The organism is Pseudofrankia coriaricola, assembly GCF_001854805.1.
GTDB lineage: Bacteria > Actinomycetota > Actinomycetes > Frankiales > Frankiaceae > Pseudofrankia.
In genome coordinates, this window is record NZ_MBLO01000263.1 from 1 (window position 1) to 57,671 (window position 57,671).

Annotated in this window: 50 protein-coding genes (1 of these 50 running past the window's edge); 27 read left to right on the forward strand and 23 right to left on the reverse strand. The window is 67.8% G+C overall.

All coding sequences use genetic code 11. The annotated features are described in order from the left end of the window. Window positions 1–58: 58 nt before the first annotated feature. Together BCD48_RS40105 and BCD48_RS40115 are read right to left on the reverse strand one after the other, a co-directional pair. Window positions 59–364 (reverse strand): ABC transporter substrate-binding protein, encoded by a 306-nt coding sequence (locus BCD48_RS40105; protein ID WP_071053633.1) that lies wholly within the window; start codon window positions 362–364, stop codon window positions 59–61. 432 nt (window positions 365–796) lie between these two features. Further along, the gene (locus BCD48_RS40115) at window positions 797–2,080 is read right to left on the reverse strand and encodes a cytochrome P450 (protein ID WP_071053634.1); all 1,284 of its coding nucleotides are present in this window, start codon (window positions 2,078–2,080) and stop codon (window positions 797–799) included. 695 nt (window positions 2,081–2,775) lie between these two features. Between BCD48_RS40115 and BCD48_RS40120 the strand changes: the two genes are divergently transcribed. The 4 genes from BCD48_RS40120 (at window position 2,776) to BCD48_RS40135 (ending at window position 10,433) form a co-directional block, all read left to right on the forward strand. Continuing rightward, window positions 2,776–3,213: a VOC family protein gene (locus tag BCD48_RS40120; RefSeq protein WP_071053635.1), complete on the forward strand. Its 438-nt coding sequence runs from the start codon at window positions 2,776–2,778 to the stop codon at window positions 3,211–3,213. A gap of 778 nt (window positions 3,214–3,991) precedes the next feature. Further along, complete coding sequence (locus tag BCD48_RS40125; RefSeq protein WP_131804209.1) at window positions 3,992–5,665, forward strand: type 1 periplasmic-binding domain-containing protein; 1,674 nt, start codon at window positions 3,992–3,994, stop codon at window positions 5,663–5,665. Window position 5,666: 1 nt separating this feature from the next. Next, window positions 5,667–9,464: an ABC transporter permease subunit gene (locus tag BCD48_RS40130; RefSeq protein WP_131804210.1), complete on the forward strand. Its 3,798-nt coding sequence runs from the start codon at window positions 5,667–5,669 to the stop codon at window positions 9,462–9,464. A gap of 150 nt (window positions 9,465–9,614) precedes the next feature. Then, window positions 9,615–10,433, forward strand: coding sequence for a TIGR03620 family F420-dependent LLM class oxidoreductase (locus BCD48_RS40135; RefSeq protein WP_071053638.1), 819 nt, complete (start codon window positions 9,615–9,617; stop codon window positions 10,431–10,433). 58 nt (window positions 10,434–10,491) lie between these two features. Here BCD48_RS40135 and BCD48_RS40140 read toward each other — a convergent pair whose 3' ends face one another. Both BCD48_RS40140 and BCD48_RS40145 read right to left on the reverse strand, forming a co-directional pair. Next, window positions 10,492–12,090: a FadR/GntR family transcriptional regulator gene (locus tag BCD48_RS40140; RefSeq protein ID WP_241842357.1), complete on the reverse strand. Its 1,599-nt coding sequence runs from the start codon at window positions 12,088–12,090 to the stop codon at window positions 10,492–10,494. Window positions 12,091–12,373: 283 nt separating this feature from the next. Then, entirely contained in the window at window positions 12,374–13,342 is a 969-nt protein-coding gene (locus tag BCD48_RS40145; RefSeq protein WP_071053639.1) for an LLM class flavin-dependent oxidoreductase, read from the reverse strand. 335 nt (window positions 13,343–13,677) lie between these two features. Here BCD48_RS40145 and BCD48_RS40150 point away from each other — a divergent pair, with 335 nt between their 5' ends. Together BCD48_RS40150 and BCD48_RS51760 are read left to right on the forward strand one after the other, a co-directional pair. Continuing rightward, entirely contained in the window at window positions 13,678–14,949 is a 1,272-nt protein-coding gene (locus tag BCD48_RS40150; RefSeq protein ID WP_071053712.1) for an amidohydrolase family protein, read from the forward strand. 319 nt (window positions 14,950–15,268) lie between these two features. Then, complete coding sequence (locus BCD48_RS51760) at window positions 15,269–15,778, forward strand: VOC family protein (protein WP_071053640.1); 510 nt, start codon at window positions 15,269–15,271, stop codon at window positions 15,776–15,778. Window positions 15,779–15,984: 206 nt separating this feature from the next. On the opposite strand, the gene BCD48_RS40160 is transcribed toward BCD48_RS51760, so the two are convergent. Both BCD48_RS40160 and BCD48_RS40165 read right to left on the reverse strand, forming a co-directional pair. Further along, the gene (locus BCD48_RS40160) at window positions 15,985–17,277 is read right to left on the reverse strand and encodes an ABC transporter substrate-binding protein (RefSeq protein WP_071053641.1); all 1,293 of its coding nucleotides are present in this window, start codon (window positions 17,275–17,277) and stop codon (window positions 15,985–15,987) included. Window positions 17,278–17,791: 514 nt separating this feature from the next. Next, a complete protein-coding gene (locus BCD48_RS40165; RefSeq protein ID WP_071053642.1) occupies window positions 17,792–18,538 on the reverse strand; it encodes an NADPH-dependent F420 reductase in 747 nt (248 codons plus the stop codon). Window positions 18,539–18,710: 172 nt separating this feature from the next. Here BCD48_RS40165 and BCD48_RS54540 point away from each other — a divergent pair, with 172 nt between their 5' ends. Next, on the forward strand, window positions 18,711–18,878 hold the full coding sequence (locus BCD48_RS54540; protein ID WP_241842358.1) for a TetR family transcriptional regulator: 168 nt from the start codon (window positions 18,711–18,713) through the stop codon (window positions 18,876–18,878). Between the two features lie 156 nt (window positions 18,879–19,034). Here the strand turns inward: BCD48_RS54540 and BCD48_RS40170 are convergent, their stop codons facing one another. From BCD48_RS40170 to BCD48_RS55210, 3 genes are all read right to left on the reverse strand, one after another. Then, the gene (locus BCD48_RS40170) at window positions 19,035–19,850 is read right to left on the reverse strand and encodes an SDR family NAD(P)-dependent oxidoreductase (protein ID WP_071053643.1); all 816 of its coding nucleotides are present in this window, start codon (window positions 19,848–19,850) and stop codon (window positions 19,035–19,037) included. Between the two features lie 14 nt (window positions 19,851–19,864). Then, complete coding sequence (locus BCD48_RS40175; RefSeq protein WP_071053644.1) at window positions 19,865–20,917, reverse strand: 2,3-butanediol dehydrogenase; 1,053 nt, start codon at window positions 20,915–20,917, stop codon at window positions 19,865–19,867. Between the two features lie 72 nt (window positions 20,918–20,989). After that, the gene (locus BCD48_RS55210; protein WP_274536630.1) at window positions 20,990–21,124 is read right to left on the reverse strand and encodes a hypothetical protein; all 135 of its coding nucleotides are present in this window, start codon (window positions 21,122–21,124) and stop codon (window positions 20,990–20,992) included. 908 nt (window positions 21,125–22,032) lie between these two features. On the opposite strand from BCD48_RS55210, the gene BCD48_RS40185 reads away from it, so the two are divergent. Next, a complete protein-coding gene (locus BCD48_RS40185; RefSeq protein ID WP_071053646.1) occupies window positions 22,033–22,710 on the forward strand; it encodes a GntR family transcriptional regulator in 678 nt (225 codons plus the stop codon). A 54-nt stretch (window positions 22,711–22,764) separates the two neighbouring features. Next, window positions 22,765–22,962, forward strand: a complete 198-nt coding sequence (locus tag BCD48_RS56125) for an SDR family oxidoreductase (RefSeq protein WP_071053647.1) — start codon at window positions 22,765–22,767, stop codon at window positions 22,960–22,962. A 21-nt stretch (window positions 22,963–22,983) separates the two neighbouring features. On the opposite strand, the gene BCD48_RS40195 is transcribed toward BCD48_RS56125, so the two are convergent. The 3 genes from BCD48_RS40195 to BCD48_RS40205 all read right to left on the reverse strand — a co-directional run bounded on the left by BCD48_RS40195 (window position 22,984) and on the right by BCD48_RS40205 (window position 26,149). Further along, complete coding sequence (locus tag BCD48_RS40195; protein WP_083419944.1) at window positions 22,984–24,483, reverse strand: class I adenylate-forming enzyme family protein; 1,500 nt, start codon at window positions 24,481–24,483, stop codon at window positions 22,984–22,986. Window positions 24,484–24,662: 179 nt separating this feature from the next. Next, window positions 24,663–25,238: a VOC family protein gene (locus BCD48_RS40200; RefSeq protein WP_071053649.1), complete on the reverse strand. Its 576-nt coding sequence runs from the start codon at window positions 25,236–25,238 to the stop codon at window positions 24,663–24,665. Then, the gene (locus BCD48_RS40205) at window positions 25,235–26,149 is read right to left on the reverse strand and encodes an acyl-CoA thioesterase (protein WP_071053650.1); all 915 of its coding nucleotides are present in this window, start codon (window positions 26,147–26,149) and stop codon (window positions 25,235–25,237) included. The genes BCD48_RS40200 and BCD48_RS40205 overlap by 4 nt, the downstream gene beginning before the upstream one ends. Before the next feature lie 57 nt (window positions 26,150–26,206). Here BCD48_RS40205 and BCD48_RS40210 point away from each other — a divergent pair, with 57 nt between their 5' ends. The 9 genes from BCD48_RS40210 to BCD48_RS40250 all read left to right on the forward strand — a co-directional run bounded on the left by BCD48_RS40210 (window position 26,207) and on the right by BCD48_RS40250 (window position 36,323). Continuing rightward, window positions 26,207–27,124, forward strand: coding sequence for an NAD-dependent epimerase/dehydratase family protein (locus tag BCD48_RS40210; protein WP_083419945.1), 918 nt, complete (start codon window positions 26,207–26,209; stop codon window positions 27,122–27,124). Between the two features lie 4 nt (window positions 27,125–27,128). Continuing rightward, the gene (locus tag BCD48_RS40215) at window positions 27,129–28,280 is read left to right on the forward strand and encodes a sulfotransferase family protein (RefSeq protein WP_071053651.1); all 1,152 of its coding nucleotides are present in this window, start codon (window positions 27,129–27,131) and stop codon (window positions 28,278–28,280) included. Further along, the gene (locus BCD48_RS40220) at window positions 28,277–29,470 is read left to right on the forward strand and encodes a DUF1214 domain-containing protein (protein ID WP_071053652.1); all 1,194 of its coding nucleotides are present in this window, start codon (window positions 28,277–28,279) and stop codon (window positions 29,468–29,470) included. The genes BCD48_RS40215 and BCD48_RS40220 overlap by 4 nt, the downstream gene beginning before the upstream one ends. Then, the gene (cysD, locus tag BCD48_RS40225; protein WP_071053653.1) at window positions 29,467–30,375 is read left to right on the forward strand and encodes a sulfate adenylyltransferase subunit CysD; all 909 of its coding nucleotides are present in this window, start codon (window positions 29,467–29,469) and stop codon (window positions 30,373–30,375) included. The genes BCD48_RS40220 and cysD overlap by 4 nt, the downstream gene beginning before the upstream one ends. Next, entirely contained in the window at window positions 30,375–32,291 is a 1,917-nt protein-coding gene (gene cysN, locus BCD48_RS40230; protein WP_071053654.1) for a sulfate adenylyltransferase subunit CysN, read from the forward strand. Before cysD ends, cysN begins: the two co-directional genes overlap by 1 nt. 272 nt (window positions 32,292–32,563) lie before the next feature. Next, window positions 32,564–33,505, forward strand: a complete 942-nt coding sequence (locus BCD48_RS40235; RefSeq protein ID WP_071053655.1) for an ABC transporter ATP-binding protein — start codon at window positions 32,564–32,566, stop codon at window positions 33,503–33,505. After that, window positions 33,502–34,305, forward strand: a complete 804-nt coding sequence (locus BCD48_RS40240) for a hypothetical protein (RefSeq protein ID WP_071053656.1) — start codon at window positions 33,502–33,504, stop codon at window positions 34,303–34,305. Before BCD48_RS40235 ends, BCD48_RS40240 begins: the two co-directional genes overlap by 4 nt. After that, window positions 34,221–35,645 carry a sensor histidine kinase gene (locus BCD48_RS40245; protein WP_131804211.1) on the forward strand — a complete coding sequence of 475 codons (1,425 nt, stop codon included), beginning with the start codon at window positions 34,221–34,223 and terminating at the stop codon, window positions 35,643–35,645. Before BCD48_RS40240 ends, BCD48_RS40245 begins: the two co-directional genes overlap by 85 nt. 15 nt (window positions 35,646–35,660) lie before the next feature. After that, entirely contained in the window at window positions 35,661–36,323 is a 663-nt protein-coding gene (locus tag BCD48_RS40250) for a response regulator transcription factor (protein ID WP_071053658.1), read from the forward strand. Here the strand turns inward: BCD48_RS40250 and BCD48_RS57010 are convergent. Continuing rightward, complete coding sequence (locus tag BCD48_RS57010; RefSeq protein ID WP_116271822.1) at window positions 36,289–36,657, reverse strand: helix-turn-helix domain-containing protein; 369 nt, start codon at window positions 36,655–36,657, stop codon at window positions 36,289–36,291. The genes BCD48_RS40250 and BCD48_RS57010 overlap by 35 nt on opposite strands. A gap of 182 nt (window positions 36,658–36,839) precedes the next feature. On the opposite strand from BCD48_RS57010, the gene BCD48_RS40255 reads away from it, so the two are divergent. Further along, window positions 36,840–37,490: an NAD(P)-dependent oxidoreductase gene (locus tag BCD48_RS40255; RefSeq protein WP_071053659.1), complete on the forward strand. Its 651-nt coding sequence runs from the start codon at window positions 36,840–36,842 to the stop codon at window positions 37,488–37,490. Between the two features lie 211 nt (window positions 37,491–37,701). Here the strand turns inward: BCD48_RS40255 and BCD48_RS40260 are convergent, their stop codons facing one another. After that, window positions 37,702–38,754 (reverse strand): 2,3-butanediol dehydrogenase, encoded by a 1,053-nt coding sequence (locus BCD48_RS40260; RefSeq protein ID WP_071053660.1) that lies wholly within the window; start codon window positions 38,752–38,754, stop codon window positions 37,702–37,704. Between the two features lie 237 nt (window positions 38,755–38,991). Next, window positions 38,992–40,257 (reverse strand): amidohydrolase family protein, encoded by a 1,266-nt coding sequence (locus BCD48_RS40265; protein ID WP_071053661.1) that lies wholly within the window; start codon window positions 40,255–40,257, stop codon window positions 38,992–38,994. Window positions 40,258–40,857: 600 nt separating this feature from the next. On the opposite strand from BCD48_RS40265, the gene BCD48_RS40270 reads away from it, so the two are divergent. The 5 genes from BCD48_RS40270 to BCD48_RS40290 all read left to right on the forward strand — a co-directional run bounded on the left by BCD48_RS40270 (window position 40,858) and on the right by BCD48_RS40290 (window position 46,614). Continuing rightward, window positions 40,858–42,303, forward strand: coding sequence for an aldehyde dehydrogenase family protein (locus BCD48_RS40270; protein ID WP_083419956.1), 1,446 nt, complete (start codon window positions 40,858–40,860; stop codon window positions 42,301–42,303). Window positions 42,304–42,341: 38 nt separating this feature from the next. After that, window positions 42,342–43,196, forward strand: coding sequence for an SDR family oxidoreductase (locus BCD48_RS40275; RefSeq protein WP_071053663.1), 855 nt, complete (start codon window positions 42,342–42,344; stop codon window positions 43,194–43,196). Beyond that, complete coding sequence (locus tag BCD48_RS40280) at window positions 43,193–43,954, forward strand: sugar phosphate isomerase/epimerase family protein (protein ID WP_071053664.1); 762 nt, start codon at window positions 43,193–43,195, stop codon at window positions 43,952–43,954. The genes BCD48_RS40275 and BCD48_RS40280 overlap by 4 nt, the downstream gene beginning before the upstream one ends. A 253-nt stretch (window positions 43,955–44,207) precedes the next feature. Continuing rightward, entirely contained in the window at window positions 44,208–45,392 is a 1,185-nt protein-coding gene (locus tag BCD48_RS40285) for a cytochrome P450 (RefSeq protein ID WP_071053665.1), read from the forward strand. Between the two features lie 241 nt (window positions 45,393–45,633). Then, on the forward strand, window positions 45,634–46,614 hold the full coding sequence (locus BCD48_RS40290; RefSeq protein ID WP_071053666.1) for an NADPH:quinone oxidoreductase family protein: 981 nt from the start codon (window positions 45,634–45,636) through the stop codon (window positions 46,612–46,614). A 149-nt stretch (window positions 46,615–46,763) separates the two neighbouring features. Here BCD48_RS40290 and BCD48_RS40295 read toward each other — a convergent pair whose 3' ends face one another. Beyond that, the gene (locus BCD48_RS40295) at window positions 46,764–47,981 is read right to left on the reverse strand and encodes a CaiB/BaiF CoA transferase family protein (protein ID WP_071053667.1); all 1,218 of its coding nucleotides are present in this window, start codon (window positions 47,979–47,981) and stop codon (window positions 46,764–46,766) included. 710 nt (window positions 47,982–48,691) lie between these two features. Here BCD48_RS40295 and BCD48_RS40300 point away from each other — a divergent pair. After that, window positions 48,692–49,819: an ABC transporter substrate-binding protein gene (locus BCD48_RS40300; protein ID WP_349308081.1), complete on the forward strand. Its 1,128-nt coding sequence runs from the start codon at window positions 48,692–48,694 to the stop codon at window positions 49,817–49,819. A 417-nt stretch (window positions 49,820–50,236) separates the two neighbouring features. Beyond that, the gene (locus tag BCD48_RS40305; RefSeq protein ID WP_071053669.1) at window positions 50,237–50,851 is read left to right on the forward strand and encodes a class I SAM-dependent methyltransferase; all 615 of its coding nucleotides are present in this window, start codon (window positions 50,237–50,239) and stop codon (window positions 50,849–50,851) included. A gap of 99 nt (window positions 50,852–50,950) precedes the next feature. Here BCD48_RS40305 and BCD48_RS40310 read toward each other — a convergent pair whose 3' ends face one another. From BCD48_RS40310 to BCD48_RS40320, 3 genes are all read right to left on the reverse strand, one after another. After that, window positions 50,951–51,502: a TetR/AcrR family transcriptional regulator gene (locus BCD48_RS40310; RefSeq protein ID WP_241842359.1), complete on the reverse strand. Its 552-nt coding sequence runs from the start codon at window positions 51,500–51,502 to the stop codon at window positions 50,951–50,953. A 222-nt stretch (window positions 51,503–51,724) separates the two neighbouring features. Next, a complete protein-coding gene (locus BCD48_RS40315; RefSeq protein ID WP_071053670.1) occupies window positions 51,725–52,663 on the reverse strand; it encodes a zinc-dependent alcohol dehydrogenase in 939 nt (312 codons plus the stop codon). Between the two features lie 179 nt (window positions 52,664–52,842). Continuing rightward, entirely contained in the window at window positions 52,843–53,841 is a 999-nt protein-coding gene (locus BCD48_RS40320; protein ID WP_071053671.1) for an LLM class flavin-dependent oxidoreductase, read from the reverse strand. A gap of 154 nt (window positions 53,842–53,995) precedes the next feature. Here BCD48_RS40320 and BCD48_RS40325 point away from each other — a divergent pair, with 154 nt between their 5' ends. Next, window positions 53,996–54,808, forward strand: coding sequence for an SDR family NAD(P)-dependent oxidoreductase (locus BCD48_RS40325; protein WP_071053672.1), 813 nt, complete (start codon window positions 53,996–53,998; stop codon window positions 54,806–54,808). Between the two features lie 642 nt (window positions 54,809–55,450). Here BCD48_RS40325 and BCD48_RS40330 read toward each other — a convergent pair. The 4 genes from BCD48_RS40330 to BCD48_RS40345 form a co-directional block, all read right to left on the reverse strand. Continuing rightward, window positions 55,451–55,696 (reverse strand): MoaD/ThiS family protein, encoded by a 246-nt coding sequence (locus BCD48_RS40330; protein ID WP_071053673.1) that lies wholly within the window; start codon window positions 55,694–55,696, stop codon window positions 55,451–55,453. Window positions 55,697–55,717: 21 nt separating this feature from the next. Next, entirely contained in the window at window positions 55,718–56,731 is a 1,014-nt protein-coding gene (gene moaA, locus BCD48_RS40335; RefSeq protein WP_198543591.1) for a GTP 3',8-cyclase MoaA, read from the reverse strand. Continuing rightward, window positions 56,728–57,261 carry a molybdenum cofactor biosynthesis protein MoaE gene (locus tag BCD48_RS40340; protein ID WP_071053674.1) on the reverse strand — a complete coding sequence of 178 codons (534 nt, stop codon included), beginning with the start codon at window positions 57,259–57,261 and terminating at the stop codon, window positions 56,728–56,730. The genes moaA and BCD48_RS40340 overlap by 4 nt, the downstream gene beginning before the upstream one ends. Before the next feature lie 101 nt (window positions 57,262–57,362). Continuing rightward, window positions 57,363–57,671: the 3' portion of a molybdopterin-containing oxidoreductase family protein gene (locus BCD48_RS40345; RefSeq protein ID WP_241842360.1), read on the reverse strand. Its footprint extends 1,794 nt past the window's final position; only the last 309 of its 2,103 coding nucleotides appear in the window; its start codon lies off the right edge, out of view — the gene reads right to left on this strand; its stop codon occupies window positions 57,363–57,365.

Consider the following 57,671-nt stretch of genomic DNA (forward strand, 5'->3'; position numbering starts at 1 on the left):
CAGCACAGATGCCACGCCGCCACGCCGTACCAACCCGCCGGCCAGCAACAGCGGAAGATCAGCCATCCAAGATCGACTTAAGCTTCACGGCATTGGTCCCGGAGCCCTCGTCGTCTCGCCACTCGTAGGCGATCCGTCGGCCATGCACACCGCCTTCGTCGTTCGCGAGGCCGATCCTGGCGTCTATCCCGGCTCGTGCCGAGGACAGCGCCGAATTGGACGCCCCCGAGCCGGGATAGACGAACCCGAGCGTCACCTGGCCCGGTGTGACCCCGGGCGAGTCGCAGGCGGCGGCCGCTCCATTCCCGGCACTCGACGAGGAGCAGCCGGTCGCCGCGACGACGACGAGGATTGCGACCGCCACCTCTAAAGGTGCCCGTGACGTGCGTAAGCGCATGTAAATCCCTCACTAGCACCGTGCTTGACCGGATTCATTTCCCCGCGCGGCGCCGGCCGGCCCCGGACCCGGACCGACCATGTCCTGGCCGACAAGGCATACAGCTCGAAGGCGAACCGCGCCTGGCTACGCCGGCGGGGCATCGGGTGCACGATCCCGGAGAAGGCCGACCAGCCGCCCAGCGCCGTGCCCGCGGCTCGAAAGGCGGCCGGCCGCCCCCGCTTCGACCACCAGGCCTACAAGCAGCGACACGCGGTCGATAAAACCGGCTCAAACATCACGGCGCCGTGGCCACCCGCTATGACAGGCTAGCCGTCCATTACGAAGCAACAGTCACCATCACCGCGATCGACGAATGGCTCCGCTGACCAACTTTGAAACAGGCTCTAGCCGCTGACGTCAGCTGACCGGCGTGAATTCGAGATGCAGCTGCGTCAGGCCGCGGAGGACGTAGGTGGGGAAGTAGTCGTAGTGACGATCACCCGCCGGGCCGTGAAACCGCTCGGAGATCCGGATGTCGTTGGTGCGGTCGAACAGGCGCTCAATACTTACCCTGGTCTCGGCCCGGGCGAGCGGGCCCCCAGGGCATGAATGGATGCCACGACCGAAGGCCAAGTGCTCGCGGGCGTTGGGCCGATCGACCCGGAACTCGGCGGGGCACTCGAAGCGGCGCGGGTCGCGGCTGGCCGCACCGTTGAGAACCATGACTGTGGTCCCCGCGGCGATCTCGACTCCACCGATGGTGGTCGCTCGGCGGGCCAGCCGGAAATCGCCCTTCACCGGGCTCTCGTGGCGGAGGACCTCCTCCACGAAGTTCGGGATGCGTTCGCGCTCGTTCCGCAGGAGGCGCTGCAGTTCGGCATCCTCGCCGAGGCGCTGGAGCGCGGCGCCGAGGAGTCGCACCGTCGTCTCCTGCCCCGCGGCGAAGAGGTTGGTCGCGACGCGCGCCGGGATGTCCACCGGTGGGAGGGTGCCGTCCGGGAAGGTCGTGTTCGCGATGGACGTCAACACGTCCTGGCGCGGCTCACGCCGGCGGTCCTCGATGTAGGCCCTGAACTGGTCTTGCAGCGACTCGAGCGGCGAGTGCTCCATGGACATCGACGTGCTGCCGACCATCGCCGGATAGTCCTCACCACCCCGCTGCTGCGACTTCGTATTCCACGGGTCCCACTCGTCCTCTGGCATCCCGAGCAGGTCGCCGATCACGGCCATCGTGAACGGGGCGGAGTACATGCTGATGAATTCGCATTCGCCCTGATCGGCGAAGCCGTCGAGCTGGCGGTCGGCGAGCCGCCACATGGCGTCCTCGTTCTCCTTCAAGCGCTTCGGCGTGAGGAGCCGCATCAACAGGGACCGGAAGTCGGTGTGCTCGGGCGGGTCGAGGCACGTGATCTGATCCGAGAAGGGAAGCTGGTGCCGGTATTGCTCGATCAGGCCGCTGACGTCGTCGCCCTCGAGCGGCACCGGGAAGCCCGGGAACGGCCCCGAGACCGAGTTGCACGACGAGAACGTATTCGAGTCCTTGTAGACGGCGGCAGCCTCGTCCCATCCCGTCACCATCATCACGCCGTGGTGCGGCTCGCTGGTCACCGGGCAGCGGTCACGCAGGTGGTCGAAGTAGGGATACGGGTCCGAGATGAAGGAGTTGTCGCGAAAGAAGTCGAGTGCGTCGAAGTCGGTCACCAGGCAGCTCCTGTGGGGCGGCGGATGAGAACGCGCCGCTGACTGTAGCACACGGATCGCCAAATCCGTTGACTCACTCACCGATTAGCGGGCGGCACTGTCCGGCCCCGGCCGCCGCAGGTTCCGCGCGGCCAGCCTCGCTTCGCCGCGGCGAGCCGGTAGCGCCTGGCGGGACGATCGTCGTGCCGGCGGCCGGCCGCCGGCCGCCGCCCCGCTCGAGCTCGACTGGGGCTTGCTGTTCAGCAAGAAGACAAGGGTCATCCCGTCGGCTGCATACTGCTCCCACGACGGCCAAGGAGATACGGACGCCGCCCGACCGCTCGTCTGCGAGCCGGAGATCGTGGATCACCTGATCATTGACCGCTTCCCGCTTGAGGACGCCCAGAGGCGTTCCGAGCGGCGACCGACCGGACGTCGGGTGTCGTCCGCCTGATGACCGACCCGACGTGGGCGGCTCGAGACCTCCCCGGCGCGGCGACACGACCCGCCTCCCACGGTGTCCAACTTTCGGAGAAATGGTTGACGCAGTCCGATGTTGGTCGGAGAGTGGGGCGCCTAGGCTGGCATCGTCGAGGAGCTCCCGAACTGGCCACGCTGCTGCAGCGGCGCGGGACCCGGCATCGGGCGGTTTCTGGATCGGTTCGCCTCGCCTCGCTGAACGGTGCCAGCCGAACGACCACGAGGTGGAGGAGCCCATGAACGTACCCGACCTGGGAGGCATCCCGATCACGTACACGCATGTGTGCTACGTGACGGCAGACCTCGAGCAGTCCATCGCCACCTTCGCCGCCCTGGGCGCCAAGGTCGTCGAACGGGTCGAGTTCTCCATCGGGATCTACGCCATAGCCCAGGTGCCGGACGGCACGACGGGGGTGGACGGCGCCTCGGGCTGGATCATGGTCGAGCTGCTGATGCCGACCGAGGAGGGGAATCTCTACAGCGACCATCTCGCCAAGTACGGGCCGGGACTGCACCATCTCGGGGTCACCGTCAGCGACTTCGACGCCTGCCTCGACGCGCTCATAGCCGCCGGCTGCGTGCCGATGACGGAGCACCGAGCGCCCAACTACGACATGTGCTACCTGGACTGCGGCGCCATCGGATTCCCCATCATCCAGATGGTCGCCAGCTGAGGCCTGGAGTCGACACTGACCGGCGGACCGTACTCTACGCGATCGAGGCGCCTGCCCCCGAGGTGGGAGCTCGCCGGTTGAGTCAGTCAGTTGACTTGAGTCAGTCAGTTGACGCAGTCCGAAATTTCCGCGCGATTCGCTCTTCGCACTGACCGACGCTGCCGTGCTTCGCGCGAGCGGGCGGTACTGGGTGCTCACGCCGGGCCCAGTCCATCGAGGAGCTTCAAGCCGTGACTGACTCGTTCCCGATGCTCCCTCCGATGCGCGGCGGCATCCCGCCGGAACTGGCCTGGGTGTCACCGCGGCGGCTGAAGCGCTGTAGGTGGTCCCGCGCCGGTTCGGGCGCTAGACAACTTACTGAGTCAACTCTATTATGCGATACCACTGCGACGCCGCCACCTCGGGCGCCGTTGCGGCACGACAGCCACCCACTTCGATCCCCGACGTCCGGTGTCGGGGCGGACTTTCTCGGTCGGGCCGGCGCCAGCCGCCTCGGGCCGGCCCGCCGGCTCTGGTCCCCTTCGGGCTGGCGCTGGGACCCCGGGAGGTGTGCCCGGCCGCTGGGCGGCGGCGGGCCCGTCTCCCGGGAGAACGCCGGCACCCTCTGAAGACGTCGGCACCGAGCCAGTTTCGGGCGAGTGACGCCTGCTCCTGAACAGCAGGGACCTCCCGCCCGGCCCCAGGTCTCGCCCGACGAGGCAGCACCCTCAGAGGCCGCCGCAGCAACGGTGACATCAGGTGGAAAGGGGCAACCCGAATGAACTCTCCCAAGGAGCCCGTGTTAGGCAACCTCGGCCGGGTGCTCAAGCGCTACTGGATATTCCTCGTCATCGGGGCCGTCGCCGTCGTTCTCATCGGCGTGGTGCCTGCGCTCACCCACTCGGACGACGAGGAGGCGTCGACGCCGACATCCGCGGCGGCCGGCGGCGCGCCGACGGCCGGCGCCTCGAGTGCGCCAGACTGCGATCCCGAGACGGGCAAGCTCATGATCCCGAGCCGGTTCTTCGCGCCGCCATGCGTCTCGATGTGGACGGCCGACGACAACAACGGCGGCGCGACGGCACGCGGGGTGACTGCCACGGAGATCAAGCTGGTCGTGAGGGTGCCGCAGTCGATACCGCCCGGCACGGGCATCTCCGACACCACCGACCAGATCAAGGCTGATCTCACTGACTGGGTCAAACTCTTCAACCGTCACTTCGAGACGTATGGCCGCACGGTGACGTTGAGCTTCCAGACCGGTACTGGCGAGGACGCGGCCGGTCAACGTGCCGACGCCATCCAGGTGGCGTCGGAGCAGCCCTTCGCCACGATCGCAGGGGGCACGACAGGTCAGACCTATGACAACGAGGCGGCGGCGCGCGACATCGTGACCTTCACGACCTTCGACACTCCGCAATCGCTGTACGAGGCGCGGGCGCCGTATCTCTGGGGCGTGCGGTCGGCCTCGGAGCAGCAGCTGCTCACGATCCTCGCCCGCTACGTCGGCAAGCGGCTCGCGGGTCACGACGCCCAGTGGGCGGGCGATCCGGAGATGCAGTCCAGCACCCGCAAGTTCGGCCTCCTGTATCCCGCCGGCATGGACCAGAACGCGCTCAAACTGTTCAACCAGGAGCTCGGCAAGTACGGCGTGAGCATGGTCGACGAGATCGCGGTCGCTGCCACGGACCAGACGAACGGTGCGGACCCGCAGACCTCCGCGCAACAAGCGCAGGCGGCGATCGACAAGCTGCGTGACGAGGGTGTGAACGTGGTGGTGCCGTTCATCAACTACAGCGCGCTGCTCACCGCGCAGCGAGAAGCCACCGCACAGCACTACTTCCCCGAGTGGGTCGTCACCCCGTACGGCTACAACACCACCACCGCGCTCGCCCGGTACCTCGATCCGGCCCAGACCGCTCACATGTACGGCCTCAGCATCGCCGCTCCCCCGGTCACCGAGGGTGAGTCCGAGCCCGAGCGGCTGTTCCGGTGGGAGTACGGCCGCCTGCCGCAGGCCAAGTCCTTCGGCACCCACGTCGCTCCGGGCGAGCTCTACGACCTCTTCCTGGGGATCCAGATGGCGGGGCCGAACCTCAACCCGAAGACGTTCCAGAGGGCATTGTTCGACCTCCCGGCGTTCGGCGGCGCCACGCAGAGTTTCGTGACGACCGAGACGTGGTCGTACGGGCCTGCTGCCGCGAACGAGTGGCCGTTCGACAACTACACGGGCGTCGCGGACGTCGCGGAGGTGTGGTGGGACCCGGGCGCGACGGGCATCGACGAGAGTGGCCATGCCGGACAGGGGATGTTCCAGTACGCGAACGGGGGCAAACGGCTTGCCCTCGATGACATCCCATCCGGCGAGCCCAACGCCTTCGACCCGCGCGGAGCCGTCGTCAGCTTCGGCACCATCCCGCCGGCCGAGTTAGCGCCCGACTACCCCAACCGACACTGCGAACGCAGGTGCTGACGTGAGGACCCCAACAGACCCTGCGATCACAGGTGCTGGCGCGGACGTCCGGCCCACGCTGGCCAGCGCGATGAACGACCCACGTGTTCGCGGCGTCCTCCGCGCGCTGGCCTGTGTCGTGGTCTTCCTCGCCGTCCAACGCGTGCTGTGGCCGGCGCCGGCAGGCGTCCTCGTGAAGGGCGTGATTCTCGGGCTGCTGTCGTCGCTGCTGGCGCTCGGCCTTGCGCTCGTGTACCGGGCGAACCGCGTTGTCAACTTCGCCCAGGCCGGTCTGGGGGTCGCTCCCGCGACCGTGATGGTGCTGCTCATCGCCAACTACGGGTGGCCCTATCCGGTCGGTTTCGTGCTGGCCCTGGCATCGGCGGGCGTGCTGGGTGTCGTTGTCTACGTCATGTTGATCAGACAGTTCTTCAAGGCACCCCGACTCATCCTCACGGTGGTGACCATCGGGGTCTCGCAGATGCTGTTGGGCCTGTCTGCCCTCGTCGCCGACTGGCTCGACGGCTCCTCGTTCACCCGCGTGGAGCCGCCGTTCTCGTTCCGTCTGACGATCTCCCCGGTCACCTTCAACGCCTTCCACCTGATTGCGGCGATCGCCGCCCCCGTCGCGATCGTCGCCCTTTTCGTCTTCCTCCGCCGCAGCAGAGTCGGCCTGGCGATCCGGGCGACGGCCGAGAACGCCGAGCGAGCGGCCACCCTGGGCGTACCGGTCGAGCGCATCCAGACTGTCGTCTGGGCAGTCGCCGCGACGCTCTCGGCCCTCGGCGTGTTCCTCGCCAGCGGGGTCGGCGGCGAGGCCCTGGGCACGCCTGGCGTGGTGGCGGGACCGGCGACGCTCCTGCGGGCGCTCGCGGCCGCCGTGATCGGGCGCATGGAGCGCCTCGGCGTCATCGTGGCCGCCGCCGTCGGCCTCGGCATGCTCGATCAGGCGATCTTCTGGCACACCGGCAACGGCCAGCTCGTCGAGCCGATCATCTTTCTCGTGATCCTCGGCGCGCTGCTGCTCCAGCGGCGGCGCGGCGGATCGCGTGTCGAGGACAGCGACACTTCGAGCTGGCGCGCCGTCGCCGAGGCGAGGCCGGTTCCCGTCGAGCTCGCGGGCCTGCCCGAGGTCCGCTGGACCCGTCGGGCGGTGGTCGGCGCCCTTGCGGCGGTGGCTCTCGCCGTGCCATGGATGATGGGCCCGGGCCGTACGAACCTCGCTGCGCTCGTCCTCATCTACATGCTCGTCGGGCTGTCACTCGTCGTGCTCACGGGGTGGGCGGGCCAGGTGAGCCTCGGTCACGTCGCCTTCATGGCGATCGGTGCCGGCGTCAGCGGGGCCATCACCGTCCACTGGCATTGGGACCTGCTCGAATCGTTCCTGATCGCCGCCGTGTGTGGTGCTGGGGCCGCTGTCCTGGTCGGGTTGCCGGCGCTCCGCATCAAGGGTCTGTTCTTCGCGGTGACCACGTTCGCGTTGGCCGTGACGACCTCGACCTACCTGTTGAACACAGATGTGATCCACTGGCTCCCCGGCCCGAACGACCACATCGATCGCCTGCCGCTGTTGGGTCGATTGGCGATCGACTCCGAGCGCCGTTTCTACTACCTCTGCCTGGCCTTCGTCGGCATCGCGCTGTTGATGATTCGGGGGATGCGACGAAGCCGCACCGGGCGTGCGCTGATGGGCATTCGGGACAACCAACGGGCCGCGGAGTCATACGGCATCAACGCCTCGCGCGTCACACTCACCGCGTTCGCGGCGTCAGGCGCGCTCGCAGCCGTCGCCGGCGCCCTGTTCGTGCACAGCCAGCAGACGTTGGACGCGACGCAGTTCGGCATCACCGACAGCCTGCGGGTGTTCACCATGGTCGTCATCGGTGGTCTCGGGTCCGTCCCCGGTGCCGTGATCGGCGCGCTGTACCTCAACGGCGTCACCTGGTTCCTGGTCCTGCTGCCTGATCGGGGCCCGATCCAGTGGGGCGTCGAGGTCCTGGCCACCGGAGGTGGCCTCATCGCGGTACTCGGCCTCATGCCCAACGGGCTCGGGTCGCTGCTGTACGGCGTGCGCGACATCGGACTGCGGGCCGTCGGCAGACGGCGGGGACTGCTGGTGCCAAGCTTGATCGCCGACGCCGCCGGAACCAGGACGGCGGACGACGCGGCGAGGACGCGCAAGATCGTGGCGCCCCCCAAGCCGCAGCCTGCGATCCGGGTTGCCGAGCCAGCACCGTTGCTGGCAGTGCGCAACCTCGACGCCGGCTACGACGGCGTGCAGGTGCTCTTCGGTGTGGACTTCGAGGTCCAGGCCGGCGAAATCGTCGCCTTGCTCGGCACCAACGGCGCCGGCAAGTCGACCCTGTTGCGCGTGGTCGCCGGCCTGACCCGCGCCAAACGCGGGTCGATCGAGCTCGACCGAGCGGCCCTCCGGGGAAGAGCCACCAAGATCGCTTCCTGTGGTGTGTCGCTCGTTCCCGGCGGCCGAGGCGTGTTCCCGTCACTGACGGTGGGCGAGAACCTGCGCGTCGCGACATGGCGGCTGGACGGCGACGCCGCCTCGGCCCACCTGGCCATGGAGGACGTCCTCGGCCGGTTCCCCGTGCTCCGGCGGCGGTGGGCGACTGCCGCCGGCAACCTCTCCGGCGGCGAGCAGCAAATGCTGACGCTCGCCCAGAGCTTCCTCCGAAAGCCGCGGCTGATCCTCATCGACGAGCTCTCGCTCGGCCTTGCGCCCGTCGTCGTCTCGGAGCTCATGGATGCGGTGCGGACGTTCCGCGACGAAGGCGCCACCGTCGTGCTCGTCGAGCAGTCCGTCAACGTCGCGCTCACGATCGCGGACGAGGCATATTACATGGAGAAGGGCGAGGTCCGCTTCCACGGCCCCACCGCCGAGCTCCTCCATCGGCCCGACCTCCTTCGCAGCGTCTACATGGAAGGCGCAGCCACTCGCGGCACGACGCGCGGCCACGCTGAGCAGCCCGAGAGCCCGCGTCGAACGAGCAACAACGGACCGACGTCCACGGTGCTGGAGGTGGCGGAGGTGTCGAAGCACTACGGGGGCATCCTCGCCATCAACGGTCTGTCGCTGCGCCTCGAAGCAGGCCAGATCCTCGGAATCATCGGCCCCAACGGCGCCGGCAAGACGACGCTGTTTGACATCATCTCGGGCTATCTCGTTCCGGACTCCGGGGCCATCATCCTCAACGGCGCCGACGTGACCTCCTACGGTCCCGACCGGCGCGCCCGGCTTGGCCTGGGTCGCTCGTTCCAGGACGCACGGCTGTTCCCCAACCTCACGGTGAACGACACCATCGCGTTGGCCCTGGAACGGAGCATCGAGATCAAGGACCCGGTCGCCGCCGCACTGAACCTGCCGAGCGTCGCCGACAGCGAGCGCAAGATCGCGGCCCGAGTCGCCGAGCTCGTGGAGCTCATGGGCCTTGAGGCCTACCGCGACAAGTTCATCCGTGAGCTGTCTACGGGAACCCGCCGGGTCGTCGACATCGCGTGCACCTTTGCCCACCGGCCTTCGGTCCTCCTCCTCGACGAACCCTCCTCCGGCATCGCGCAGCGCGAGACCGAGGCACTCGCGCCACTGCTGCGTCGCGTGCAGGTGGAGACCGGGGCCAGCCTCATCGTGATCGAGCACGACATGCCCTTGCTGAGGGACGTCTCCGACGAGCTCATCGCACTCGAATTCGGTCAGGTCGTGACCCGGGGCAACCCGGACGACGTCCTCATCGACCCCCGCGTCGTCGCCTGCTACCTCGGGACCGACGACGCGACCGTCTATCGTTCCGGCGCACTTGGCGGGTGATCGAAGAGCCGCGAGGTTGCATCCAGCTGATGGAAGCGCCTGACCTCGCGGGCGCTATACGGTCGACTGAGTCCACTATATTATCGAGGGCAACGCCCCGCACAGCGCGAAAGGGCGAGGCGGCGGCGATCCACCAGAGAAGAGGGCAATGTGCTCACAGGAACGGGCATTTGGTCGACGGCGCTCCGCTATGGTGACCCGGGGTCGGTCCCCGACGCCGCCGCCGAGCTCGAGTCGCTCGGGTACACGGCAGTGTGGGTTCCCGACTTCGGTGGCCCAGTCTTCGACTCGCTGGACGCCCTGCTGCGTGCGACCTCGACCATCACTGTGGCAACGGGTGTCATGAACGTGTGGATGCAGACGGCCGAGGCAGCCAACACGTGGTGGAACGCGCTCTCCTCCGACCATCGGTCCCGCGTGCTCCTCGGCCTGGGTGTCAGCCACGCGCCGCTCATCGGGGAAGCGTGGGGTCGGCCGCTCGCCACGATGGAGGCGTTTCTCGGCGCGCTCGAGGTGCCTCGGGAGCAGCGGTGTCTGGCGGCCCTCTCGCCGAAGATGCAGCAGCTGGCGCGCGAGCGCACCGCGGGCTCGCTGCTCTACCTCGTGACGCCGGAACACACGGCGACGGCCCGGGAGAACCTGGGCGAGGGCCGGTTCCTCGCTGTCGCGCAAAACGTCGTGCTCGACAGCGACCCGAAGTCGGCGCGCGACGTCGCCCGCCAGGAGCTGGCGCAGGTCTCGAAGTTGCCGAACTACGCCAACAACTGGAAGCGGGCGGGCTTCACTGACGACGACATCGCGTCACTCAGTGATCCCCTGGTCGATGCCGTGTTCGTCTGCGGAGATGTGGACGCGATCGCCGAGCGTGTGGCACAGCACCGGGCCGCGGGTGCCGACCACGTCTGCCTCCAGGTCGCGCCGGGCGGTGAACTTCATCCCGACGTGTGGAAGGCACTGCGCGGTGTCTGACAGGCTGCTGACCCGCGAGCCGAGCGGCCAACACCATGGCCGCTCGGCTCGCGGGTCGTCACCCGATCAGGTCGACCACCAGGAGGTGACCCAACTCGGACGCTTCGTCGTACGCCGCCGTGGGACGGACCAATGCCTCCCAGACGGATCTTGCCTTGGACGAGTCCTGGGTGGCCATGGCCTCGACGAGCTCCAAGAAGGCCTGTCGCCTACGGATGCAATCCAGGTGACTGAACCTGGCTCCCTCCGGCGTCTGGGTAAGGGTCGCAGTGATGCCAACCCGAACCCACTGGAGCATCTCGGCGACGACCGCGAGTGCGGGGTTGCGCGTGCTCGCGAACGCAGCCGTGATGCCGTCCCGCCAGACCTGGACGAACCGTGGCCTGTCATCGACGCACCCTGCCATGTCGGCCTCGATGGCGCGGAGCGTCTTCAGGGAACTGCGGCTCACACGGGACGCAGCAAGCTCCATCATGGCGGGCTCGATCAACTGCACGGCTCTGGCGAAGTCCGCGACCGTCGTCTGCTGAGCCTCGAGCACGTTTCCGGCGAGCTGCGCAGCGCGATCGCTGGCCGGGTGTCGAATCGAAGGCCCAGCACGGTCGCCGGGGCGAAGGTCCAGCAGCCGTTCCATCTCCAAGATCCGCAATGCTTCGCGCAGCGTCGGTCGGGAGACGCCGAACTCCTTTGCCAGTTCCATGATCGGCGGCAGCCGGTCCCCGTCCTGAAGACGGCCATCGGCGATCCGGCATCTGACCTCGGTCGCCACGACCGCCGCTGCTCGTTGCGTCGGCTCCTCACCGACCCGGGTCGCCTGCGCCGTCCACAGCGGCGTGACGTCGATGGGATCGCGACTCTCGCGTCTGCGTAGGACGAGCCTGCTCGTATTGATGAGGTAGTCGCTCCATGCCTCCTTGGCGACGGTGGCATCGCGTCGCAGAGCAGCGTCGAGAAACGAGCTGTGTCCGGCGACCACCGTCCGGGCGACGCGCGCCGCCGAACGGGGATCTGTGGCGCCGACCGCCGCATAGACCTGGCCGGCGTAGATGTCGCGGAGGACGCCGGCGATGACGGCGATGGAACGGTTGCCGCAGACATCCGTCATCGCCTGGTCGAAGGCGACGACAGCCGTCGCGAACGAGAGAGGGTCTCCTTCGGCGCGCCGTTCCTCGTCATGGAGCGCCACGAGACGGTCGAGCTCGTCGTCGCTGGCCCGGATCGCGACTTCCAGCGCAGCGCGCGGCTCGATGACGGACCGAGCCTCCTCGAGGTCCGCCACTGTGGCCTTCCGGACCTGCAGGAGCAGGGCGACGTACCGGCCTACCGATGCCAGTCCTGGCCGGCGAACCACCGCGCCGCCACTGCGGCCGCGGCGGATCTCGATGAGCGACTCGGACTCGAGGATCCGCAGTGCCTCTCGAAGCGTCTCGCGGGAGACCTCCAGCGCCGCTGTGAGGTCAGATTCCGTGGGGAGCCGTTGGTCGGCGACCAGCTCGCCGCTCAGGATCTGTCGCCGAAGATCGGCGGCCAGGAGATGCGAGGTCTTCCAGGTTCGGCGAGGCGTATTCCACGACGGGCGGGGCAGAGCGTCCAGTCGTCCGGCCGTGGGTGCGAAGCCCGATTGGGCCGGCGTGGCCTTCATCAAGTCGATCGCCACTGATGCGTCGATCGCCACTGATGCTGAGCGTACTGGCGCACGCGCACCGTCCTTCGTTCTTCGCGGGTTCCGATCAGGGTGAGAACACCCAAGTCTATGCGCTCACAGGCGAGGTACTGGTGAAGCCGGCGACCTAGTCGGCGAGATGGTCGAGCCTCGGCACGTCGCGGGCCAGGTAGCCGGCCGGTCGAGGTCGCCTGTGAGGTAGCCGACATGGAGGCAGGTGGCGGTCGGACTTACCAGCTGGAGGACCCGCGGCGAGCCCGGCACCTGATCGTCTCCATCAGGCGAACTTGGGCCGCACTTCGCGTTCAAACAGCCGGAGCGACTCCCATGCCAGCTCTGGGGGAATACCACCGCACATCGGGTGGAGCGTCACCAACGGGTCCGAACGGGTATGCAGTTCTTCGACGTACTGGGCGGGCGTGAGTATCCGGTATCGCCCGTTCGCCCGGAGTACGGCGACGTCGGTCTCCGGTGTGAAGGTCTCCTCGGCACCGTAGAACCAACACGACACGTACGAGTTCCAATCGTGGAGCAGGTACGGCCCCAGCCGTTCCCACGCCGCCTCTGGGTCGTCGGAGAGCGTGACATGGCTGCCGTCGCCCGTGTCCGTCGGGCCGGGGTCTGGCTTTCCAAGCTTGGAGAGTTCGTCACGATAGAAGTCCCAGGGCCCCGGGTTGCTGGGCACGAACCCGTCGGCGATGCGCGCTGCCCGGCGGGCCGCTCCCTCGCTGTCCCCACCCATGACGACGGGAGGGCCACCAGGCTGGCATGGCGTGGGCGTGACCCGGACGGTTCGGCCACGGAACTCGAACGGCTCGCCGGTGAACGCCTGCTTCAGGGTGGTCACGACCTCCGTGACGCGCTTGGGACGCTCCCGCATCTCGACACCGAACATGTCGAACTCGTGCCGAGCCCAGCCGCCCACGACGATGATGTCCAGGCGTCCCCGCGCCAACTGGTCGACGACGGCGATGTCCTCGGCCAGCCGCAGCGGGTCATGGAAGGGCCCGATGAAGGCGGCGATGCTGAGCCGGACCTGCTTCGTCCGCGCCGCCATGGCGGCGGCGACTGGCAGCGGGCTCGGCAGGAGCCCGTCAGGCGATCCGTGGTGCTCGGGCAGGAGGATCGAAGTGGCGCCGAGGTCGTCGGCCCACACGGCCATCTCGATCGCGGCCGCGAAACGGTCGGCGAGCGGCACACCGGCGAACTCCGGACTGCGAAAATCGAAGCGAAGCGAGAACCTCAACGGAGATTGCCTCCTCACGGCAGCGATCGAGTGCTTCGAGCGCGGTGCCGTCGTGATTCCGTGGTGTCCTGGAACGCGGGCCCACGTGAAACTCCACGTACCGAGGCCACACGGCTCTCAGACTATACAGTTGACTCGGTCGACTGTCTAACCCAGGCGCTTCGCGGGATGGCGAGGTCGTCCGGCAGCGCGGCACCCGCAGCCCAAAAATGAGTTGACGCAGTCGCATGTTATCTGGGACGATGCCGAGCATCGACAGCCGGATCGACGCGGCTGTCGGGTCCACGCTTCGGGCAGGGTCCGAGTGAAGGGGAATCCGAGTGAAGGGGAAGTCGATGAGTGCCAACCAGGCGGACGAGCCGGTCATCCTCGTGTCCAACGACACGCACGTCGGGCCGAGGCTCGTCGAGGACCTCCGTCAGTACTGTCCAGCGAAGCACCTTGATGACTACGACGCGTTCGCGACGACGAACGGCGCACACACGGTGCCGGACTTCCTGCCACCCCACCCGAACCGCAAGACGCCCGGCCACTATGACCACAAGGCTCGGATCGCCGACTATGACTACGACGGCGTCGCCGCTGGTGTGCTTTACCACGGCAGTCAGAATCTCGAGCCGGTCCCGTTCACGCCGTCGAACTCCGGTGACGCGGACCACAGGGGCGAGCTGGTCGCGGTTGGTCAGGAGATCTACAACCGGTGGCTGGCAGATTTCGTCTCTCAGGCACCGCATCGTCACGTTGGCTTGGCCCACTTACCGATGTGGGACATCGAGGCTGCGACGGCGGAGCTGGTTCGCGCACACGACTCCGGGCTCCGCGGTGTCAACTTCCCAACGTTGCGCGAGGGCATCCTTGAGTACACCGATTCGGATTGGGACCCCTTCTGGTCAGCGTGCGAGGAGCGCGGGATCCCGCTTGTGACCCACGTGCCCATCGGCGCCGGGTCGACCGCCAAGGTTCGTCGCCCGGGGTGGTACCTGTCGATGGTGCACTCCATGGAGACCGGCGGCTGGATGTCGAGGCGGGCCATCTGGTGGATGATCTTCGGAGGCGTGTTCGAACGGCATCCCGGCCTCAAGCTCGTGATCACCGAGTCCCCCGGCAACTGGTGGCCCTGGCTCGTCGCGGAGCTCGACGGCATCTACGAGATGACGATGGGCGCGGCCCGTAAGATGATGCCCGAGTTGGTCGAGAGCCTGCCCCTGCGTCCCAGCGAGTACATGGACCGCAACGTGTTCTTCGGGGCCACCTTCACCTCCCCGGTCGAGGCCAAGGCGGCCGTCGACGGCGGTTTCTCCACACAACTCATGTGGGGCACCGACTACCCCCACATGGAAGGCACGTTCGTCTATCCCGACGGCACCGACATGCCCTCGGTGACCAAGCTGTCGCTTCGCAACGGCTTCTCCGGTATCCCCGAGGAGTCCACGCGGCGGATGGTGGGCGAGAACGCCATAGAGCTGTACAACCTCGACAGGGCGGCCCTCCAGGCCGTCGCCCGCGAAATCAACGCCCCGACCGCGGCGGAGCTCGCGAGGCAGGTCGATGCCGTCCCCGAGGGAGCGGCCAGCTTCGCGTTCCGCACCGGGTCGAGTTGGGCCTAGCCCTGCTGTTCAGCCAATTCCAGCCGATGTGACGGATCCGGCCGGTCCGGTGACGGGAAAGTGCCCCTGGCCTGGGACGATACGGGCGTCTGACGTCCGATCATCCGCAAGATCGAGGGGCACTTCCCAGGTGAAGTATGGGGACTGGCCGAGGGGCTTTCCGCGAAGGTCGGTGGGGCCAGTGGAAGGGTGTCGTCTTTGGCGGAACCACGGCACTTGCCGACGCCCGAACGGGGAGTCCGGTACGGGACGATCACGTAGCTCATCGACCCGTCACGCCGATTCGAACGGCGTCATGGGCCATGCCGCTGGAGGATTCATGCAATTACCCAAGGAACTTGGCGACATTCCCGTCACCTTCACGCACTTCTGTTACCTGACCCGGGACCTGGAGCATTCGACGGCGTCGCTGAGAGCGCTCGGTGTGAGGGACCTTGAGCGGGTGGATTTCGGGATGGGTGTCTACGTCATCGCTGAACTGCCGAACGGTGCTGGAATGGCTGGCGAGGCGTCGCCAGGCGCACTGAGGATCGAGCTGCTGTCGCCGACGTCCGAGGGAAACATCTACAGCGACCACCTGGCCCGTTACGGACCAGGCCTGCACCACATCGGCATTCTCGTCCCCGACTTCGACCAGTACCTCGAGGCGTTCACCAAGGCCGGGTGCGAGATCGTTTTCGACATGCAGCGAGAGGCGCTTGTGGCAGCAGCCGACTCTGTCGACGGCGCGTCGAAGGACGCTTTCCTCGAGAACCACCCGACTTACAAGATGTGCTACTTGGACTGCAGCGCCGTCGGATTCCCCACCATCGAGATGGTGAGCCTCTGACCTAGTTTCGCCAGTCGAGCTGCTGGAGATCGTCGATGTGTTCTCAGCTTGATCGACATCGAGTCGAGGGTCATTCTGTCGGTTTTCGGGTGCGCCAGTTCGCCGCTGCCGTCCCGGTTGGTGACCTCACCGGCGCCTCGGAATCGGCCGGAGTTTGGGCTGGCGCGTCCTCATGGGGCGGGCCCGGCCGGGCCGTCCCCGAACCGTCAGGGCTGTTGGTTCAGGGCGGTCATCTGCTGCGGGGTGATGACGTCGCCGCAGATGGCCGTGTTGCTGGCCGGCTGGAACCTGGACCCGTCTGGGCTGATCTTGATGGCGTAGTAGCAGGTGGAGGTCTGGCGGTAGTTCGTGGACAGGTCGATGTTGGCGTCGGCGGTCAGGCCTGCGCCGTCGTAGTTCCTGACGGCGCGCAGTCCGGAGATGAAGGACTCCCTGGTCGGGCATTTCCCGGCGGCCTGCAGGCCGCGGATGAACAGGTCAGCCGAGGTCCAGCCGTTCACCGCCTGGTCCTGGGTCGGTGGCTGGATCTCGGGGACGTAGTCGCTCATCGCCTGCTTGAACTTCTTCTGCGTGTCGGTGTCGAGTTCGAAAGGCTGAACGTCGGTGAGGATGGACGCGCCGGCGAGCGAACTGCCGTATCTCGCCAGGCTGTTGTCGTCATAGCCCAGCGGCATCAGCGCGGCCTTGAGGCCGCCGCCGACGGTGAAGCCTATCTTGGCGAGCTCGGGGAGCAGCTGTGCGGCCGCGTCGGGGAGCAGCACGCCGGCGAGGGCGTCGATGTCGTTGGCCTTGATCTGCTGGGCGACGGTCTCGTAGCTCGTGATCTGGCTGACGTTGAACACCTTGACGATCTTGACGCCGGTTGCCTTCAGGCTCGCGACGACCTGCTGTGCGTAGTTATCGCTCGTGGAGCTCGCGCCGATCGTGAAGACGGCGGCGCGGGTGCCGCCCTGCTCGCGGACGTACTTGCCCAAGGTGGTGCTGGAGCCGTTCCCGAGGTAGAACCACGAGAACATGTTGTTCATGCCGAGCCACGCCCTGTCGCTGGCGATACCCGCCACCGGGATGTTGCGTTCCTGCAGGAGCGCGGCCGAGTCACTGCCGCCGCCGGGCGCGTAGATGAGTCCGAAGATCTTCTCCTGGTCGAGGAGCTCGTGGACCATGCGCACGTTGAGGGCGGGATCGGCCTGGTCGTCGCGCCAGGCGTAGGTGACCTTGCGCCCGTTGACGCCGCCGTCCTCCTCGTCGAGAACGTGGAGGCGGGCGTCCACGCCCGCCCGGAAGGCGCGCATGGTTTCGGCTCCCGGCCCTGTGTCGTTCCAGACGACGCCGGCCTTGACGTCGGTGGGCGTGATGCCGGGCACCGTCGACGAACACGCCGCCCCGCCCGCCCCGCCCGCGCCTTCGCCACCACAGGCGACCAGGGACGCGGCCAGGCCGCTGACGCTGACCGCGAGTGTAGCTGCTCTCATTAATCGGTTGTTCGCGGGAAGTGACATGCCGCGGCTCCTTTGTCATCATCGCGGCGGTGCTCACCCAGGTGGGTGAGCACCGCCGCGCGGGAGGCCTCCGCCGACACGGCCTCAGTCTTGCGCCGAAGAAGGGCGGGAATGCCTCCCCCTGTGTCGCCCGAATGTACTGCGGGGCGCTGGGCAAGACCGGTAACTGCCGCGGTGGCCGGATGGGTGAAGTCCATGGCCTTGGCGAGTTTTGACCAAGCCTTGATCCAGATCTTGATTTTCGATATCTACAGAGCCCTGGCAGCACAGTGCGCCCGCTGTCGGAGGAGTCCGGAGCGATTTACCGGCCAAGGCTCTGGCGGCCGTACGACGTGGGTTCGGAAGACGGCACCTTAACCCGAAGGTCGGCTGACCGTACATGCACCACGTGCTGGCCCCTTTCGCCGCCGGCGCTCCGGCCCGAGGGCGGAGACTACCGGCGCCGCCGTTCAAGAGCGACGGTCCATGACCGACATCCGCCGCGGGACCAATATCCGCGTCGCCTTGTCAAGGCTCAGCCGAGGGTCGCGCGGGCATCGCCCGCGGAGCGGCGGACGGCCATGTCCGTCAGCTCCTTCACCTGCCCCGCGGGTACTGGAACTCCCGGAGTTTCGAAGAACCAGCGCTGCGTCTCTTCCTGGTCCATTTCCTTGGGCCGTGTCGCAATGTAGGGCTGGACGTAGACCGGGGTGCCGGGTTCGCTGCGCCAGCTGTCGGCGAGCGTGCCGATGTCCACCGCGTCGTAGCCAAGCGTATCCAGCAGCCGGGCCACCTGCGCCTTGGCCGCCCTATCGTCACCAGCGATGGGCAGGGAGCTGCGATCCGGGGCGTCAGCGGGCCGGGCGAGCAGGAACAGCCGCCGGAAGTCGACGTTGTTGAAAGCCTTGACCACCTGGGATTCGGCTAGGTGCCGCTGCACCAGGGCGCTGGAGGTAAGCGTCCCCGCGTCCAGCTCCGCGATGCGGCCGTCGCGCTCCGGATAGTAGTTCATCGTGTCGATCACGGTCTTGCCCGCAAGGCCCGCCGCGGGGAGCCGCTCGTACCCCGCCAGCGGGACGGTCGCCACGACCAGATCGGCAGCCCAGGCGGCTTCGGCCGGGGTGGCCGCCCGCGCGTGCTCGCCGAGTTCGGCGACGAGGTCGGCGAGGGTCTCGGGGCCACGGGAGTTACTCACCACGACCTCCAGACCGGCGCTGACTGCGAGGCGGGCCAGCGCGCTGCCGATCATGCCGCTGCCGATAAGCCCGAGAGTTTTGGCCACCGTGCGATGCCTCCGTTCCAGCCAGGCGACGCGGCGTCGTAGGACGGCCGTGCAGGGCCTGGAATATAGATTCGATAACGACGCTAAATCGAAGAGATGAAGCTGCGTGTCAAACTAGCAACCTGGGGTCGCTTCTGCAAACCGGGTCCGGGACCGAGGGCAGGGTCGCGAGGTGACCGAAACAGCGCGCCCGAACACGCGGGGCATCACACGGGCCGCCGTGCGGGCCAGGCTGGGCCAGGTGGCCGTCGAGCTGTTCCGCCGCGGAGGCTTCGAGAACGTCACCATCAACGACCTAGCCGCGGCCGCTGGCGTGTCCCGCGACACCTTCCTGCGCTAGTTCGGCAGCAAGGAGACGGCGTCCTGAGCGCTTCGACGCACAGGGCTACCCTGTCGCCGACGCCCTGCGCGCCGCTGATGAGGACGACTGGACGGCACCACGGCGGGCGCTGGACACCGTCATCGAGCCTTACCGTCGGCCGGGAACGGCTGGGCCTCAGGCGAGCTGCGTGCCGCCGTCCACGGAAAGGACATGGCCGGTGACGAACGCGGCGGCATCGGAGGCCAGGTAGACGACGGCGGCACCGATCTCAGCCGGGTAGGCGAAATGGCGCCGCAACAGGGTGCGACGGCCGATCGGGTGCATCTCCTCGGTTCCGGTCGCGGCGAGTCGCCCGAAGACCCCGCCCGGGTGCCAGCGGCTACCGGAGCTGATGTCCTGCCCGGGGTCCTGCGGGAGTGTGCCGTAGGTCGCGATCGCGTTCACGGTGATGCCCTGCTTGCCGACTTCCTTGGCGAGGACCTTGGTAAACGCGTACACAGCGCCTTTCATCGCCGAGGAGACCGCCAGCAAAGGATCGCCGATCATACCGGACGTCGACCCGATGTTGATAATCCGCCCGCTTCCCTGCGAGATCATCCCGGGGAGCACCGCGTGGGTGCAGTTCAACGTGCTGATGATGTTCAACGCGATGTCCAGCTCCCACGTCGTGGGACCTGAGTCCACGAACGCGTCCAGGTCGACGTTGCCGCCCACATTGTTCACCAGCACGTCGACCCCGCCGAACTGCTCGCGCACGGCCATGACCACATCGCCGACCTGAGCGCGGTCGGTGACGTCGGCGGCCTGCCAGAGCACGTCCTTGGCGCCGTACTCCCACAGCTGCTCGCATACCCGCCGGCCCTGCACCTCGTCGCGACCGACGATTACCACGCCTGCCCCCTCGGCAGCGAACGCAAGGGCTGTCGCCCGGCCGATATTGGCATTCCCGCCGGTGACCACCACCGTGCGGCCAGCTAACCCGGTCTTCACCGTGCTCTCCTTTGTCAGCGGGTCGGGAGGTCGACGAGAACCTTTGTGCGCCGGCCTTCGCGTAGGTCGTCGAGGACGTCATGAAGCTCGTAGAGGCTGACCTGCTCGACCCAGCCCTTTGCCGGATAGGCGCCCTTGGCGATGAGCTCGATCACGCGGGGGAACACGCCGGGGGCGTACCCCAACGATCCGGTGAGCTCGATCTCCCCGCGGGTCAGCACCCATGGGGTGAAGGAAACCGCTCGATCCGAGAAGCCGATCCCGACGTACCTCCCACGTGCCCGTAGCACGGCCGGGGCGAGGCTGAAGGTGGCCTCCGCCCCGGCACAGTCCACCGCGACGTCGACACCCCGGCCCGCCGTCCGGTGGCGCACCTCATCCGTGACATCCGACGTCGCCGGGTCGATGACGTCCGCGACGCCGAGCGCCACGATCGCCGCTCGTCGAGCCGGCGCCGGCTCGACGAGCAAGATGTCCTCCACCCCGACGGCACGCAGGCCGAACATGACGCCGATCCCGATCGGCCCGGCGCCGAACACGAGAGCAGACTGGCCGGGCTCGACGCCGGAGCGCAGTACCCCGTTGAACGCGACCGACATGGGCTCCACGAGCGCGCCGTCGGCCAGCGACATCGACGCCGGGAGGTGATGCACCATCGCGCGTGGCACGACCGTGTACTGGGCCAGCCCACCCCCAGGGGAACAGATCCCGTGCGTCGTGACCAGGCGGCACAGCTGCCGCAGCCCCACGCGGCAGCGATCGCAGTCGCCGCACGAGTACAAAGGCTCGACACAGACCCGGTCGCCGACGGCGACGTCGGAGACGTCCGCTCCGACAGCGGCCACCACCCCGGCGAACTCGTGACCTGGAATCTGGGGCAGTACGCCGCCGGTGAGCGGGTGCGGCGTGTTCGTGCAGGCCCGCGGCCCGCAGAAGATCTCGGCCAGGTCGGTGCCGCACAGCCCGTTGTGGGCGACGGCCACCTTCACCTGGCCCGCGGCCGGTTCCGGTTCGGGAACCTCCTCGATCCGAATGTCTTCAGGACCATGCAGCCTTGCCGCGATCATGCCCACCGCCTAACGAGGGGGATTGCAGGTCAGACGACCTAGCCGAAACATGCCGGGAGTCACCGGCGGGAGTCACCGCCGGTCGCGGTTGCCGCGGAAGAAGTGCCGGGTGTCGAACACCAGCCTGCCGTTCGCACGGTCGGCGGCCTGCACGGCGGCCGCCGCACTCGGCAGGTCGCTGATGGCCATCATCGCCAGGAACTCCACCTGCACCTGAATGCCGGCATCGGCCTGTGAACGCGACGGACCGCGGCGTCCCACACCCTGCGCCCCAGGTCCCGGGGGCGTGATGCCGCCTCCTCTGTCAACGCCACGTCCAGTGGACTCAGCGACAGCCGGCCGAACCCACCTGTTGCCGCTGGTGCGAGTCGCGCCTCGAGCGGGCTCTGTAAGCCCAGGTCCCGGGCCGCACCCAGCCGATGCCGTCCAGTGCCTTGGTCATCTGTCCCCCCTCGTGTCTTAGGACGAGCCCGGGACGCGGACCACGGAGGTCGGCACGCACTGGCGCCCGCAGTTGTGATCATGTGTCCATCGGGACTCGTCCGGGACTCTATGCCGAATCGTGCACTCAGTTCCACCCCTGATAGCGGGGGCCAGTTGTGGCGATGCGGGGACACGACCGGTCTACTCCGCTCGACTGCGGCGCGGTGGGGTGATCGCCCGAGGTGCTGTCCGTCGGCCACTGCCAACGGGCATCCCCCGATGGTGCAGACCACCCTGAGCAGGAGCTTTCTCGAGAAGCCGCCGACTCAACCAGCCGACGCGACGCCGGACGCGGTCCGCCGCGAAGGCCCGGCCGAACCCGAAGCCCCGCTGTGGCGACAAGGCCCATACGCTCAGTCAACGACCCTGAGTCCTTCGCCGACGGGTAGATACAACGCTGCCAGACGACGTTCGGTATCCCCTTCGAGCTCGTCGCCACCCCCGCGTGGTTCAACGGGCGGCCTGCCACCATCCGCGGCGCCCCGGAGTTCAACGAGCACCGCGACACCCGACTCGCCGACCTCGGCCTCGACTGGGATACGGTCGTCGACCTCAAGGTCCGTGGTATTGTCGCCCAGCAAACAAGCTCCGGTGCTCGGTACGATCATCGATCCCCGCAAGGATCATCCGCTGTGGCGACCCGTTCCATCCCTCGAACCAAGACGAGCGCTGCCGTCGCGGACTACATACTCGAGCAGATCTTCGAAGGGCGCCTCAAGTCAGGCGACCGGATCGATCTTGACGAGGTGTGCCACAAGCTCGACGTTAGCCGGCTCCCGGTCCGCGAAGCCATCGTGATGCTGGAGCGGGACGGCATCGTTACCTCGACGTATCACCGGGGGGTTTTCGTCGAGCCGTTCGACGCCAAGTCGATCATTGACGACTTCGAGATCATCGGCCTGCTCAGCGGCGTTGCCGTCCGACGACTCGCCGAGGAGCAGGACCGGGGAGTGATCCTGGCCCTCGAAGGCCTGATCGACGAGCTCCGGGCCGTGCCGCCGAACGACCGGGATCGCATGGTCGAGCTCGTGCGCACGATCCTCACCACCGAGCACCGCGCCGGCGGTTCGCGCCGCCTCCGCGCCGAGCTCCGCGCCTTCACCGGATACCTGCCGCTGGTGTTCCGCATCAGCATCAACCGCAGCCACGACGACACCGTGAACGCACACGCCCGCGTCGTGCGCGCCATCGCCGTCGGCGACGGGGAGAAGGCGGCCCGCTACCGAGTCGACGACTTCCGTGACGCCGGCCAGCACGTCGTCGAGGAGCTCGAGCGACGCGGTGTGCTCAGCGGCGACGCCGGATCGTAGATCCGTTCGGGTCAGGCGCGTCTTTGATCCAAGGTTTCTGCGGAACTTCGCGGCATGGACGATGTCTTCGATCTGACGGGCCGGGTCGCGATCGTGACCGGTGGCGGTACCGGCGTCGTGGCCGCGACCGGTCGACCGGACGAAGTGGCCTGGGTTGTTCTCTACCTCGCCAGCGACGCGGCGTCGTACGTCACCGGGCAGACCCTCTCGGTCGACTGCGCACCCCACCTCGGCGGGATCGACGACGTCTGATTCCGGTGGCGAGCGGGACGTTCAGCCACCCCGCTCGTCGACGAGGCGCCCGCGGTTGACCTTCATTGCCTCGCTGCGGGGGACGGCGTCGACGATCTCGAATGACTTCGGCACCTTGTAGGGGAGGAGCCGGCTCCTCACGTACGCCTTGACCTCGTCGAAGGTCGGCGGGTCGTTCCGGTTGGCCGGCTCGACGATGGCGTGCACCCGCCGCCCCCACTCGACGTCCTTCAGGCCGACCACCACCACGTCGGCGACCTTCGGGTGGTCGATGAGAGCGGCTTCGACCTCGGCCGGGAACACGTTCGCGCCCCCGGTGACGATGAGGTCCACCCGACGGTCGGCGAGGTACAGATAGCCGTCCTCGTCGAGGTAGCCCATGTCGCCGTAGGACCCGAAGCCGTCGTCGGTCCAGGGGATGTCCGGCACGTCACCGAGGTAGGTGGCGCCTCCGTACCCGTCCGGCGGCCGCATGAAGACCTGGCCGATCTCGCCCGTCGGCAGGTCCGTGCCCTCGTCGTCGAGGATGCGGATCTCCGCGCCGCGGAAGCCGCGTCCGACGCTGCCCCGGTGGTCCATCCACTCCGTGCCGTCCAGGACGGTGAGCCCGAGGCCTTCAGTGCCGCCGTAGGCCATGATGATCTTCTCGGCGCCGATCAGGTCGGCCCACCGGTGGACCAGCGATGGCGGCATCGGTGCCGCGCCCTGCAGTATCCACTCGAGGCTGGACAGGTCACGCTCGTCGACCCCGCGCAGGTCCGCGATCCGCTGCAGCATCGTTGGCGTGGCGGTAAACGTTGTGATCTGGTGGCGGCCGACCGTGTCCACGATCTGTCCGGCGTTGAACTTCTCCACCACGAACAACTGGTCGCCGGTCAGCATGCTGTGGATGGTGGCGAACGCGTTGACGTGGTACATGGGCGCCAGCACGAGGATGCGCTGCGGCCGGGTGATCGCCAGGCCCCACTCCTGTGCGATCGGGATGCTGAACATCGGGTTGAAGACGGCTGGGGCGTGCAGGAGGATCACCTTCGGGGTGCCGGTCGAGCCGCTGCTGCAGATGCCGTTGACGTTCGGCGAGATCACGGGCGGAAACCGCGGCACCGGGTCGCCTGTGGTGTCACGAATCCAACCGAGGTCGTCGGCGCTGATGTAGAGCGCCGGGTCGATCGCCTGCTTCAGGCGCTCCAACTCCCAGTCGGGGACGTCCCACCGGACCGGCACCGGGATCGCCCCCAGCTTCCACGTGGCCAGCACCGAGAACACGAGCTCCGGGGAATTGCGGACTCCCAACCCGACGAGGTCGCCAAAGCCGACGCCCCGCCCGGCAAAGGCCCCCGCAACCTGGCTGGACCGCTCGTCCAGCTCGTGCCAGGTGACCGATCGCCCGCCGCCGTCCACGGCCAGGTGGACGTAGGCCACCTCGTCCGGACGTGCCGCCGCGAGCGCCCGCAGGCGCTCGACGTTGCTCGTCGGCTCGTCCTCCGTGCCCTCGTGCTCGGCCACTGCCTGCTCTCCCATTCTCTCGTCAGTCCCCGGGCCACGTGACGGTCGGGATCACGACGAGCACCGGCTCGAAGATCTCCTGTTGGACGATTGTCACCTGTCTTCCCCGACGCCGCCTCGACGAGCTCGCCCCGAGGAGCAGCCTCGCGTCCTTCGCACGCCGACCGCGAGCTGACCGACCGCGGGCCGCGAGATCACTGCGCCCTCCCGTCGGGGCCGAGCAGGCGAAGGGGGTCGGTGCCGTCCCAGGCCGCGGACGCCCGCGCGAGTTTGCTCAGGTTGGCCAGGAATCCGGGCGTGCTCTCGATCACCTCGGTGTAGAACCCGAAGTCCGCGACCGTGTCGACGTAGGCGACGCGGAACCTGCCGGAGGACCGGCTCTCGGCGGCGATCTCGTAGCCCAGCTCCTGGTAGTGGGCCTTCTTCCCGTCGTAATCGGGGGTGACGGTCGCCAGCTGGTGGAACGCGCGGGTTCCGTCGCGGCTCCACTCGCGGAACACGCTGGGGCGGTCGCAGAGCTGTTGGATCAGCTCGATCTGGACCGGGCCGGTCTGCGCGACCGCGACCCGGATCGTGATCGTGGCCTGGGTGCCGCGGTAGGTCGCGTGCTGGTCGGAGGCGGGCATGACGTGGAACGGGCCGACGCCGAAGACCCGGGCCCACTTGGCCGCGGCGGCGAGCACGTCGTCGACGAGGAAACCCAGCTGGAAGAACCGGTAGTCGCCTTCGGGCCACGGTTGCTGGAACAGGGGGTGCTCGATCGGGCTCATGGCGCGGTCACCGGGAGCACAAGGACCTCCTGCATGACGGTGGCAACGAGATGACCGTCGGCGTCGTGGATCGCCCCGTGTGTGAGGCCTCGGTTGCCGGCGATGGCGAGCGTTTCCTGGGTGTGAAGGTGCCATCGGTCGAATCGCGCTGGTCGGTGGAACCAGATGGCGTGATCCAGGCTCAGGCCGTTCGACCTGCCCGGCCCGGCCGCTCCCGGGTGCGCTCGGAAAACCATGTCCATCAGGAGGAAGTCGCTGGCGTAGGCGAGGAGCGCCGTGTGCAGCAGTGGGTCGTCGCCCACGGCGCGCGGGAGCCGCATCCAGTGCGACCTCGTCGCGCTCGCGGTTGTGGGAGCCCGCGGTCCGCCGAGGAACGAGGGCGCCTCGCTGATCCGCATCTCGACCGGCGGAGGCTGCTCGATCCAGTGACGTCCGTGCTGTCGCATGTCGGCCGGGAGTTGACGAGCCCACTGCTGCAGGAGCGGCACGTCGTCCGGTGGGGGTGCCGGAGGGGCGGGGGCGGTCGCGCTGGACTCGGCGCCGCCGTCGTGGAACGAGACGATGGCGACGAGCAGTGGCTTGTCGTCCTCGAGCACGGTGACCTGCCGGGTGGACATCGAGCGGCCGTCACGCACGCGGTCGACGGTCAGGTCCAGCGGACGGCCCGGGGTTCCGGCCCGGACGAAGGCGGCGTGCAGCGAGTGCGGGGCCTTCCCGCTCACCGAGCTGCCGGCGGCGACGAGGGCCTGTGCGAGGAGCTGACCGCCGTAGACCCGTCCGGGCGCGCGGACGGCGTCGGGCGGCACTCGGAAACGATCTTCGGTCAGCCGTTGCGGCTCGAGGGCGCCGAGGAGGGCGTCGAGTGCGTCGAGCAGCGCTGTGTCGAGACGGGGATGCGCGGGCGAGTCCACACGACTAGTCTAGGCCATCTTGGATCAAAGATCAGAGATCCATCGAGAGGGGCGCGGATGCTGAGTGGCGAGAAGATCCTGATTACCGGGCCGGCAGGCCGCATCGCCTTCGGTCTCGCCGAGACGCTGGCGGCCGACAACGAGGTGTGGGGCGTCTCGCGCTTCGGCGATCCCGCGGCTCGTGCCGAGGTCGAGGCGTTGGGAGTGACGACCCGCGCCCTGGACATCGGCGATGGCGACTTCGGTGATCTGCCGTCCGACTTCACGTACCTGTTACACATCGCCGCGGACTTCGGGAACGACTACGAGCGGGCCCTACGGGTCAACGGCGAGGGAACGGGGCTCCTGCTGGCGCACTGCCGCACGGCGAAGGCGGCGCTGGTGATGTCGACGTTGACCGTCTACAAGCCGCATGCCGATCCGTGGCACCCCTTCCGGGAGGACGACCCACTGGGCGACGCCGGCCTGCCCGAACCGAAGCCATACTCCATCGGCAAGATCGCCGAGGAGGCGGTGGCCCGTTACTGCGCCCGGGCGTTCGACCTTCCCATCACCATCGCCCGGATGGGCAGCGCCTACGGCGACCGCGGCGGTCTTCCCGCGTGGTACCTGCACGCCATCGCCGCGGGCCGGCCGGTGGTGGCCCGTTGGGACCCCCTGCCGTACAGCCCGATCCACTATGACGACATCAACGCCCAGTTCGAGTCGCTCCTCGATGCCGCCAGCGTGCCGGCGAGGATCGTGAACTGGGCGGGCGACGAGCCGGTGACCGTACAGCAGTGGTCGGCGTACTTCGGTGACCTGCTCGGCGTCGACGCCAAGGTGGTCGTCGAGCCCGTCCCCGGCGCATCGCTCGGCTCCGTAGGTGACCGCACCACGCGGTCCGCCATCACCGGCCCCTGCCGGGTGGACTGGCGCGACGGCTTCCGGCGCATGGCCGCGCACATGTATCCCGATCGCGTGAAGGCGAGCTGAGCCGATGGGGCGCTATCCCTCCGCCGACCAGCTGCTCGACGAGGCCGCCGAGCAGACCGGGCTGTCCGACTTCGGCCCCGGCGACTTCCGCGACGGACTCACGGTGCTGCTCGACAGCCTCGAGCGCGACGGCGACCTGAGCCCCGGCGCCGACGCGGCCGTGATCGGTGACTTCCGCCGGCGGCTCGTCAATCGCCTCGAGGTCGAGGCCTGGTACCGCGAGCACCCCGAGGTCGACGACGTCCCCGTACGCGGGCCGGTCGACATCAGCGGCCTGCCCCGCACGGGCACCACGGCGCTCGCCGACATGCTGTCGTTCGACCCGCAGTTCCGCTGCCTCCGAGGCTGGGAGCAGACCAAACCGTGTCCACCGCCGACGCGGGACGACGAGGCCGACGACCCCAGACGGCTGGAGTTCATCGCCGCCCAGGAGCGCCGGTCGACGGAGCACCGGGCGATGCACATCCTCGAGATCGACGCCACGATGGAGGACACCGAGCTTCTCGGCATGGCCTTCCACGGCCAGCAGATGGTGCTGCCGGTGCCCGGCTACCGCGACTGGTGGCGGGAGGCCGACCTGACCTCGACCTATCGGTACCACCGTCGCGTGGTGAAACTGCTCGGGTCGCGGCGCCCGCCGGACCTGTGGCTGTTCAAGGCGCCGCACCACAAGTTCCACCTCGACGGGCTGGCGGCGGCGTATCCGGACATCCGCTTCGTCATGACCCATCGCGACCCGGCCAAGGTGGTGCCCTCGTACACGAGCCTCGTGTCGTCGATCATGCCGCCAGCTGACGGCGGGCGCGATCCGCATGGGCTCGGTCGGGAGATCTGCGACCACCTGCGCATCGGCATGGAGCATGCCATCGAGGCCCGGGGGCGGATCGGCGAGGACCGGTTCCTCGACGTCCATCACCGTGACCTCGTGTCCGATCCGAAGGGCACGATCCGGCGGATCTACGAGTGGCTTGGCTTCGACCTCACGCCAGCGGTCGAGCAGACGATCCTCGACTGGCAGCGGGCCAACCAGATGGGCGCCGCGGGCGCGCACCGGTACACCGCCGAGCAGTTCGGCCTGAGCGCCGCTCAGATCCGATCCGACTACGACTTCTACATCCGGCACTTCGACGTGGCGTTGGAAGGCTTGAAGCGATGACCGCGCTCCCCACATGGACCGACCAGATGCGGGCACTCGAAGGCGTGGCCGAGAACCTCACGGCCACCTGGCGGCCGGACGGCGCGACCGAGGCCGAGGCGCAGGACATGAACAAGCTCGCCCTGTCGATCCTCGCGTGCGGCTACCTGTGCCGGGTCTACACCGATGCCCGCCGGCCAGTGTTCATGCCGCTGTGGAACTACGCGTGCAACCAGGGCGGACCCAACCCCGACTACGTGTACCTGACGACGGAGGTCGACCCGAACGGCGTGTACGAGATCTCGGGCTACCGCGGCACGACCCGGTTCGTCGAGATCACGCAGCAGGAATCGGACATGACCAGCCCGAAGCACTTCGAGCGCCGGGACACGCCACCGCTGCGGGTCACCAACGACCTCGACGAGCTCACGATCGGCGACGACGGCTCCTTCCGGATGATCCTCAGCGCCGCGCGTCCGGACGGTTATAGCGGCGACTGGTGGCCGCTCGATCCCCGTACGCGCAAGCTCCTCATGCGGAAATGCGCGTGCGACTGGACGCACGAGGTCGACGCCCGGGTGGCGATCAACCGCCTGGACGACCCCGGCGAGGACATGGCGCCGGCCGACATCGCCCGCCGGTTCTCGGACATGGCCGAGTGGATCGACGGGATGATCCGGTTCGACATGCAGCTCGTCCGGTACTACCGGGAGCACCACGGCATCAACGTCCTGCTGCGCTCCCAGTGGATCGAGAACGCCGGCGGCCTGGCGAAGCAGGCCTACTACGACGGCATCCACCAGATCGCCGACGACGAGGCCCTGATCGTCGAGTTCCCCGTACCGACCGAGTGCCGCTACTGGCAGATCCTCGTGGCCGACGACCGGTTCTCCACCGTTGACTGGGTGAACCGCCAGTCGAGCCTCAACGACGTGCAAGCCCGCGTCGACGGCGACGGCTGGTTCCGGGGCGTCGTCTCAAAGCAGGACCCCGGTGTGCACAACTGGCTCGACAAGGCCGACTTCCCATGGGGAATCCTCCAGGCCCGCTTCTACCGGGCCAACGAATATCCCGAGGCCACCGTGACCAAGGTGCCCGTCACCGACGTGCGCAAGCACCTACCACCTGACACCGCACCGGTCACGCCAGCCGAACGGGCACAGCAACTGCGGATCCGCCGCGAGGGCGCGCAGCTACGGCGGATCTGGTGAACACGGCTACGCAGACCCACCTCCAGCGGTTAGAGGCCGAGAGCATCCAGATCCTCCGCGAGGCCGTGGCCGAAGCGGAGAAGCCGGTGATGCTGTACTCGGTCGGCAAGGACAGCTCGGTGATGCTGCACCTGGCGGTGAAGGCGTTCCATCCGTCGCCGCCCCCGTTCCCGCTGCTGCACGTCGACACGACCTGGAAGTTCCGGGCGATGTACGAGCTCCGGGACAAGCTCACTGCCGACCTCGGCGCGGAGCTGCTCGTATACCAGAACCCCGAGTGCGTGGAGAAGGGCATCAACCCGTTCGACCACGGCTCATCGGTGCACACCGACATGTGGAAGACCGAAGGGTTGAAGCAGGCGCTGGACCACTACGGCTTCGACCTGGCCTTCGGTGGCGCACGGCGCGACGAGGAGAAGTCGCGGGCGAAGGAGCGGGTGTTCTCGATCCGCACGGCGCAGCACCGGTGGGACCCGAAGCAGCAGCGCCCGGAGCTGTGGCGGCTCTACAACGCCCGCAAGGCGCACGGCGAGTCGGTGCGGGTGTTCCCGCTGTCGAACTGGACCGAGCTCGACATCTGGCAGTACATCCACCGGGAGGAGATCCCGATCGTGCCGCTCTACCTGGCGGCGACGCGCCCGGTCGTCGAGCGTGACGGGATGCTGATCATGGTCGACGACGACCGGATGCGACTCAAGCCGGGCGAGGAACCGCAGCTGAAGTCGGTGCGGTTCCGGACGTTGGGCTGCTACCCGCTGACAGGCGCCATTGAGAGCGAGGCATCGACGCTCCCCGAGATCATCCAGGAGATGCTGCTCATGACGACCTCGGAGCGGCAGGGCCGCGCCATCGACCATGACCAGTCGGCGTCGATGGAGCGCAAGAAGCAGGAGGGCTACTTCTGATGGCCCACGCCACGGGCGAGCTGGCCGCCACCGGCATCGAGGCCTACCTCGACCAGCACGAGCACAAGACGTTGCTGCGGTTCATCACCTGCGGCAGCGTGGACGACGGGAAGAGCACGCTGATCGGCCGGCTGCTCTACGACTCGAAGCTGGTTTTCGAGGACCACCTGGCCGCCCTCGAGTCCGACTCGAAGAGGGTCGGCACCCAGGGCGGTGACCTCGACTTCGCCCTCCTCGTCGACGGCCTCGCCGCCGAGCGCGAGCAGGGCATCACGATCGACGTCGCCTACCGGTTCTTCTCGACCGAGCGGCGCAAGTTCATCGTCGCCGACACGCCCGGCCACGAGCAGTACACGCGCAACATGGTCACCGGCGCGTCCACCACCGAGCTGGCCGTGATCCTCATCGACGCCCGCAGGGGCGTGCTCACCCAGACCCGCCGCCACAGCTTCCTGGTGTCGCTGCTCGGTATCCGCCACGTCGTGCTGGCGGTCAACAAGCTCGACCTCGTCGGCTACTCGCAGGCGACCTTCGACGCCATCGAGGCCGACTACCGCGAGTTCGCGTCGGGCATCGGCCTCACCGACATCGTGTCCATCCCGATCTCGGCGCTGCGCGGCGACAACATCACGGGCCCGTCGGAGAGCACCCCCTGGTACAGCGGCCCGAGCCTCATCGAGCACCTGGAGACGATCGAGGTCGCCGACGACCTCCACGCCGGGCCGTTCCGTATGCCCGTCCAGTGGGTGAACCGACCAAACCTCGACTTCCGGGGCTTCTCTGGCGAGATCGTCGGCGGCGCCGTGCATCCGGGTGACCCGGTCCGCGTGCTGCCGTCGGGCCGCGAGAGCACTGTCGCCCGGGTCGTCACCTACGACGGCGACCTCGATGAGGGCATCGCCGGCCAGTCCGTCACCATCACGCTCAACGACGAGATCGACGTGAGCCGGGGCGACGTCCTCACCGCCGCCAACGACCCTGCCGGCGTCGCCGACCAGTTCCAGGCTGACATCGTCTGGATGTCCGACGACCAGATGCTGCCGGGGCGCCCGTACGTGCTCAAGCTCGGCACCAGCACTGTCGGCGTCACGATCGCCTCGCCGAAATACAAGGTCAACGTCAACACCCTCGAGCACCTGGCCGCCAAGACGCTCGAGCTCAACGAGATCGGCGTGTGCAACATCGGCCTCGACCGGCCGATCGCGTTCGACGCCTACCGCGACAACCGCGATATGGGCGGCTTCATCGTCATCGACCGGTTCACGAACAACACCGTGGCCGCCGGCATGATCCACTTCGCCCTGCGCCGCGCCCAGAACGTGCACTGGCAGGCCGTCGACGTCGACAAGGCGGCCCGGGCCCGCCTCAAGGGGCAGCGTCCGACACTGGTGTGGTTCACAGGCCTCTCCGGCGCCGGGAAGTCGACGATCGCGAACCTCGTCGAGCAGAAGCTCCACGAGCAGGGCTTCCACACCTACCTCCTCGACGGCGACAACCTGCGCCACGGCCTCAACAAGAACCTGGGCTTCACCGACGTCGACCGCGTCGAGAACATCCGCCGAGCGGCCGAGGTTGCCAAGGTCATGGTCGACGCCGGCCTTATCGTCCTCGCGTCGTTCATCTCACCGTTCCGGGCCGAGCGCCGCCTCGCCCGGGACCTGTTGGGCGACGGCGAGTTCGTCGAGGTATTCGTGGACGCCCCGCTGTCGGTCGCCGAAGCCCGTGACCGCAAGGGCCTGTACGCCAAGGCCCGCCGGGGCGAGCTGGTGCACTTCACCGGCATCGACTCCCCGTACGAGCCGCCCGAGGCCCCTGAGGTCCACGTCGACGCGAGCGGCGCTGTGCCCGCGGAGACCTCCGCCGAGCTCGTGATCGACCACCTCCGTGCTGCCGGGCTGCTGAGATCACCCGCGTGACCAGCCGCGAGGCCGCCGGCATGAACGGCCACGACGTCGCCACCACCCTCGCCGGTGAGGCGGTGCCAAGCAGTTGCCGGACATCGTCGCCCACCAGCCCGGCCTGAGCCCGCAGATGCGCGAGCAGGTCCGAGCTTCCCGATCGACTGCTCGGCGGGCGGGCGTCGCGTACTGCGTTTGCTGTATGGCAGGTGTACGCGGTGCGGCGATGCGGCGGGCGCCGCCGAACGGCGACCGTTAACTCCGACGGCAACCGCCACCGGAGGTACAACGTGATCGAGGTGAACAGCCTCAGCAAGAGGTACGGCGACAAACTCGCGGTGGATTCGCTGACCTTTACCGTACGGCCCGGGGTGGTGACCGGGTTCCTCGGCCCCAACGGAGCCGGGAAGTCGACGACCATGCGAATGATCATGGGATTGGATCGGCCCACGTCGGGCTCAGTGACGGTCAATGGGCGGCCGCACGCGCAGCACGTGGCGCCGCTGCACGAGATCGGCGCGCTGCTGGAGGCGAAGTCGATCCACCCAGGCCGTTCGGCATACCACCACCTGCGGGCCTTGGCGGCGAGCAACGGCATCGGAGCCGAGCGGGTACTGGAGGTCATCGATCTGGTCGGGCTCAGCGAGGTGGCCCGCAAACGTGCGGGGGCGTTCTCCCTCGGTATGGGGCAGCGGCTGGGCATCGCCACGGCGCTGCTGGGCGACCCGAAGGTGGTGATCCTGGACGAGCCGGTCAACGGTTTGGACCCGGAGGGTGTGCTGTGGATCCGCAATCTGCTCAAGGGGCTGGCGGCGCAGGGTCGTACCGTCCTGGTCTCGTCGCATCTGATGAGCGAGATGGCGGTGACCGCGGAGGACCTGATCGTGATCGGGCGGGGCCGGCTGCTGTCGGCGGGTCGGATCGGCGAGTTCATCGCCAGGTCGTCGAGTCGCCGGGTCCGGGTGCGTTCGCCGCAGGTGGCACGCTTGCGTGAGTTGCTCCTGGCGGACGGGGCGACGGTCAGCGGCATCGAGCCCGACGTCATCGACGTGGAAGGGCTGGATGCGCCCAAGATCGGGGAGCGGGCGGCCGATGCCGGCGTGGTCCTGCACGAACTCGTCCCCGAGGAGGCTTCGCTGGAGGAGGCGTTCATGCGGATCACGAAGGACTCGGTCGAGTACCACGGCGGCTCGGGCGCGTCGTTCGCTGCCAAGGGAGGGGTACGCCGATGAGCACCGCCACGCTTACCCAGATGTCGGGCTCGCGGGTCACCTTGCCGCGCGTCATGCACATGGAGTGGATCAAGTTCTGGTCGCTACGGTCCACGATCTACACCCTCGCCGTCGCTCTCCTCGTGACGGTCGGTATCGGCACCCTGTCCACGGCGCTCGTAGATTTCAAGGCGAACGGCCCCGCCGCGAACGATCCGACCTGGGACAGCCTTTACGGGATCACGATCGCCGCGCTGGCCACGGCCGTGCTCGGGGTGCTGATGACAACCAGCGAGTATGGCACCGGCACCATCCGCGCCACCCTGGCTGCTGTGCCGGCACGCCTGCCCGTGCTGTGGGCCAAAGTGGCGGTCTTCGCCGCGGGAAGCTTCATCTTCACCTTTGCCGCGGGACTCGCCGCGTTCCTGGCTGGACAGGCGATCCTGTCGGCGCGTGATCTCGACAGCGCCACGCTGTTCGACCCAGGGGCATTCCGCGCGGTAGTCGGCGCGGCCGTCTACCTGACCGGCGCCGGGCTGATCGGGGTGGCAATTGGTAGCTTGCTGCGCCACACCGCTGGTGCGATCACGGCGGTAATCGGTGCGCTGTTCCTGGCGCCGAGCCTGCTTCCGTTGCTGCCCGGCAGCATCAGGGACACCGTGAACCCGTACATGCCGCTGAACGCGGCGCAGGCGTTCATCACGGTGAACGGTCCCGGCGGTGGCGACCTGTCGCCGTGGGCCGGACTCGCGGTCTATGCCGGCTATCTTGTCGTGTTGGTGGTCTGGGCCGCGGTCATGCTCAAGCGGCGCGATGCGTGACCGACATGGCGTGGCTGTGCCCGCGCGCCGAACGGCGCGTCGGCACTCACGCCGAGACGCTCGGTGAGCTCGTGATGGGCACGGTGTCATTGCGGCGTGCGATCCAGGCCAGCCCAGGCCTCTTCGACGCCGTGCTCGCGGCGATGGTGGCGATCCTGTCCATGGTGCCTGTGGCGGTGGGCGCGCTCGGGCGCGGCCCGTCGATCCAGGATGCCGTCGCGGCTGGCGTGACGTTCCTCCTGCTGGTGGGCCGCCACCGAGCCCCGTTGACTGTGCTGGTGCTCGCCCTGCTCGTCGCGGCGACGTCGATCGTGGCCGCGCCCACGACCATGCATCTACTCGAAGCCACCGCGCTGATAGCGCTCTATACCGTCACCGCCATCAATCGGCGATGGCGTGCGATCGCTGCCACAGCGGTTGCGTCTGTCGCCCTGTACGCCGCCAATGCCTACGTCGCCGGCTCTGTCATCAGCGGGGACAGCGTCGGAGTGGTCGCCTTCGTCGGCATGGCCGCCGCGATCGGCGTCAGCGTGCGGACGTGGCGTGACAACGTCGCCGCGGCCGACGAACGGGCCGACCGTGCCGAAGCCACCCGAGACGAGGAGGCCCGTCGGCGCGTCGCCGAGGAACGGTTACGCATCGCCCGTGAGCTGCACGACGTCATCGCCCATCACATCGCAGTGATCAACGTGCAGGCGGGCGTCGCCAGCCATCTGGTGCGCACGCAACCCAGCAAGGCCGAAGTCACGCTCAGCCAGATCCGCGAGGCGGGCCGTACGGTCCTCGACGAGCTCGGCGCCGTGCTGTACGTACTGCGCCAGTCGGATGACGACGCCATGCCGACCGAACCTCTGCCGGGTCTGTCCCGCCTCGGGCAGTTGCTCGAATCCTTCACCGCGGCCGGGTTCCGTATCCAACAGCAGACCACCGGAAAGCCTCGGACACTGGCGATCGCCACCGACCTGGCCGCGTACCGAATCATTCAAGAAGGACTCACGAACGCTCACAAGCACGGGCCTGAGCCCCACGCCAGCCTGCTGCTGGAGTACCGCCCGGACGCGATCACCATCACGATCCGCAACCTCTTGAGCGGCACCCACAACGCGTCAGCCGGCACCGGGCACGGCCTCATCGGCATGCGCGAACGAGCCCAGGCAGCAGGCGGCACCCTCGACGTCGGGCCGGAACCCGGCGGCAGGTTCCGTCTCCATGCCTGCCTCCCGCTGCCCGGCCCCCAGGGCAGCGGAGACGAAGCAGTCAAACCAGACGTGGCGGGCAGCCGTAACGCAGAACCTGAGCGAGGTCGGGGGCTACGGCATGCCCGTACGGCACAATGCTGACAAGGAGATGTCGCAATGACCATCCGGGTACTGGTCGCCGACGACCAGCCGGTGATCCGGGCCGGCTTCCGCCTGTTCATCGAGGCACAGCCGGACATGGAGGTGGTCGGTGAAGCGGGAACCGGTGAGGAGGCAGTCGCCCTGGTTCACGCCACCCCCGTCGACGTCGTGGTCATGGACATCCGCATGCCCGACATGGACGGACTGACCGCTACCCGCGTCATCTGCGGCGACCATAGTCTCGCTGAGGTCAAGGTGCTGATCCTGACCACCTTCGAGGCCGACGAGTACGTGTTCGAGGCATTGCGCGGCGGCGCTAGCGGGTTCCTTGGCAAAGGGGTCGAGCCGGCCGACCTGATCGACGCGATCCGCACCGTGGCCCGCGGCGAGGCGCTGCTGTCACCGAAGGCCGTCAAAGCGCTCATCGCCCGCTACCTGACCCAGCCCGAACCCGCGCAGACCCCCGCGTCGCCCGGAATCGAACGTATCACCGAACGGGAACGCGAAGTCCTCGCTCTCGTGGCGACCGGCTTGTCCAACGACGACATCGCCAAGCGGCTCTATGTGTCACCACACACCGCCAAGACCCACGTCAACCGCATCATGACCAAAGTAGGTGCACGCGACCGGGCTCAACTAGTCGTCATCGCTTACCAGACCGGCTTTGTCCCGAGATGACGCCACGGCGGAGCTGAGTTGAGTGTGCGAGAAAGGTGGCGTCCAGGGCGCGGTGTAAATACCGCAGCCCGGATTTCGTACGCCGCGGCGTCCTGGGGCGATCGGCTGTACCGCAGGCCCCTCGGCCGCACCTGTTCCAGCGACGGGGTGCTTCGCCGCAGCTACAGCGAGTCGCAGCGGCGTGGACTGCCAGTCGATCACCCTGAGCGCCGAGGACGCCGAGGACCGCGTCCTCCTTGCTACTGAAGTGGCGCAGAAAGGTGCCGCGCGACACATCCGCGGCCGCCGGGATGTCGTTGACCGTGACCCGTTCGAACCCCTCGGCACGAAACAGGTCGAAGGCGACCTACGCCAGCCGAGCCCGGACGGCAGCCCGCGCGACGTCCCGCGTACTCGCCTACCCCGCTCCCCTCACCCGGTCACCCTAGTCACAGTCGACCCCGACTCGCGCATATGAGCTATAGTGTCAACTATGAAACTTGGTCTCGCAGGCTCGTTGCGAAGGAAGCGGCCCAGATGAGGTTCCTCGTGCTCGGTGCCACCGGCGCAACAGGCGGTCTGTTCATCGAGCAGGCTCTTGCCGACGGACATGACGTCACCGCGTACGTGCGGAGCCCCGCCAAGGTGACGCCACGCGAGCGCCTGACCGTCGTCGCGGGCGACGTTCGCGACGCCGACGCGTTGGCCGAGGCCATGCACGGCACGGACGCCGTGATCAGCACCCTTGGCCTGGGCCGTGCGAGGAAACCAGACAACCTGATCGCCGACAGCACTCGCGCGATCGTTGAGGCCGCCAAACATTCCGGCATCTCGCGGGTGCTCATCATGTCCGCGTTCGGTGTCGGTGAGTCTCTCCGGAAGGCATCCGCGCTCGCGCGCCTCATGTACAGCTCGGGCGGCAAAGCGGTCTTCGCCGACAAAGCCGCCGGCGAACGGTACCTCACGTCCTCTGATCTCGACTGGACCCTCGCGTACCCGGTCCTGCTCACGAACAAACCGAAGTCCGGCAAGTACCTGGCAATCGACCTCGCGGAGCTGACACGGCTGCCCGGCATGCCGCGCGTCTCCCGGGCGGACGTCGCCGCGTTCCTGCTCAGCGCGGCCAAGGATGGCGAGTGGTTTCGCCGTACAGCCGTGCTACTCGCCGATCGCCACGACATCACCTGAGCCCCCACCTCTACGGGCGATCGGCCGCGCGACCCCTACCACGGCTGCGCCGGGCGCGACGATGCCCACGCCGACGAGCGCACGTACTACCTCTGCGGACCAGGGCCCGTGCCGGGTCGCCGACGCACGAGGCGGCGGCGACGTCGGGATGGTGGCCGGCGGTGGCGTACCAACGGATCCTGAACTGGCTCCTACGGGTTGCTGCTGGTCATCAGGCGCTTGGTAGGTCGACGAGGACTTTCGTGCGCCGGCCTGCCCGTAGATCCTCAAGAGCGGCTCTGACGTCGTGGAGGTCGACGTGTTCGACCCACCCCTTTGTTGGGTACGCACCTTGGGCGAAGAGCTCGATCACGCGCGGGAACACGCCGGGCCCATACCCCAGCGAACCGGTGAGCTCGATCTCCCCCCGGGCCAACACCCACGGCGAGAAGGAAACCTCTCGATCAGAGAAGGCGATCCCGACGAACCGCCCGTGAGCCCGCAGCACGGCCGGGGCGAGCGCGAACGTGGCAGGCGCCCCCGCGCAGTCCAGCGCGACGTCGACACCCCGACCGCCCGTCCGGCGGCGCACCTCGTCGGCGACGTCGCGCGCGTCCGGGTCAAGGACATCGGCCAAGCCGAGCGCCTCGATGGCCGCGCGTCGAGCCGGTGCCGGCTCGACGAGCAGGATGTCGTCCACACCGACAGCCCGCAGGCCGAACAGCACGCCGATCCCGATCGGGCCGCCACCGAACACGAGGGCGGACTGACCGGGCTCCGCACCGGAACGCAGCACCCCGTTGAACGCGACCGACATCGGCTCCACCAGCGCGCCTTCCGCCAGCGACATCGACGCCGGCAGGTGATGCACCATGGCGCGCGGCACGACCGTGTACTGGGCCAGACCGCCCCCGTGCGAGCAGATCCCATGTGTGATGACCAGACGACACAGCCGCCGCAGCCCAGCCACGCAGCGGTCGCACTCCCCGCATGAGTACAGCGGCTCGACGCAGACCCGATCACCGACGACTACACCATCGACCTTCGGCCCTACGGCTGTCACCACTCCGGCGAACTCATGACCCGGAATCTGGGGCAGCGTGCCGCCGGTGAGCGGATGCGGCACGGTCGTGCAGGCTCTCGGGCCGGAGAAGAACTCGGCCAGGTCGGTACCGCACAGCCCATTGTGGGCCACGGCGACCTTTACCTGACCCGCAGCGGGCTCCGGGTCAGGAACCTCCTCGATCCGTATGTCCTCACCACCGTGCAGCCGTGCAGCGATCATGTCATACCGTCCAAGGAAGAGGTTGTGAGCCGATGAGTTGGGTGTCGAAGACGGCCAGTCGTCGGCGGGCGCCGTAGCCGACGAACTGTTCCGGGACAACGGAATGATCATCCAACGTTGTGACCCATTGATTTTTCATGCCTCGCTGGCTGGATTGTGGAGCCGCCATCCGCCTACGGTTCTTCCTGAACGCGAAACTTCGAAGCGCCGACGGGAGCTGTCGCCCGGCCGATGAACTCAGAACATGCCGATGCCGGCGGCCTCGTTGCGCTTGCGCCACTCCTGGCGGGGCATGCGGGTGGTGTCGACGTCCTTGGCGAGGGTGCGCAGCGCGGCGACGGTGGCCTGCTCCTTGGGAGTGTGGGCGAACGGGTCCCAGCCGAAGAACCGGGTGGCGTTCTCCCAAGTGATCTTGTGGATCTCCTCGTCGGCGCAGCCGGCCTCCTGGAACTCGTTCCAGGCGAACTCGGGCGAGGTGGGCCACGTCGTGTCGGTGTGCGGGTAGTCGCACTCCCAGGCCAGGATGTCGATGCCGATGCGATTACGCAGCAGGAGCCCGGACGGGTCGGTGATGAAGCAGGCGAGGATGTGGTCGCGGAACACCTCCGACGGGAGCTTGCCGCCGAAGTCGTTGTGGATCCACTCCTGGTTTCGGAAGTGGCGGTCGGCCCGGTCCAGGTAGAAGGGGATCCAGCCGATGCCGCCCTCGGAGAGGGCGACTTTGAGGTCCGGGAACCGTCGCAGCGTGGGTCCGAACAGCAGGTCCTGCGCGACGATGGCGGAGATCTGGCTCGTGAGGACGATGAGGTGGTCGATGGGTGCCTCGTCCGGCTTCTTGATCAGGTCGAAGCCGGCGCCGATGTGGAGGGACAGGACCATGTTCTCGTCGCACAGCGCTTTGAGCATCGGGTCCCAGTGGCCGGACAGGAAGCTCGGGAAGCCCCAGGCGTGCGGCGCCTCGAGGAAGCTGATGGACCGGCAGCCCTTCCGCCCGATGCGGTGGATTTCCTTTACCGCCAGGTCGACGTCCCACATCGGGACGATGCCGAGTGGGATGAACCGGTCGGGGTAGGTGCCGCACCACTCGTCGATGGCCCAGTCGTTGTAGGCCTGGAGCATCACGAGCGCGATCTCCTTGTCACGCGACTCGGTGAAGGTACGGGCGTTGAAGCCGGCCATGGTCGGGAAGCACATCGATGCCAGCACTCCGTTGGCATTCATGTCCCTGACCCGTTCGTGGACGTCGAAGCAGCCAGGACGCAGCTCGCTGTAGGTGCCGGCGTTGAAGCCCCACTCCTTACTGGGCCAGCCAACGGTGGCGGCCATACCGAAATGTGTCGTCGTCTTCTCGCCCTGGAACACCCACGCGTCTAAGCCGTCCTCGTTGCGGACGACCCTGGGGGCGTCGTCGCGCCACTTGGCCGGGACGTGGTTGGAGTACATGTTCGGTGGCTCGATCATGTGGTCGTCAATGCTGACCAGGATCATGTCGTCCATGCGCATGGGCCGCTCCTGTCGCTGCGGGTGGACATGCTCGGTTGACGATCGGAACGTGTTGGCAGACGGACGCCGGTCTGACGCTGACGGCTGGCCCGATTGGCCGCGTTCACTACTGGGAGTCGCTGGTAGTTGACCTGCCAGGTGCCCGGTTGGTCGAGTAGGACGTCTTCCTTCCGGGCGAAGTGACGGAAGGAGATGCTTCGGGACATCCTGCTGGTCGCCTCGATCGTCGTCGCATCGAAGCCTCGTGCGGTTGGTTCATCGCGACGGTGAGCTGACAGTTGAGTGACGGTGAGTAGGTGGTCCGCGCGGCGCGCCGGTTGCGTTCGCGGAGGTCAGGCCCTCGAGACGCCACAGGCGTCGTAGCCGACACTGTACTCCGGGCCGCAACTGCTTCATAGTGTCGAGATTGAAACTGAGTGCAGCGTTGGGTGCGGAGTGCCGGTTCCTCGATGGCGAGCAGACGTGACCGGGGAGCGACCGGGACTCCGGTGCAGCCGACGGGCGAGAGCACCCTGACGGCGACTGGGCCGTGGCGGTGCCAGGGAGCGAGGAGCGGAGTGACTGGTGGTGGAGACGCTGAAGGTCGACGCTGAGTCGAGGATGCTGGTTGACGGCGAGCTCATCGAGGCGGACTCGGACGCGACGTTCGACAACATCAATCCGGCCACTGAGGAGGTGATCGGGCGCGTCGCCGACGCGTCCAGCTCGGAGATGCACCGGGCCATCGACGCCGCCCGTCGGGCTTTCGACGAGACGGACTGGTCGACGAACCGTGCCTTCCGCAAGCACTGCCTGGCCCAGCTGCAGGAGGCCCTCGAAACCGAGCGCGAGCAGCTGCGCGAGGAGCTGATCGCTGAGGGCGGTTGCCCGCGCGGCACGACAAACGGCCCGCAACTCGCGGTCCCGCTGGAGCACGCGTTGCGTTATCCGATGGAGCTGATGGACGCGTTCGGGTGGGAGACGGACCTGCCCGATGTGGTCGACTTCCGGGGCGTCGCGACCTCCCGGCGCGTCGTGAAGGAGCCGGTCGGGGTGGTCGGGGCCATCGTGCCGTGGAACGTGCCGTTCGAGGTCGCACTGAACAAGCTGGGTCAGGCTCTCGCGACGGGTAACACGGTGGTACTCAAGCCCGCGCCGGACACGCCCTTCAGCGCCACGCGCATCGGCCGCCTCATCGCCGAGCAGACAGATTTCCCCGCGGGCGTGGTCAACGTCGTCACCTCGTCGGACCACCTGGTGGCCGAGGAGATGACGCTGTCACCGAAGGTCGACCTGATCTCGTTCACAGGTTCCACGGCGACCGGCAAGCGGATCATTGAGAAGAGCGCGGCGACGGTGAAGCGGCTGTTCCTGGAGCTCGGTGGCAAGTCGGCGACGATCGTGCTCGACGACGCCGACCTGTCCACCGCCGTGTTGATGGGCCTGTCTGCCTGCTCGCACGCCGGGCAGGGGTGTGCGATTCAGACCCGGATGTTGCTGCCGCGCTCGCGGTACGACGAGGGTGTCGAGTTGTTGAAGACGGCTTTCGCGAACGTGCCCTACGGCGACCCACAACGGCCTGACGTCATGATGGGCCCGCTCATCTCCGCGAAGCAACGAGACCGGGTGCTGGGCTATATCGACAGGGGCGTGGCCGAGGGAGCGAAGCTGGTCCTCGGCGGCGGGCGGCCAGCGCACCTACCGAAAGGCTGGTATGTCGAGCCGACGCTGTTCACTGACGTCGACAACGCGATGACGATCGCCCAGGAGGAGATCTTCGGGCCGGTGCTGTGCGTCATCCCGTTCGAGGATGAGGACGACGCCGTGCGGATCGCCAACGACAGCGTCTACGGCCTGTCCGGTGGTGTGTACTCCGGATCGCGGGAGCGGTCGATGGCTGTCGCCAGCCGGATCCGCACCGGCACGGTCACGGTTGACGGGGGTTCCTATTACTCCGCCGATGTCCCCTTCGGCGGCTACAAGCACAGCGGGTTGGGCCGCCAGAACGGGGTCGCCGGCTTTGACCAGTACCTCGAGATCAAGTCGCTGGCGTGGCCGGCGGGCTGAGCGGCAGCGTGCGCCAATCTCACGAAAGGGGACGACACATGGGTGATCTCGACGGGCTTGGCTACCGCGGCGCGACGGTGGTGGTGACGGGGTGCGCGTCGGGCATGGGGCAGGCGACCGCCCGGGTCTTAGGCGACCTCGGTGCCCGGGTGCACGCGGTCGATGTCCGTAAACCGTCGGTGCCGCATGTGGGCTACTACGAGACCGACCTGTCGCGGCCAGAGCAGATCGAGGCGACCGCCGCGGCGCTGCGTGATGTGGGACCGATCGACTACCTGTTCAACTGCGCCGGGGTACCGCACACGATCGGCGGCCCGCTGTACTCCATGCTCGTCAACTACATCGGCACCCGGTACTTCACCGAGCAGGTCGTGCCGGCGCTGGCCGACGGGAGCGGCGTGGCCACCATCGCGTCCAACGCGGGGCTCGGCTGGCAGCGGCGGCTTCCGGCCCACCTCGAACTGCTCGCCATCGCCGACCCGGTCGAGGCGAGGCGGTGGTGTGAGGCCCGGCCGGAGGCCGTCGCGGACGGCTACACCACCTCGAAGGAGCTGCTGATCGTCTGGACGATGCACGCGGCCGTGGGGTTGGGCCACGAACGCCGCATCCGGATGAACTGCATCGGTCCGTGCCCGACCAAGACGGCGTTCATGGACGAGACCATCCGGGACATCGGCCAGGATTTTTTCGACCGGTTCCCGTACCCGGTGCTCGGCCGGATGGCGACGGCCGAGGAGCAGGCGTGGCCGCTGGTCCTGCTGAACAGCCGGATGAACGCGGTGGTCACGGGCGCATTCCTCTACACCGACCAGGGCGTCGCGGGCGGCCTGCTCACGGGTTCCATCGATCCGTCGATCATGTCTCGCGAGCCGGTGGCGGAGCCACAGGGATGACGGTCGAGCTGGGGCTGACCCCCGACTCGCGCTGGGACATCGACGTCGCCGGTCTGGTCGGGGCGGCCGGCGCAGCCGGGTTCACGGCCGTGGGGCTGTCCGTGTCGCGGGTTGACGCGGCCGGCGCGGCGGCGCTCGCCGCGGGCGGACTGCGCTGCCACGAACTGCTGGCCCTGATCGTGACCTCCGACGAGGAGGCCACTGTGAGCCACGCTGGCCGACTGGCCGAGGCGGCGGCCGCCGTGAAGGCGCGGTGGGTCCTAGCCGGTTTCCGGGTTGCGCTGGACCAGGACACCGCGCCGTTGATCAGCCGGTGCGCGGCGATGTTCGCCGAGGCCGGCGCGGGCATGGCGGTCGAGTTCACCCCGTACGGCGGGGCAAGGTCGATCTCCGATGCGCTGAAGGTGGTCGAGGCCGCCGGGGTTGACCGGGCCGGAGTGCTGATCGACACCTGGCACTTCTTCAACGGGGACAGCACCTGGGAGCAGCTGGAGCGGGTGCCGCTGGAAAGGATCGCCTACGTCCAGTTCGACGACGCGCTCCCCCCGATCTCCGGGAACGGGGTGAACGAGACGATGCACCGCCGCGCGATGCCCGGCGACGGGACCTTCGAGCTCGACCGGTTCGCCTCCACCCTGCTCGACAGAGGCTGGGCAGGCTTGGTGAGCGTCGAGGTGCTCAATGCCGAGCTTCGCCAGCTTCCGGTGTCCGAGTTCGCGCGGCAGGCCTACGAGACCACCGCCCGGTACTGGCGATGAGAACGTGCGTGACGCCCGCGACATCGCGGGAGCGGTCGGCGCGGTCGAGACGGCGCTACCGGGCTGCAGGCGGCGCTGGGACCGGGTCGCGTAAGGGCTCTACCGGCGTGTTGCTCCCGAGTTCCCGAGTGCGGCGCTGTTCCCGTCGGTCGGATCCGCATCGTGGCCCCAACCACGGCGCAGATGCGGCGAAGGTGGATTTATTCTGTCCGGCGGCTGGCCGCCCGGGCTCGTCACAAGGAAGGTCCGAGCTGTGAGTGACCTGTATTGGGATCCGTTCGACAAGGTGCTGGATGTGGATCCGTACCCACTCTGGCGTCGGATGCGCGACGAGCAACCAGTCTACCGTAATGACAAATTCAACTTCTTCACCTTCTCCCGGTACGCGGACGTAGATGGCGCACACCTCGACCCGGCGACCTACAGCTCGGCCCATGGCACGGTACTAGAGATCATGACGCCGGAGCCGATGGAGTCCGGTTACATGATCTTCATGGATCAGCCGGCGCATACAACCCTGCGGCTGCTGGTCTCCCGTGCCTTCACCCCCCGGCGGATCTCGGCGCTGGAGGATTACATCCGGAAACTGTGCGCCGAGATGCTCGACCCCCAGATCGGCGCCGGTGGGTTCGACTACGTGCAGGACTTTTCCGCGCAGCTCCCATCGAAGGTCATCTCCGAGCTGATCGGGGTCGACCCGATGGACCGTGAGGAGATCCGCCACACGATCGACGAGACGTTCCACGTCGACGAAGACAAGGGGATGATCAACGACGTCGCCTTCAATGCCGCGACGAGGCTGCACACCTATTGGACGGAGCAGCTCGAGGCCCGGCGCAAGGCACCGCGCGACGACATGATGACCGGCCTCGTCCAGGCCGAGGTCGCCACCGACGAGGGCACCCGCCGGCTCACCACCTCCGAGGCGGCGGACTTCACCAACCTGCTCGTCGCGGCCGGCACCGAGACGGTTGCCCGAATGCTTGGATTCGCCTGCGACCTGCTGGCAGCCCATCCCGACCAGCGTGCGCTCGTGGCCGCCGATCCGTCGTTGGTGAGGAACGCCGTCGAGGAGACCCTGCGCTACGAGGCACCCTCACCCGTCCAGGGCCGCGTCACCACCCGGGACGTCGAGCTGCACGGCACCACCATCCCCGCCGGCTCCAGGATCGTGCTGCTCACCGGCTCGGCTGGCCGGGACGAACGCAGGTACCCCGACCCCGACCGCTACGACGTCCGCCGCCGCTTCGACAGCCACGTCTCACTCGGCCACGGCATCCATTTCTGTCTCGGCGCCGCCCTCGCTCGAATGGAGGGGCGTGTTGGACTGGAGGAGACGCTGCGCCGCTTCCCCACCTGGGAGGTGGACCACGAAAACGTGACGCGGCTGCACACCAGCACCGTACGCGGCTACCAAAAGCTGCCAATCGTTCTCTGACCTGCGATCGTCCGGCAAGATCGACCCGTTCACGCTGACGAGAGAATCTGGAATTTCATGGACGACGATCTGGGCACGGCCGACCAGCGCTCCGAGCGTGTGGGGTCGGTCGCGTGGTGTGTCATCAATGACCCGACGGAGTGGAACGCGGACACGCGGCGCGCGCTTCGGGAAGGCCGGGCGAGCGTCAGTTCGCCGGGCGTTGGCGGGCCTGGGACGCGACCTCGGGTGAGGGGTTGAGGTGCGCGCCGCGGTCTGCCGCCGATACGGGCCGCCCGAGGTGGTCGAGGTCGAGGAGTTTCCCGCCCCGGCGCTCAAGGAGGGGCAGGTGCGCGTCCGGGTGCACGCCGCCGCGGTCAACTTCCCCGACGTGCTGTTCGTGGCCAACAAGTACCAGGTCACCGTGCCGCCGCCGTTCGTGCCGGGCAGCGAGTTCGCGGGCGAGGTGGTCGAGGTTGCTGACGGCGGGAACGGATACTCGGTTGGTGACCGGGTGATCGGCACCTGTATGGTAGGCGCCTTCGCGGAGGAAGCGGTCGTCGGCGCCCATGCCGTGCGGCGCATCCCCGCCGGCATGAACGACCAGGTGGCGGCCGCCTTCGGCGTGGCCCACCGCACCTCCTATCATGTGCTGCGCTCCACAGCCCGGTTGCAGCCCGGGGAGGAGCTGATCGTGCTCGGCGCTGGCGGCGGTGTTGGCCTGGCCGCGGTGCAGATCGGTGTCCTGCTGGGCGCCAAGGTGACGGCCGTGGCCTCCTCCGAGGAGAAGCTCAGGGCGGCGGCCGGCTGTGGAGCCACGCGGCTGATCGACCACCACGCCGGTGATCTCCGAGCAGCGTTGAAGGACGCTTTGCCCGACGGCGCCGACGTGGTGATCGACCCGGTGGGCGGCGACCTCGCCGAGCCGGCTTTGCGGTCGCTGCGCTGGGCTGGGCGTTTCGTGACCGTGGGCTACGCGTCCGGGGTGATTCCGCGCATTCCGTTGAACCTCGTCCTGCTGAAGGGCGTGCAGATCCTCGGCTTCCAGTTCCGCGACTTCTCCACGCATGCGCTCGAGGAGTACCTCCGCGACGACCGGGAGATGCAAGAGCATTTCGCGGCGCAGCGCCTCGTGCCGCATGTCGGCGCCACCTTCACGCTAGATGAGGCCGCCGCGGCGCTGCGCTACGTCGGTGACGGTCACGCCGTCGGCAAGGTCGTACTCGACATCGCCCGTCGATGACCGGGTTCGGCCCCACCGCCGCGACCGGCGTGGCCGACTCGGCCCGATCCGCCGCGGGCTTCGGCACGGGATCGGCAGGTACCTCAGGGCCAGCCGCGTCGATCGCCACGCCACGTCGCGGATTTTCGACCCGAATCGTCGAGCCACCGTCAGGGCACGATGCCACGGACCTTCAGATCCATGATCGCGTCCCAGTCGAGACCGAGGTTGGTGAGGATCATGTCGCCGTGCTCGTTGAACTCGGGGGCGCGACGGGGAGCCGCGGGTTCCTCGTCGAACTGCACCGGCACGGCGACCAGCTGAAACGGGACACCGGCCGCCGTCTGGCAGGGCTGCATGTAGCCGTTGGCTACGGACTGCGGGTCGTTGGCCGCTTCGAGGGTGTGCTGTACGACGGTCCACTGCCCGTTGAAGTCTTTGAGTGCTTCCCGCCATTCGTCGACCGTGCGCTCGGCGAACACGTCACGGAGGATGGCGGTGGCCTGCGCGCTGTTTGTCATCAGCGACTCGTGGTCGGCGAAGCGGGGGTCGGCGGCGAGGTCCGGCCGGCGGATGCTGGCGCAGAACGGCGGCCAGTAGTGGCCGGCTTGCAGGCAGTTGAGGGCCAGCCACCGGCCGTCCTTGGTGCGGTAGTAGCAGACCAGCGGGTTGCGCCTCGGGGCGTCAACCGGAGGCGGCGTCCAGCCCTCGTCGAGCACGACCGACAGCCCGATGGTCTGGCCCATCGCCCACATGGCCGACGACAGCAGCGAGGCGTCCACCACCGTGGCCTCACCTGTGCGCTCGCGGTGGAACAAGGCCATTGCCACACCGCCGGCGATGGTCATGGCGCCGATCGAGTCGCCGAAGCCCGGTCCAGGTGGGCTGACCACATGGCCGTACTCCGGTTGCGTGACGCCCATGGCCACGCCGGCCCGGGCCCAGAACGCGAGGTTGTCGTAGGAACCCTTGTTGGCGTCAGGGCCACGCTCGCCCTGGCCGGTGCCGCGTACATAGATGATGTTCGGGTTGTGGGCCCGGAGGTCCTCGACGTCGATCCTGAGCTTTGCGCGCACCGCGGGAAGCTTGTTGGTGAGGAAGATGTCCGCGGTGGCCGCCAGCTTGTAGAGGATGCCGACACCCTCGGGGGTGGCGAGGTCGAGGGCGAGGCTCTTCTTCCCCCGATTGGAGTGCTCCAGCAGCACGTGCACGTCGGATGGCACGAACGCCGTCCCGGTCGAGGCCAGCCCGCGCATGGCGTCGCCGCGCTCGACATGCTCGATCTTGATGACCTCGGCACCCAGGTCCGAGAGCAGCGCGGAGGCCGCCGGCACGAAGGTCTGCTCGGCGACCTCCAGGATGCGGACCCCCTGCATAACTTCTGTCATGGTCTCCTCCTGGTCCCTTCCTGGTCGACCTACACGCGCCTGGGCCTCCTCGACGTTGCGCGGAAGCAACTGGCCCTGGGCGAACCGAGGTATGCGGCGATGCGCAGGACGAGCATGTCCATCATCATGACATCCAGAACCATAACCAGGATGTGATATCTATGGTGGAACTTAGTACAGTCTTTGGCGTAGAGTCCCGGTAGGTCGGCGAGGCGAGTGATCGCGACTGGAGACTCTGACCCCGATGCGACAGTTGCCGATCTTGCCGACCGTCGGCGGGGCACGAGGGGCCGCCGACGACGATGACGTGCCCACCGGGTCGCTGAGCCGTAGGGAAGCGTTCGAGGCAGACATTGACGTCTGCGTAGAACGCTGTCAGGGCGTTTACTCACCAAGCTGATCAAAGCTGGTGCTGTCGAAACGCCGCCGTCACGAGCCGCTCGAACCCCGCGGCGAGTCGACTGCAGACCGCTGACGGGCGGCGCGCCTAACCGCGAGATGGGGAAAATATGCAACGCATGGGGATCTCACATGACGGGTTGACTCGCCGACAGGCGCGGCCGCGTTCGGCAGGCGCTCGATTAGCCGGCTTACCCGTATCACTGGTCGCGGCCGCCGTAGCCGCGGCCCTGCTGCTCGTTGCCGGATGCGGGAGCAACGGCGGCAGCGGCGGGAAGCCGTTGGCCAGCGGTTCCGGGAGCGGCGCCACGGTGCTCGGGCCGGTAGCCGCGGCGAAGGGCGCTCCAGTCCGGATCGGGATGATCTCGGACGGGAAGACTCCGGTCAGCGACGTCTCCATCCAGGGCCGCGTGGCCGACGCCACCGTCAAGTGGCTCAACGAACATCGCTCCGGCATCGGTGGCCGGCCCATCGAGCTGGTGAAGTGTGACGACCTGGCCGACCCGGGCAAGGGAGCCGACTGCGCGAACCGCATGATCGAGGAGAATGTCGCCGCTGTCGTCGTCGGTGAGACCTCGGTGCCGGACAGCGTGTGGCAGCCCTTGCACGCCGCGCACCTGCCGGTGATGCTTTACGGCTCCGGCGATGCGGCGTTGTTGACCGACAAGGAGTCGACATTCGTCCTAGGCGACGCGATCTTTCCTATCCTCGGCATGCCGCTCCAGATCGCGCGGGACAAGGGCGTGAAGAAGGTGACGCCGATCGTCATCGACGTTCCGGCCGCGTTGGGCGTTTGGAACCTCGCGCCGCCGCTGTTCGAACAGGCTGGTGTCGCCTTGGACCTGGTCACCATTCCACCCGGCACGGCCGACATGACGCCACAGATGCAGCGGATCGCCTCCGGTGGGCCCACGGTCGTCTTCATCGTGGGGACCGACGCGTTCTGCATCACTGCGTTGAATGGCCTGCGGGCCGTCGGGTTCACCGGCCAGGTCAGCGGCTTCTCGACATGCATCAGCGACGCGACCCGCAAGGCGGTGCCGGGCGAGGCCCTGAAGGGGATGATCGTGTCGGCCACGGCGCCCGTCGGGACAGACAACCCGTCGACCCGCCTCTACAACGCCGTCGCGACGACCTACGGCAAGAACATCGACACCGGCGATCCCAATGGGATGGCCATGTTCTCGACGGTCGCCGGCTTCCAGACGGCCCTTGAAGGAATCTCGGGGGACATCACCCCGGCCACCATCACGGCCACCATCAAGGCCATGCCGGAGAAGGATCTGCCCGGTGCCGGCGGGATAGGGTTCCGGTGCAACGGCAAGGCCAACCCGCAGCTACCGGCGGTCTGCTCCCGCGGCGCGCTGGCCGCGACGCTGGACGCCAAGGGCCATCCCATCAGCTACCGGGCGCTCGGCAGCGAGCCGATCCCGAACTGAGCCGACCACCGGTTCAGCCGCGCAGGCTCCGACCGCGGTTCAGTCGTCATGGTGATCGCGGCGCGGCGGCGGCGATGCCGTCCGCGCCGCATCAGCAGCGCGAGGACCAACGCGAGCGCGCCCGCGCGACGGCGCCCGCGCCCTCCTGGGCCTCGCATGCTTTGCGTCCGAGTTCCGGGTGGGTGTTAGCTGCTCCGGACGGCAAGCGCGGCGGATTCTGCGTTCGTTTCTCTCCGGCGTTGCCGACGACCCGCGGGTACAGGTGCCGAGGGTTCGCCGTACGCAGGCCTACCTCGTCACTGTTCGGTAGCAGCCACGGGTGGGTCACTCGGCGCGAGGCGAGGAGCCAAGCTGATCGTCGAGGACATGTTGCTTCGGCCACCGCGGGGCTGACCTGCGTCAATGCAAGGAGAGACGATGGGCTTCTACGACGACCAGGTGCTGCCCCGGTTCACCAACGTCGCCCTCGGTAAGCCGATGGAACCTACCCGGGCGCGGGTTGCCGAGGGACTGTCTGGTGAGGTCCTGGAGATTGGGTTCGGGTCCGGGCGTAACCTGCCACACCTCTCCCCGGCGGTCACACGGCTGCTCGCCGTGGAGCCTGCTGCCGTCGGCCGCAGACTGGCAGCCTCGCGCATCGCCGCCACCCCGATCCTGGTCGAGTTCGTCGGCCAGGACGGTCAGCAACTGGCCCTCCCGGATGCGTCGGTCGACCATGTACTGGTCACGTGGACGCTATGCACCATCCCGGAGGTCGAGCGGGCTCTGGACGAGACACGCCGCGTGTTGCGGCCTGGTGGCACGCTGCGCTTCGTCGAGCACGGCCGTTCCACCAACGCCCGCGTCGCCCAGTGGCAGGACCGCCTTACGCCCATCTGGGGCAAGCTGTTCGGCGGCTGTCACCTCAACCGCCCCGTCGACAAGCTGATCGAGAACGCCGGGCTCACGCTCGACACCGTCCGGACCTATCGGATGGGCAGGCCTGAAATGTTCGCCTTCGCCTATGAGGGCTCCGCGTCGAAACAGGACTGACCGGTCTACGAGCGGACGCACACGGGAATAGTTCCGCTGAGGGCCGGCGCGAGGCCTCAGCTATTCTGTGGCTGAGGCGGAGGTGGGAGTCGGGCCCGCTTAAAAGGCTCCGGGGCGGACGGCGCGCATGACGTCGTCGAGAATCTTGTCGAGAGACGCCTGGCCGTTCGTCGCCCTCCAAGCCCGGTTCGCCGCTTCCAGACATGCCAGTGCAGCGCCGATGACCGCTGTGGCACGGGCGTCGGTATCGCTGTCCGCGGGGGCGGGGGCGAGGCGGGGGGTAATGTGCGGGATGAGCTGGTCGTGCCACCGACACTGCTTTTCCAGGTTGCCGGCCAGCAGCACGGGATTGCTCTCGAGCATATGTCGGAGCGCGAGGGCGTGCTGTGGGTCGCGCGCGTGGTAGGCCAACAGCACGTCGTCAAAGGCACGGCGCAGGGCGGTCCATTCGTCTTCGTCCGCGGGCCGCCGCGCCAAGGCGTCGGCGAGTGTCTGGCCGATGGCCTGGAGGTGGCCGAGTACGATGTCCTCTTTGCAGGTGAAGTAGCGGAAAAAGCTACTGCGGGACATGCCGGCGGCGGCTACGATCTCGTCGATCGTTGTGGCGTCGTAGCCCTTGTCGGCGAACAAGTCCATCGCGACGGTCAGCAACTCGGCCCGTACGGCGCGCCGAGTGCGTTCACGGATTCCGAGCCCCCCAGACGTCTCAGCCATCACAGCTTTACTATACCCAGCGCCACGAAGGCATCGTGAGATCGAGTATGGTACTGAGTGCCATGTCGGGTGTGGCGTCCGACACACCCGGAGCGACAAGCGGTCCGTGACCGAGGCCGAGGGCATCCATGCGGCCCTGCTCCGCGCGGAGCCCAAGAGCTATGAGGGCTCGATTACTACTCGTATCGCGCCGGCCGAGCGGTCGGCCGCGACCTGGAAAGCATGCGCTGACTCTTCGATCGGGAAGCGGTGGGTGATGACCGTCTTCGCGATCTCGGGATCCGCGGCGAGCATTGCCGCGACCTCCTCCATCTCGCGGACCCCGTCGTGACGGCAGTAGGTCAGGGAGGGGATGATCCTCGCCTCCCGGTTGAACAGGGTCATCCAGTTCAGCTGAACGGGGCCCAGGTGAACGCCGGGAACCACGACCGCGCCGCCGGGTGCCACAAGCTCAGCGCATCGGGCCAGGCTCTCGTCGCTGCCCGCCGCCTCCACCACCACGTCATAGAGCCCGTCGGTCGCGGTGCTCGCACCCAGACGCTCGGCCGCCTCATTCTGGTGGGGGTGGCGCCCCTCGATGGCGACTTCCTCGCTGCCTTGGTGCCTGGCCCCGGCGATCGCGAGCAGCCCGATGGCGCCCGCACCGACTACCGCAACCCGCTTACCTGGACCGGTACCGGCCAGGCGAAGCGCATGCCACGAAACCGACGCCGGCTCGACCAGGCAGGCGTCGCGTACGTCCAGACCTGGCGGCAGAGGAACCAGCCGCCCCGACGGAGCCCGGAACTGCTCGGCCATCCCGCCGTCGATGAAGACCCCCAGGGCGCGTTCGGAATTCGTCGGGCACAGGTTGTAGTCCCCCCGCCGGCATAACTCGCACACATCACATCCATAGGTCGCCTCGACCACGACCGGTGTGCCATCCTGGCGGACTCCGGCGAGCTCATGCCCCAGAATCCGCCTACTGCCGAAACTGATATAGACCAGGTCGGAGGCGCAGATGCTCATCGCCTTCATGTCGAGAAGCTCGCCCGCCCCAGGCGGCTCGTCGACATCAACTACCAGGACCCCACCCTCAACGCCGCGAACCGCCTTCATAATCTCCTACTTTCCGTCGACGTTCCCTGGCCGCGTGCCGATATTCGCTTGTCTCCCACCACCGCCATACCCCACCCTCCGGGTACCCTCAGGAATAGTCGCTCAGCGACCCGGTGAGCGAGGTGGCCGCGGAGGCGCTCGCTGCCGTCCTCCGGTCGTACTTGACGAGCTTGGGCTCGTCAGGATGGGGAAGGGCCCGAGTCAGGAGCAGCACGGGGAAGGTGCGGTAGTACCCGTTCGGTGAAGAGGGTCAGGCACTTCCAGCCCTCCTCGATTGGCATGCCCCCACACAGCGCATGGACGCAGTACACCGCGTCGGGACCGCGCGCAAGCGCCTGCTCTGGTGTGAGGATTTGGTGGATGCCTTCGGCACGTAGTTGCTCCACGGTGGTTGCGGCAGAGCGAAGGGCAGACCGCACATCGGTGGTCTGCCAGGCCGAATAGGTGGTGGCCTCATGCAGGAAGTGGTGCCCAAGCGTCGCCCACGCCTTGTCCGGATCCTCGTGGATGAACATCATCGGGGTGTTCGGCGGCGGCATCAGGCACATACCCTTCACGCCGAGCTCTCGGCACTGCTCGTAGTAGTACGCCTCCAACTCGGGCAGGTGACCAGCCGGCGAGAACGGTAACCCGAACCGAGCGGCCCGCCGAGCGGAGACCTTGGCGCTGCCGCCGATCATCACAAGAGGATGCGGCTGGGTCAGCGGCTTCGGTGAGACCTGCACCGTTGAGCCGTGGTGATCGAACGGCTCGCCCGTCCACGCTTTCAGCAGGGTGGCCACACACTCGTCCATCAGGGCGCCGCGGCGGTCCCAGTCCTTGCCGTGGGCGGCGTATTCGGAGGGGCGGTAGCCCACGCCCAGCACCACGCTTAGACGACCACCCGAGGCGAGATCCAACACCGCGATGTCCTCGGCCACTCGGATGGGGTCATGCAGTGGAAGCAGGAATGCCGCGATGGACACCGGAAGCCGGCGGCACCGCCCGAAGATCAGGCCAGCGAGCACCAAGGGTGACGGGCTCCAGCCGTTGTGTACCCCGTGGTGCTCCTCGAGGTTCACCAGATCGAACCCGCGCTCCTCGATGTGAGCGCACATCTCGACCGCGGCCTGGTATCGCGCCGACATCGCTCTCGGTTCCAACCCCGGCTGGGTCAGGGTCAGGCGTAAGGCTTTCATGGCAACTCCCGAAAAGTTCGGCTGGGCGCTGGCATGCGGCGCAGCGCGGAGCCGCGCCGGACGGTGAGGCCACAGCAGAGCGTCGCTTATTCGTCTCGAAGTCTGGCGAAAGACCCGTGGAAAGTCAACGCCCGGTCCTGATATCGTCCGAAGAATGGAAACCAAGTTGGCCGGTCGTACGGTCGTGGTCACGGGTGGTAACGCCAACATCGGTAAAGGCATCGCCTTGGCCTTCGCTGCCGAAGGTGCCAACGTCGCTATCGTCGGTCGCGACGAGGATCAGGGCCGACGGGTATGTAGGCAGCTAACGGAGCGGGGAGCGAAGGAGGCGTTCTGGCGGGCGGCTGACGTGACCGACCGGGAACAGGTCGATGGCATGGTGGCCGCTGTGCTGGACCGGTTCGGTTCGATCGATGTGCTTGTGAACAACGTCGGGGGCAACGTCGACATGGACGATTTCGTCGACTCGGACCCGGGGACCTGGGACCAGGACATCGCTCTGAACATAACCAGCACCCTGAACTGCACCCACGCTGTTCTTCCAGGCATGATCAGCCGGTCCTACGGAAGGATCATCAACATCGGGTCGACGTCCGGACTGATCGGAGACACCAAGCTCGCCGTCTACTCGGCGATGAAGGGCGCTGTGCACGCCTTCACGCGGGTGCTCGCCAAGGAGGTCGGCAAGAAGGGCATTACCGTGAACGCCATCGCGCCCTACGGGACCGTGCCCGAAGACCCTGACGACGTGAGCTCCGGGAGCCGGTTCCATCCCAACGGGCTGATCATGCGGTTGATGGAGACGCGCCGGGAGGAAATGTTCTCGATCGGGCGGCGCACCGTGCTGGAGCGCCAGACGGCAATGCCCTCTGAGATTGGCGCGGCGGCTGTCTACCTGGCATCGGACGCAGCCGCCTTCGTCACCGGTCAGGTCCTTGCCGTGGACGGCGGAACGCAGCTGGCCTGAGCCTTCGGCGAACCCCGCGCTCGCCCGGCAAACTGCCGCGGATCCGTCGAGGGGCGCGCCTCTCCATCAACGCAGGCATTCCCTTGAACGTCTCGGACGAGTGCTGGCGCTCCCAGAGCACAGTTTGGTGGTCGATGAGCCCGTAGCAGGTCGCGGGGAACGACCAGTTGATAACGCCCGGTCGTTGCGCTTCGGCCGTGTCTGGCCGTCGTTTCATAGAGAAGTGGCCTTCTGTCCCGAGTGGTGAAAGTCGCCCGACCGAAACCCCCCCGAACAGAAGGCCACCAGTTCCTAATTGTGCCACAGCACCGTGCCGCCGAGAACGGGTGGAGGCTCGGAGCAACACAAAATATCCGGTCTGCTCGGAAATATCCGGTCTGCTGGGCATGTTGCGGCAGGTGAGCGATCCGCAAAGGACGGCGGCGTAATTACTGTAGTGTCGGGGGCGCCCGGAAGCAGCTCCGCTGCTCGAAAGATGGTCAGGTCGCGGGCGGGGCAGATCCCCATTGAGTCAACGTCGCTTGTCGGACGATGAGATGGTCGCCATTGGCTGAGGGATCAGCGCCATGGCGCGGTACCGCTCGCGGCAGCGCCGGGCGCGGGGGCGTGGCCATTGTCCACCGGTCGTAGGATCACGATCGGTCATCCGCCGCTGATCGGTGGCAGCACGGCGATCTCATCGCCGGCCCGGCAGGGAATGCCGTCGACGTCGCCGTGGAGCATCTCTCCGTTGATCCACACCCGGGAAGCGGCCAGCACGCGGGCGAACTCGCCGCCGAAGCGCAGGCGTGCCTCGTCCAGCACCTCGCCGAGGGTGCTGCCGGGAATCATGTCGGCGGCCCGGCCCGCGGCCTCCCGCGCGGACGCGAACAGCAGGATGGTGGGCATGCGGGCAATCCTTTCGTTTCGTCAACCCCCGATGTAGGACATCTCCACGCGGCCGCCGCGGGAGGATGCCTGGCGCCCGCGCAGTTCCGAGTAGCGGTCCTCCCGGACAGTCCACAGGCCTCGGATCGCTGACAGCAGTTCCTCGTCGCCCGCTCCGGTTCGCAGCAACGCCCGTAGGTCGGTGCCTGTGGACGCGAACAGGCAGGTGTGGATCTTCCCATCGGCGGACAGCCGGGCTCGGGTGCATCCCTCGCAGAAGGGGCGCGTGACTGAGGCGATGACACCGATCTCGCCGGCGCCGTCTCGAAATCGGTAGCGGGTGGCCACCTCCCCGGGGTGGTCGGGTGGGAGCGGTTCGAGCGGATGACGGCGATCGATCAGGCTCACGATCTCGGCGGCGGGCACCACCTCGTCCAGCTTCCACTCGTTCGTGGCCCCGACATCCATGAACTCGATGAACCGCAGGATGTGGCCGCTTCCGCGGAAAAACTCAACCATCGGCAACATGGACTGGTCGTTGACCCCTCGTTTCACGACCATGTTCACCTTGATCGGAGCGAGGCCGGCGCGCGCGGCGGCGTCGATCCCGTCCAGGACCAGGCGCACCGGAACCGCGGTGTCGGTGAGAGCGCCGAACACCTCGTCGTCGAGCGCGTCGAGGCTCACCGTCACCCGCCGCAGCCCGGCGGCGGCGAGGAGCGCCGCCTTGCTTGGCAACAGCACGCCGTTGGTCGTCATCGTGAGGTCGACCCCGGGAATCGCGGCGAGCAGCCGGACAAGGTCCTCGACACCGCGGCGCAGCAGCGGCTCGCCGCCGGTGAGCCGCAGCTTGCGCACTCCCAGTGAGACGAACAACCGCGCCAGGCGCGTGATCTCCTCGAACGTCAGCAGGTCGGCCCGCTCGAGATAGCGGTGCTCATGGCCGAAGTGCTCGCGTGGCATGCAGTACCTGCAGCGGAAGTTGCACCGGTCGGTGACGGATATACGCAGGTCACGGAGTGGACGGCCGCGGCGATCGAGGGTCAGCGGGATCACCGGACCGACCTTTCCGGCTCCCCGACGGGGTGCCAGCGACGCGCCGCGGTGGCGACGTCCTCGATCGGGTTTCCGTCTGAGACCCACCCGCTCGTGCCATCGGTCCCGCTTTCGCGCTTCCATACCGGCACGCATTCCTTGACAAGGTCGATGCAGAAGCGACCCGCGGTGAACGCTTCTTCGCGGTGGGGCGCGGAGACCACGACCAGAACGCTCGCCTCCCCCAGCGGCACCCGTCCGATCCGGTGCAACAGTGCCACCCGTCCCAGGCTTGGCCACCGATCACGCGCGCCGGCGGCGATCTGACTGAGCCGCGCCTCGACATGGCGGTCGAAGGCCTCGTAGTCAATCTCGACAACGCCGACGCGGTCGTTGCTGTGGTCCCGGACCGTGCCGGTGAACGTCACGACCGCGCCGCACGCTGGAGTGACAGCCCACTCGATCATCTCGGATATCGGGATGCGGTCACGGGTCAGCCCGACCAGGTTGTCGTCAACCAGGTACGTCGGGCTGGAGGGCTGACCACTCATGACGGACCCACTATCTGTTCCCTCGGCCCGGCGGACCGGTAACGGAGCTCATCGCGGTTCCTTCCACGTGACGCGCCTTGCTGAAGGCGGCCGCTGTGGTGCTAGATTGCTGGTTCTATCTCGATTGCTGGTTCTATCTCGATGGGCACGCCGGAGTACAGCGCCATGCCGCCGAGCGGGTCTATGTCATCGGTGCTGGTCAGGTTGTTGACATTCGCGTGCAGATGCCCGTGGGGAATGGAGCCGACACCCTTGCGCATGGTGGGATCAACTTTCGCGGTGATGATGATCTCGCCGCTCTTGTTGTGGACGCGTACCCGCTGGCCGTCGGTGATCCCGTGGGCCGCCGCGGTGTCGGGATGCAGGATGATCTCCGCCGGCTCGCCCAGGAAGCTGAGCTGCGCGTTGAG

Bases quoted from the DNA above. Each gene is read 5' to 3' on its own strand.
- BCD48_RS51760 (WP_071053640.1), top strand. From the start codon at position 15,269: ATGCAATTACCCAAGGAACTTGGCGACATTCCCGTCACCTTCACGCAC.
- BCD48_RS40315 (WP_071053670.1), bottom strand. From the start codon at position 52,663: ATGAAGGCGGTTCGCGGCGTTGAGGGTGGGGTCCTGGTAGTTGATGTC.
- BCD48_RS40255 (WP_071053659.1), top strand. From the start codon at position 36,840: ATGAGGTTCCTCGTGCTCGGTGCCACCGGCGCAACAGGCGGTCTGTTC.
- BCD48_RS40120 (WP_071053635.1), top strand. From the start codon at position 2,776: ATGAACGTACCCGACCTGGGAGGCATCCCGATCACGTACACGCATGTG.
- BCD48_RS40160 (WP_071053641.1), bottom strand. From the start codon at position 17,277: ATGTCACTTCCCGCGAACAACCGATTAATGAGAGCAGCTACACTCGCG.
- BCD48_RS40330 (WP_071053673.1), bottom strand. From the start codon at position 55,696: ATGCCCACCATCCTGCTGTTCGCGTCCGCGCGGGAGGCCGCGGGCCGG.
- BCD48_RS40240 (WP_071053656.1), top strand. From the start codon at position 33,502: ATGAGCACCGCCACGCTTACCCAGATGTCGGGCTCGCGGGTCACCTTG.
- BCD48_RS40265 (WP_071053661.1), bottom strand. From the start codon at position 40,257: ATGCGCATGGACGACATGATCCTGGTCAGCATTGACGACCACATGATC.
- BCD48_RS40220 (WP_071053652.1), top strand. From the start codon at position 28,277: ATGACCGCGCTCCCCACATGGACCGACCAGATGCGGGCACTCGAAGGC.
- BCD48_RS40275 (WP_071053663.1), top strand. From the start codon at position 42,342: ATGGGTGATCTCGACGGGCTTGGCTACCGCGGCGCGACGGTGGTGGTG.
- BCD48_RS40320 (WP_071053671.1), bottom strand. From the start codon at position 53,841: ATGAAAGCCTTACGCCTGACCCTGACCCAGCCGGGGTTGGAACCGAGA.
- BCD48_RS56125 (WP_071053647.1), top strand. From the start codon at position 22,765: ATGGACGATGTCTTCGATCTGACGGGCCGGGTCGCGATCGTGACCGGT.
- BCD48_RS40250 (WP_071053658.1), top strand. From the start codon at position 35,661: ATGACCATCCGGGTACTGGTCGCCGACGACCAGCCGGTGATCCGGGCC.
- BCD48_RS40150 (WP_071053712.1), top strand. From the start codon at position 13,678: ATGAGTGCCAACCAGGCGGACGAGCCGGTCATCCTCGTGTCCAACGAC.
- BCD48_RS40260 (WP_071053660.1), bottom strand. From the start codon at position 38,754: ATGATCGCTGCACGGCTGCACGGTGGTGAGGACATACGGATCGAGGAG.
- BCD48_RS40325 (WP_071053672.1), top strand. From the start codon at position 53,996: ATGGAAACCAAGTTGGCCGGTCGTACGGTCGTGGTCACGGGTGGTAAC.
- BCD48_RS40280 (WP_071053664.1), top strand. From the start codon at position 43,193: ATGACGGTCGAGCTGGGGCTGACCCCCGACTCGCGCTGGGACATCGAC.
- BCD48_RS40210 (WP_083419945.1), top strand. From the start codon at position 26,207: ATGCTGAGTGGCGAGAAGATCCTGATTACCGGGCCGGCAGGCCGCATC.
- BCD48_RS40195 (WP_083419944.1), bottom strand. From the start codon at position 24,483: ATGGGAGAGCAGGCAGTGGCCGAGCACGAGGGCACGGAGGACGAGCCG.
- cysN (WP_071053654.1), top strand. From the start codon at position 30,375: ATGGCCCACGCCACGGGCGAGCTGGCCGCCACCGGCATCGAGGCCTAC.
- BCD48_RS40305 (WP_071053669.1), top strand. From the start codon at position 50,237: ATGGGCTTCTACGACGACCAGGTGCTGCCCCGGTTCACCAACGTCGCC.
- BCD48_RS40200 (WP_071053649.1), bottom strand. From the start codon at position 25,238: ATGAGCCCGATCGAGCACCCCCTGTTCCAGCAACCGTGGCCCGAAGGC.
- BCD48_RS40175 (WP_071053644.1), bottom strand. From the start codon at position 20,917: ATGATCGCGGCAAGGCTGCATGGTCCTGAAGACATTCGGATCGAGGAG.
- BCD48_RS40340 (WP_071053674.1), bottom strand. From the start codon at position 57,261: ATGAGTGGTCAGCCCTCCAGCCCGACGTACCTGGTTGACGACAACCTG.
- BCD48_RS40295 (WP_071053667.1), bottom strand. From the start codon at position 47,981: ATGACAGAAGTTATGCAGGGGGTCCGCATCCTGGAGGTCGCCGAGCAG.
- BCD48_RS40215 (WP_071053651.1), top strand. From the start codon at position 27,129: ATGGGGCGCTATCCCTCCGCCGACCAGCTGCTCGACGAGGCCGCCGAG.
- BCD48_RS40270 (WP_083419956.1), top strand. From the start codon at position 40,858: ATGCTGGTTGACGGCGAGCTCATCGAGGCGGACTCGGACGCGACGTTC.